At 42.1% G+C, this 42,820-nt stretch carries 48 protein-coding genes, 1 tRNA gene and 3 pseudogenes; 32 read left to right on the top strand and 20 right to left on the bottom strand.

The genetic code is table 11. The annotated features are described in order from the left end of the window. Nucleotides 1-71: 71 nt before the first annotated feature. From AACQ81_RS09780 to dnaQ, 7 genes are all read right to left on the bottom strand, one after another. Complete coding sequence (locus AACQ81_RS09780) at nt 72-368, bottom strand: hypothetical protein (protein WP_237387127.1); 297 nt, start codon at nt 366-368, stop codon at nt 72-74. 507 nt (nt 369-875) lie between these two features. Then, the gene (gene fbaA / locus AACQ81_RS09775) at nt 876-1,952 is read right to left on the bottom strand and encodes a class II fructose-bisphosphate aldolase (protein ID WP_237387126.1); all 1,077 of its coding nucleotides are present in this window, start codon (nt 1,950-1,952) and stop codon (nt 876-878) included. 59 nt (nt 1,953-2,011) lie between these two features. After that, on the bottom strand, nt 2,012-3,178 hold the full coding sequence (gene pgk, locus AACQ81_RS09770) for a phosphoglycerate kinase (RefSeq protein ID WP_237387125.1): 1,167 nt from the start codon (nt 3,176-3,178) through the stop codon (nt 2,012-2,014). Between the two features lie 89 nt (nt 3,179-3,267). Then, nucleotides 3,268-4,287: an erythrose-4-phosphate dehydrogenase gene (gene epd / locus AACQ81_RS09765; protein WP_237387124.1), complete on the bottom strand. Its 1,020-nt coding sequence runs from the start codon at nt 4,285-4,287 to the stop codon at nt 3,268-3,270. Between the two features lie 287 nt (nt 4,288-4,574). After that, nucleotides 4,575-6,569: a transketolase gene (gene tkt, locus AACQ81_RS09760; protein ID WP_237387123.1), complete on the bottom strand. Its 1,995-nt coding sequence runs from the start codon at nt 6,567-6,569 to the stop codon at nt 4,575-4,577. A 1,257-nt stretch (nt 6,570-7,826) separates the two neighbouring features. Continuing rightward, nucleotides 7,827-7,903, bottom strand: a tRNA-Asp gene (locus AACQ81_RS09755). Between the two features lie 137 nt (nt 7,904-8,040). Next, entirely contained in the window at nt 8,041-8,790 is a 750-nt protein-coding gene (gene dnaQ, locus AACQ81_RS09750) for a DNA polymerase III subunit epsilon (RefSeq protein WP_237387122.1), read from the bottom strand. Nucleotides 8,791-8,853: 63 nt separating this feature from the next. Between dnaQ and rnhA the strand changes: the two genes are divergently transcribed. Beyond that, nucleotides 8,854-9,324, top strand: coding sequence for a ribonuclease HI (gene rnhA / locus AACQ81_RS09745; protein ID WP_237387121.1), 471 nt, complete (start codon nt 8,854-8,856; stop codon nt 9,322-9,324). Nucleotides 9,325-9,370: 46 nt separating this feature from the next. On the opposite strand, the gene AACQ81_RS09740 is transcribed toward rnhA, so the two are convergent. Beyond that, nucleotides 9,371-10,084: a methyltransferase domain-containing protein gene (locus AACQ81_RS09740; protein ID WP_237387120.1), complete on the bottom strand. Its 714-nt coding sequence runs from the start codon at nt 10,082-10,084 to the stop codon at nt 9,371-9,373. Nucleotides 10,085-10,135: 51 nt separating this feature from the next. Between AACQ81_RS09740 and gloB the strand changes: the two genes are divergently transcribed. The 16 genes and pseudogenes from gloB (at nt 10,136) to AACQ81_RS19725 (ending at nt 21,333) form a co-directional block, all read left to right on the top strand. Next, nucleotides 10,136-10,891, top strand: coding sequence for a hydroxyacylglutathione hydrolase (gene gloB / locus AACQ81_RS09735; protein WP_237387130.1), 756 nt, complete (start codon nt 10,136-10,138; stop codon nt 10,889-10,891). A gap of 72 nt (nt 10,892-10,963) precedes the next feature. Beyond that, nucleotides 10,964-12,295, top strand: a complete 1,332-nt coding sequence (gene mltD / locus AACQ81_RS09730) for a murein transglycosylase D (protein ID WP_237387119.1) — start codon at nt 10,964-10,966, stop codon at nt 12,293-12,295. An 83-nt stretch (nt 12,296-12,378) separates the two neighbouring features. Continuing rightward, complete coding sequence (locus AACQ81_RS09725; RefSeq protein ID WP_237387118.1) at nt 12,379-12,918, top strand: MepB family protein; 540 nt, start codon at nt 12,379-12,381, stop codon at nt 12,916-12,918. A gap of 208 nt (nt 12,919-13,126) precedes the next feature. Further along, nucleotides 13,127-13,777, top strand: coding sequence for a GIN domain-containing protein (locus AACQ81_RS09720; protein WP_237387117.1), 651 nt, complete (start codon nt 13,127-13,129; stop codon nt 13,775-13,777). Between the two features lie 113 nt (nt 13,778-13,890). Next, on the top strand, nt 13,891-14,094 hold the full coding sequence (locus AACQ81_RS09715; RefSeq protein WP_237387116.1) for a hypothetical protein: 204 nt from the start codon (nt 13,891-13,893) through the stop codon (nt 14,092-14,094). A gap of 449 nt (nt 14,095-14,543) precedes the next feature. After that, on the top strand, nt 14,544-14,768 hold the full coding sequence (locus AACQ81_RS09710; RefSeq protein WP_237387115.1) for a hypothetical protein: 225 nt from the start codon (nt 14,544-14,546) through the stop codon (nt 14,766-14,768). Between the two features lie 101 nt (nt 14,769-14,869). Further along, entirely contained in the window at nt 14,870-15,022 is a 153-nt protein-coding gene (locus tag AACQ81_RS09705; RefSeq protein WP_336885677.1) for a DinI-like family protein, read from the top strand. A 235-nt stretch (nt 15,023-15,257) separates the two neighbouring features. Next, nucleotides 15,258-15,461, top strand: a complete 204-nt coding sequence (locus AACQ81_RS09700) for a tail protein X (protein WP_237387114.1) — start codon at nt 15,258-15,260, stop codon at nt 15,459-15,461. Between the two features lie 9 nt (nt 15,462-15,470). Continuing rightward, a complete protein-coding gene (locus AACQ81_RS09695; RefSeq protein WP_237387113.1) occupies nt 15,471-15,734 on the top strand; it encodes a phage holin family protein in 264 nt (87 codons plus the stop codon). 34 nt (nt 15,735-15,768) lie between these two features. Beyond that, nucleotides 15,769-16,272: a lysis system i-spanin subunit Rz gene (locus AACQ81_RS09690; RefSeq protein ID WP_237387112.1), complete on the top strand. Its 504-nt coding sequence runs from the start codon at nt 15,769-15,771 to the stop codon at nt 16,270-16,272. Nucleotides 16,273-16,417: 145 nt separating this feature from the next. Beyond that, nucleotides 16,418-17,053 carry a phage baseplate assembly protein V gene (locus AACQ81_RS09685; RefSeq protein WP_237387111.1) on the top strand — a complete coding sequence of 212 codons (636 nt, stop codon included), beginning with the start codon at nt 16,418-16,420 and terminating at the stop codon, nt 17,051-17,053. Further along, entirely contained in the window at nt 17,050-17,391 is a 342-nt protein-coding gene (locus AACQ81_RS09680; RefSeq protein ID WP_237387110.1) for a GPW/gp25 family protein, read from the top strand. The genes AACQ81_RS09685 and AACQ81_RS09680 overlap by 4 nt, the downstream gene beginning before the upstream one ends. 3 nt (nt 17,392-17,394) lie before the next feature. Further along, on the top strand, nt 17,395-18,303 hold the full coding sequence (locus tag AACQ81_RS09675; RefSeq protein ID WP_237387109.1) for a baseplate assembly protein: 909 nt from the start codon (nt 17,395-17,397) through the stop codon (nt 18,301-18,303). Then, nucleotides 18,296-18,904: a phage tail protein I gene (locus tag AACQ81_RS09670; RefSeq protein WP_237387108.1), complete on the top strand. Its 609-nt coding sequence runs from the start codon at nt 18,296-18,298 to the stop codon at nt 18,902-18,904. The genes AACQ81_RS09675 and AACQ81_RS09670 overlap by 8 nt, the downstream gene beginning before the upstream one ends. After that, nucleotides 18,901-19,995, top strand: a pseudogene (locus tag AACQ81_RS09665) (phage tail protein); the annotation flags it as partial. The gene AACQ81_RS09670 and the pseudogene AACQ81_RS09665, both read left to right, overlap by 4 nt. A 504-nt stretch (nt 19,996-20,499) precedes the next feature. After that, complete coding sequence (locus AACQ81_RS19725) at nt 20,500-21,333, top strand: phage baseplate protein (RefSeq protein ID WP_443089547.1); 834 nt, start codon at nt 20,500-20,502, stop codon at nt 21,331-21,333. 304 nt (nt 21,334-21,637) lie between these two features. Here AACQ81_RS19725 and AACQ81_RS09660 read toward each other — a convergent pair whose 3' ends face one another. After that, nucleotides 21,638-22,174: a tail fiber assembly protein gene (locus AACQ81_RS09660; protein WP_237387106.1), complete on the bottom strand. Its 537-nt coding sequence runs from the start codon at nt 22,172-22,174 to the stop codon at nt 21,638-21,640. After that, nucleotides 22,174-23,085, bottom strand: a complete 912-nt coding sequence (locus AACQ81_RS09655; RefSeq protein WP_237387105.1) for a phage tail fiber protein — start codon at nt 23,083-23,085, stop codon at nt 22,174-22,176. Before AACQ81_RS09655 ends, AACQ81_RS09660 begins: the two co-directional genes overlap by 1 nt. A 361-nt stretch (nt 23,086-23,446) precedes the next feature. Between AACQ81_RS09655 and AACQ81_RS09650 the strand changes: the two genes are divergently transcribed. The 10 genes from AACQ81_RS09650 to AACQ81_RS09605 all read left to right on the top strand — a co-directional run bounded on the left by AACQ81_RS09650 (nt 23,447) and on the right by AACQ81_RS09605 (nt 30,867). Then, nucleotides 23,447-23,728 carry a type II toxin-antitoxin system RelB/DinJ family antitoxin gene (locus AACQ81_RS09650; RefSeq protein ID WP_237387104.1) on the top strand — a complete coding sequence of 94 codons (282 nt, stop codon included), beginning with the start codon at nt 23,447-23,449 and terminating at the stop codon, nt 23,726-23,728. Continuing rightward, nucleotides 23,712-23,993 (top strand): type II toxin-antitoxin system YafQ family toxin, encoded by a 282-nt coding sequence (locus AACQ81_RS09645; protein ID WP_443089544.1) that lies wholly within the window; start codon nt 23,712-23,714, stop codon nt 23,991-23,993. The genes AACQ81_RS09650 and AACQ81_RS09645 overlap by 17 nt, the downstream gene beginning before the upstream one ends. A gap of 189 nt (nt 23,994-24,182) precedes the next feature. Beyond that, complete coding sequence (locus AACQ81_RS09640) at nt 24,183-25,355, top strand: phage tail sheath protein (RefSeq protein WP_237387102.1); 1,173 nt, start codon at nt 24,183-24,185, stop codon at nt 25,353-25,355. Nucleotides 25,356-25,366: 11 nt separating this feature from the next. After that, nucleotides 25,367-25,885, top strand: a complete 519-nt coding sequence (locus AACQ81_RS09635; RefSeq protein ID WP_237387101.1) for a phage major tail tube protein — start codon at nt 25,367-25,369, stop codon at nt 25,883-25,885. Nucleotides 25,886-25,979: 94 nt separating this feature from the next. Continuing rightward, nucleotides 25,980-26,297, top strand: a complete 318-nt coding sequence (locus AACQ81_RS09630; RefSeq protein ID WP_010845424.1) for a phage tail assembly protein — start codon at nt 25,980-25,982, stop codon at nt 26,295-26,297. 14 nt (nt 26,298-26,311) lie between these two features. Continuing rightward, nucleotides 26,312-26,431, top strand: a complete 120-nt coding sequence (locus AACQ81_RS09625; protein ID WP_011144425.1) for a GpE family phage tail protein — start codon at nt 26,312-26,314, stop codon at nt 26,429-26,431. After that, on the top strand, nt 26,424-28,634 hold the full coding sequence (locus AACQ81_RS09620; RefSeq protein WP_237387100.1) for a phage tail protein: 2,211 nt from the start codon (nt 26,424-26,426) through the stop codon (nt 28,632-28,634). Before AACQ81_RS09625 ends, AACQ81_RS09620 begins: the two co-directional genes overlap by 8 nt. Next, nucleotides 28,631-29,137 (top strand): phage tail protein, encoded by a 507-nt coding sequence (locus AACQ81_RS09615; RefSeq protein ID WP_237387099.1) that lies wholly within the window; start codon nt 28,631-28,633, stop codon nt 29,135-29,137. Before AACQ81_RS09620 ends, AACQ81_RS09615 begins: the two co-directional genes overlap by 4 nt. Before the next feature lie 17 nt (nt 29,138-29,154). Continuing rightward, the gene (locus AACQ81_RS09610) at nt 29,155-30,561 is read left to right on the top strand and encodes a phage late control D family protein (protein WP_443089546.1); all 1,407 of its coding nucleotides are present in this window, start codon (nt 29,155-29,157) and stop codon (nt 30,559-30,561) included. A gap of 69 nt (nt 30,562-30,630) precedes the next feature. Further along, nucleotides 30,631-30,867 (top strand): ogr/Delta-like zinc finger family protein, encoded by a 237-nt coding sequence (locus AACQ81_RS09605; protein ID WP_237387097.1) that lies wholly within the window; start codon nt 30,631-30,633, stop codon nt 30,865-30,867. Nucleotides 30,868-31,025: 158 nt separating this feature from the next. On the opposite strand, the gene AACQ81_RS09600 is transcribed toward AACQ81_RS09605, so the two are convergent. Then, nucleotides 31,026-31,244: a YdcH family protein gene (locus AACQ81_RS09600; protein ID WP_237387096.1), complete on the bottom strand. Its 219-nt coding sequence runs from the start codon at nt 31,242-31,244 to the stop codon at nt 31,026-31,028. A 268-nt stretch (nt 31,245-31,512) separates the two neighbouring features. Here AACQ81_RS09600 and eco point away from each other — a divergent pair, with 268 nt between their 5' ends. Further along, the gene (eco, locus tag AACQ81_RS09595; protein WP_237387095.1) at nt 31,513-31,989 is read left to right on the top strand and encodes a serine protease inhibitor ecotin; all 477 of its coding nucleotides are present in this window, start codon (nt 31,513-31,515) and stop codon (nt 31,987-31,989) included. Nucleotides 31,990-32,191: 202 nt separating this feature from the next. On the opposite strand, the gene efeB is transcribed toward eco, so the two are convergent. The 7 genes and pseudogenes from efeB to AACQ81_RS19715 all read right to left on the bottom strand — a co-directional run. Beyond that, complete coding sequence (gene efeB / locus AACQ81_RS09590; protein ID WP_237387094.1) at nt 32,192-33,484, bottom strand: iron uptake transporter deferrochelatase/peroxidase subunit; 1,293 nt, start codon at nt 33,482-33,484, stop codon at nt 32,192-32,194. Next, on the bottom strand, nt 33,481-34,377 hold the full coding sequence (locus AACQ81_RS09585) for an EfeM/EfeO family lipoprotein (protein ID WP_237387093.1): 897 nt from the start codon (nt 34,375-34,377) through the stop codon (nt 33,481-33,483). The genes efeB and AACQ81_RS09585 overlap by 4 nt, the downstream gene beginning before the upstream one ends. Next, nucleotides 34,367-35,206, bottom strand: coding sequence for an FTR1 family iron permease (locus tag AACQ81_RS09580; RefSeq protein WP_237387092.1), 840 nt, complete (start codon nt 35,204-35,206; stop codon nt 34,367-34,369). Before AACQ81_RS09580 ends, AACQ81_RS09585 begins: the two co-directional genes overlap by 11 nt. A gap of 23 nt (nt 35,207-35,229) precedes the next feature. Further along, nucleotides 35,230-35,568 (bottom strand): cupredoxin domain-containing protein, encoded by a 339-nt coding sequence (locus AACQ81_RS09575; RefSeq protein WP_237387091.1) that lies wholly within the window; start codon nt 35,566-35,568, stop codon nt 35,230-35,232. 86 nt (nt 35,569-35,654) lie between these two features. Continuing rightward, nucleotides 35,655-36,209: an iron transporter gene (locus AACQ81_RS09570; protein WP_237387090.1), complete on the bottom strand. Its 555-nt coding sequence runs from the start codon at nt 36,207-36,209 to the stop codon at nt 35,655-35,657. Nucleotides 36,210-36,273: 64 nt separating this feature from the next. Beyond that, nucleotides 36,274-36,378: a hypothetical protein gene (locus AACQ81_RS19720; RefSeq protein ID WP_443089545.1), complete on the bottom strand. Its 105-nt coding sequence runs from the start codon at nt 36,376-36,378 to the stop codon at nt 36,274-36,276. Between the two features lie 16 nt (nt 36,379-36,394). Beyond that, nucleotides 36,395-36,671: pseudogene (locus tag AACQ81_RS19715) on the bottom strand (ATP-dependent Clp protease proteolytic subunit); the annotation flags it as partial. Nucleotides 36,672-37,370: 699 nt separating this feature from the next. Here AACQ81_RS19715 and pvcA point away from each other — a divergent pair. The 3 genes from pvcA to AACQ81_RS09550 are packed head-to-tail and all read left to right on the top strand — an operon-like array spanning nt 37,371 to nt 40,596. Continuing rightward, nucleotides 37,371-38,378: an L-tyrosine isonitrile synthase gene (gene pvcA, locus AACQ81_RS09560; protein ID WP_237387088.1), complete on the top strand. Its 1,008-nt coding sequence runs from the start codon at nt 37,371-37,373 to the stop codon at nt 38,376-38,378. 34 nt (nt 38,379-38,412) lie between these two features. After that, nucleotides 38,413-39,285: a tyrosine isonitrile desaturase/decarboxylase gene (pvcB, locus tag AACQ81_RS09555; protein ID WP_237387087.1), complete on the top strand. Its 873-nt coding sequence runs from the start codon at nt 38,413-38,415 to the stop codon at nt 39,283-39,285. 30 nt (nt 39,286-39,315) lie between these two features. Further along, a complete protein-coding gene (locus AACQ81_RS09550; protein WP_237387086.1) occupies nt 39,316-40,596 on the top strand; it encodes a glycosyltransferase in 1,281 nt (426 codons plus the stop codon). A gap of 92 nt (nt 40,597-40,688) precedes the next feature. On the opposite strand, the gene AACQ81_RS09545 is transcribed toward AACQ81_RS09550, so the two are convergent. Beyond that, nucleotides 40,689-41,270 (bottom strand): YceI family protein, encoded by a 582-nt coding sequence (locus AACQ81_RS09545; protein WP_237387128.1) that lies wholly within the window; start codon nt 41,268-41,270, stop codon nt 40,689-40,691. Nucleotides 41,271-41,301: 31 nt separating this feature from the next. Then, on the bottom strand, nt 41,302-41,862 hold the full coding sequence (locus AACQ81_RS09540) for a cytochrome b (protein WP_237387085.1): 561 nt from the start codon (nt 41,860-41,862) through the stop codon (nt 41,302-41,304). A 659-nt stretch (nt 41,863-42,521) separates the two neighbouring features. On the opposite strand from AACQ81_RS09540, the pseudogene AACQ81_RS09535 reads away from it, so the two are divergent. Further along, a pseudogene (locus AACQ81_RS09535) lies at nt 42,522-42,692 on the top strand (glutathione S-transferase); the annotation flags it as partial. Nucleotides 42,693-42,820 lie beyond the last annotated feature (128 nt).

The following is a 42,820-nucleotide window of genomic DNA, read 5'->3' as shown; positions in this document are numbered from 1 at the left end:
AATTTCCAGCTATCATCTGTTAACATTAGTCTTGGCATTTGGGGTAATTGTTTTGATTTTTGGCGAAACCATTATAACAGCCCCATTTGCTGCTTGCTTTTTATACCAAAAAGATCAACACGCTCTAGATAATTGAATTTTTCCTTTTCTCTAAACCAAGATATTTCACTAAATAATTCTTTATTTTTTGAGAGAAAACCTTTCATTTTGTCTTCAGCAATACTAGTAACAATGTAGGGTTTCAACTCTTGGCAATATAAATCGCTTTCATTTTGCATCTTCAAAAATTCAGCATCGCCAAACTCAACAATAAGCCCATGACCATTTTCACTCACATAGCTACAAACTTTTAATTCATTTAGATTCATAATTTCCTACTATATAAATAAGTTATATTTTATGTATGGAATTATAAAAATCCATATTATAAATATTATTTATTGGATATTAAAAAATCGATTGAACTGATAATTTTTTGTAGAATTCACAAAAATTGATCGATGTTGCTAAGTCAAAAAGAAAATATTTTAAACTTTGTTGGCTCTATTTTAATTTATTATAATACATGAAAAGTAATATATAAACAAAAGCATGAATATCTATTCACATTATTAAGATACTATAAGTCAGATTAAAATCCAGAAACAGTTAATTTATATAAATTTGTTAATGAAATCACAAAATAGCAGTTATTTCACTCAGGAGTTAAAGTAAATAAATTAGTTACATGATAAGCGTGATAAAAATAGATAATTGCTAGTAACAAGAGGAGTTAGCCTGCAAATTTATTGACCTAATTAAGCCCTAGATCAGATAGCACTCCATAACGGAGTGCAATCTAAGAATCTGCTATCTACGCAATTAAATTATCGCAATTACAGCACATCAACCGCATTCAGTTCTTTAAAAGCCTGCTCCAGACGAACAATCATGGAGGATTGGCCAGCACGCAGCCAAACACGTGGATCATAATATTTCTTATTAGGCTTATCCGCGCCTTCTGGGTTACCCAGTTGGCCTTGCAGGTAGCCTTCATTCTTTTTGTAGTAGTTCAGAATACCTTCCCAAGCCGCCCACTGGGTATCGGTATCGATATTCATTTTAATTACGCCGTAACTAACTGCTTCCTGAATTTCTTCTGCGGTAGACCCGGAACCACCGTGGAAAACAAAGTCCAGGCTGTTGTGCGGAAGGTTGAATTTCTCAGAAACGTAGTCCTGTGAATTACGCAGAATTTTTGGCGTCAGTTTAACGTTACCCGGTTTGTATACACCGTGAACGTTACCGAAAGACGCCGCGATGGTGAAACGTGGGCTGATCGCGTTCAGTTTTTCATATGCATAAGCCACATCTTCTGGCTGAGTATACAGGGAAGAACTGTCCAGATGGCTGTTATCAACGCCGTCTTCTTCACCACCAGTACAACCCAGTTCGATTTCCAGAGTCATGTCGAGTTTCGCCATGCGTGTAAGATATTGGCTGCAAATCTCAATGTTTTCTTCCAGAGATTCCTCTGACAGGTCAATCATGTGGGAAGAGAACAGTGGCTTGCCGGTTTGCGCGTAGTATTTTTCACCTGCATTCAGAAGGCCGTCTATCCATGGCAACAGTTTGCGTGCGCAGTGGTCAGTATGCAGGATCACAGGAACGCCGTAATGTTCTGCCATCTGATGAACGTGGTGGGCACCAGAAATAGCACCGATAATCGCTGCCTGCTGGCCTTCTGCTTTCAAGCCCTTACCAGCAACGAAAGATGCACCGCCGTTAGAAAACTGGATAATAACCGGAGCACGTACTTTTGCCGCCGTTTCCAACACTGCGTTGATGGAATCAGTGCCGACGCAGTTAACCGCTGGTAACGCGAAGTTGTTTTCTTTAGCGACAGCAAAGACTTTTTGAACATCATCACCAGTGATGACACCCGGTTTTACGAAATCAAAAATTTTAGACATGTTACGTGGTCCTGTATTGACATTGAACAGGCAGTCAACGCTGCCTGTTATCACAAAACTTAGTTACTGTTAGCACGTTCTTCCAGCATCACAACGGCTGGCAGTTTTTTACCTTCGACGAACTCAAGGAAAGCACCACCACCGGTAGAGATATAAGAGATCTTGTCGGCAATTTCGAACAAGTCGATTGCCGCTAAGGTATCACCGCCACCTGCGATAGAGAAAGCATCACTTTCAGCAATCGCGCGGGCAACAATTTCGGTTCCTTTACGGAAGTTAGGGAATTCAAAAACACCCACTGGCCCATTCCACAGAATGGTTTTTGCGTGTTTCAGGATTTCAGCCAGACGCTCAGCAGAAGCATCACCCAAATCAAGGATCTGCTCTTCGTCTTTAATTTCGCTGGTGGATTTCAGCGTTGCTTCCGCAGTTTCAGAAAATTCAGTCGCAACACGAACATCAGTCGGAACCGGGATATCACAACTTTCCAGTAATTTTTTCGCTTCTGGAATCAAATCGTCTTCGTACAAAGAGCGACCAACATTATGCCCTTCTGCCGCAACGAAAGTATTGGCAATCCCACCCCCGACGATAAGCTGATCGGCAATTTTGGACAGTGAATCAAGAACTGTCAGTTTAGTTGAGACTTTAGAGCCGCCGACAATCGCCACCATTGGACGAGCCGGGTTGCGCAACGCTTTACCCAGAGCTTCCAGTTCACCTGACAGCAGCGGGCCCGCACACGCAATTGTTGCAAATTTGGCAACGCCATGAGTTGATGCCTGAGCACGGTGTGCTGTACCAAAAGCATCCATTACATACACATCACACAGTGCTGCATATTGCTTCGATAATGTTTCATCGTCTTTTTTCTCACCTTTGTTGAAGCGGACATTCTCCAGTACAACTAACTCGCCTTCCGCCACTTCAACACCATCCAGATAGTTTTTTTCCAGACGAACAGGAGAAGACAGTTTTCCTTTCAGGTAATCAACGACAGGTTTCAATGAGAACTCTTCGTTGTATTCTCCCTCAGTCGGGCGCCCCAGGTGAGAAGTAACCATGACTTTGGCTCCCTGATTCAACGCGGCCTCGATCGTCGGCAAAGACGCACGGATACGTGCATCAGAGGTAACTTTGCCATCTTTTACAGGCACATTCAGATCAGCACGGATTAATACACGTTTACCCGCCAGATCTAAATCAGTCATCTTAATTACAGACATGGTGAATCCTCTCATTGATTCTCTATAAAATTACTCAATCTTCTGCTGTGTGCTGTTTGTCAATGCGTTCAATACAACACAACAGATGATTATTTAAAACCAGTTGCAGCCATTGCCAACGTTGTATCAAGCATCCGGTTGGCAAAGCCCCACTCATTATCACACCACACGAGAGTTTTGATCAGATGGTGTCCGCTGACCCTCGTTTGTGTGCCATCCACAATGGCACTGTGGGGATCGTGGTTAAAATCCGTAGAAACTAACGGCAAATCAGTATAATCCACTATACCACGAAACTCTCTGGTCGCTGATTTTTGCAGGAGTTGGTTCACATCTTCAACATCCACTGCGGCGTGAACTGTTACGCTTAAATCAATCGCGGTCACATTGATGGTGGGCACCCGCACAGAAATTGCTTCAAACCGATCACTGAATTTGGGGAAGATACGAGTGATCCCCGCCGCCAGTTTTGTATCGACAGGAATAATAGATTGACTAGCTGCCCGGGTTCGGCGCAAATCAGGGTGATAAGCATCAATCACCGGCTGATCATTCATAGATGCGTGAATGGTTGTCACCGTACCAGACTCAATATTGAATTCATCATCCAATACTTTGATGATTGGAATGATACAGTTTGTCGTACAGGAGGCATTGGAAACAATTCGATCTTCTGCAACTAATGAATGATGGTTGACACCATATACCACCGTTGCATCCAGATTATTTCCTCCCGGATGCGCAAACAGAACTTTTTTGGCGCCACTTGCAATATGGGATTCCCCATCCACCCGTTCACCATACTTGCCCGTACAATCAAGTACGATATCAATACCCAGCTCTTTCCACGGTAAAGCTGAGATATCCGGCTGATGAAACAGCCGGATACTGTCATCTCCTACTTGCAATAAATCATTATTCAGGCGTATATCCCATGCAAAACGCCCATGACTGGAATCGTATTTCAATAAGTGAGCAACACCTTCCGCATCTGCCAGCTCATTGATAGCGATCACCGAAATTTCAGCACGACGCCCGGATTCGTAGAGAGCACGCAAGATACTCCGCCCTATTCTGCCAAACCCGTTAATCGCAACCCTGATTGTCATGTTACTCCCTGAATTTCTCTGTTGTCATGCAACCGCTTAGGATAACTGAGCAACTGCGCCTTGTACGGATGATTCATCACAAAATTAGTTAGACTGTGATGGACAAGACATTTTACACATTGATTTATATACTTAACTGAAACGGTTCAGCTAATAAAAAAACAGATTACGAGAAAAAAAGCGTGATGGCAAGCATCATCAATCACATCATGAAGTAAAAATTGAATAAAAAAAGAGCGCATTCACACAAAATTTGATGCGAATGCGCTTACTGTCTCGTTTGCTAATTATTTAAGCAGGGATGTCGCTTTGGCTACTACGTTTTCAACGGTAAAACCAAACTCTTTAAACAGAGCATCAGCAGGGGCAGATTCACCGAAGGTATTCATGCCGACGATAGCACCGTTAATACCAACATATTTGTACCAGTAGTCAGCAATACCCGCTTCTACAGCGACACGGGCAGACACTGCGGCCGGCAGCACCGCTTCACGGTATGCTGCATCTTGCTTGTCGAAAGCATCTGTGGATGGCATGGATACCACGCGGACCTGACGACCTTCTGCACTTAATTGCTCAGCCGCTTTCACTGCCAGTTCAACTTCAGAGCCAGTCGAGATCAGGATCAATTCAGGCTGACCCGCGCAATCTTTCAGGATATAAGCACCTTTCTCAATATTCGCCAATTGTTCAGCAGTACGCGCCTGCTGTGCCAGATTTTGACGGGAGAAGATCAGAGCAGTCGGGCCATCTTTGCGCTCAATTGCATATTTCCACGCAATTGCAGATTCAACCTGATCACATGGACGCCATGTGCTCATATTCGGGGTTACACGCAGGCTAGCGATTTGCTCAACTGGCTGGTGAGTCGGGCCATCTTCACCCAAGCCGATAGAATCGTGGGTATATACGAAGATGCTGCGAATTTTCATCAACGCCGCCATGCGTACAGCATTACGGGCATATTCGACAAACATCAGGAATGTTGCGCCATAAGGCACAAAACCGCCATGCAGGGCAATACCATTCATGATGGCAGACATACCGAATTCACGTACACCATAGTGGATGTAATTACCATCCTGAACTTCATTCAAAGGTTTGGAACCAGACCACATGGTCAGGTTACTTGGTGCTAAATCAGCGGAACCACCCATAAATTCTGGCAGAATTTTACCAAAGGCTTCCAGCGCATTTTGTGATGCCTTACGACTGGCAATGGAAGCAGGATTCTGTTGCAGGTTCTCAATGAATGCGTTAGCTTCTGCTTCCCAATTTTCTGGCAGTTCACCACTGACACGACGGGTAAACTCTGCTGCCAGCTCTGGATGTGCTTTTGCATAAGCTGCAAATTTTTCGTCCCAGGCGGCTTCTTTGGCTTTACCTGCATCTTGTGCATTCCAACCAGCGTAAATATCCTGAGGAATTTCGAATGCAGGATGCTCCCAGCCCAGCGCCTTACGGGTGGCTTCGATTTCTGCATCGCCCAATGGGGCACCGTGGCACTCTTCTTTACCTGCTTTGTTTGGTGAACCAAAACCAATAATGGTTTTACACATCAACAGAGATGGTTTACCGGTCTCTTTGCGTGCTGATTCAATGGCTGCTGCAATAGCGGCTGAATCATGTCCGTCGATACCACGGATAACATGCCAGCCATAGGCTTCAAAGCGTGCTGCGGTATCATCAGTGAACCAACCTTCTACTTCACCATCAATAGAAATACCGTTGTCATCATAGAAAGCGACCAGTTTGCCCAGTTTCAGAGTACCTGCCAAAGAGCACACTTCGTGGGAGATACCTTCCATCATGCAGCCGTCACCCATAAATACATAAGTATAGTGATCGACAATGTCATGACCAGAACGGTTAAACTGTGCTGCCAGCGTCCGTTCTGCAATCGCAAAGCCTACTGCGTTGGCGATACCTTGCCCCAGTGGGCCGGTAGTCGTTTCAACGCCTGAAGTATAGCCATATTCTGGATGGCCCGGAGTTTTGGAATGCAGTTGACGGAAATTCTTTAAATCGTCGATGGAAACATCATAACCCGTCAGGTGCAGTAAGCTATAAATCAGCATAGAACCGTGGCCGTTGGATAACACAAAGCGATCACGATCAGCCCAATTAGGATTAGTAGGGTTATGATTAAGATAGTCGCGCCACAGCACTTCAGCTATGTCAGCCATTCCCATCGGTGCACCAGGATGCCCTGATTTTGCTTTCTGCACAGCATCCATGCTCAAAAAACGGACAGCATTAGCAAGGGTTTTACGAGTGGTCATTCTTTACTCCAAGTCGGATAAAAGCGTTAGTGAACTAAGAACTAATTTTCGCAGTGCAGCATACAAACCGCAATCATTAATGCCAGATAATGAAAACTATCTTAATTTCCAATTTGCATCAATTCTTTGATTTACCCCGTTGTTTTGCCGAGTTTTCAGGCTGACACAGACAACCGGAGGCGACATTGCGCAAATAAGGAAATAATTTCCCCTGATATTTGCGCAATAGAAAACCACGTATTAAACACGATACTCAATAGTTTAATCAAGGCTAAAAACGCAAGTGTTTCTGCCATATTAGAATCATGATCTGAACACGCGAACGACCTCTAACTTAAAAAAGTTACCGATTTCAAGAACGGTAAATTTCATCATTTTCATCATCAAAACAAACAAAATTCACTTGTAATGTATTTTGATTACTAGAAAAACTAGAATGAATAATATCCAGAACGATTTCAGCCGCCAGTTTTTTGGAAAATAGTAAAGATATTTATTCAGGAAGAAATAATATCTTTAACGGACTATGTATTCCCTGCTATTCAATTATATTTCTATTAAAAATATTTTCTCGATATTTATTCATATATATTATCAGAACGGTCATTTACCTTAATTGGAATTAAATATGACAAAATTAAATATTATATACCCATTGGATTTCAAGATGCAGCGCGACGGCAAGGGAATGACAAATTCGTCGGGAACGAATTTGCCCAGCCAAAGGCTGGCCTCCGGTGAAAGGCAGGAGCCTTTCATTAATCCCCTGGAGGATAGATAACTATGTGACAGGGGTGAGTGAGCGCAGCCAACAAAGCTGCAACTTGAAAGACGACAGGTATAGCCACTCCAATATCGCACAAACCATCATGCTACTAATATATGCCGATGTGGAAAAACTGATGGTACACACTGCTTACCGCCAGCGCGGAATAGATAATATATTAATGAAAATAACTCGATAGGTTGGCAGCGCTGTATCGAAAATGTGATTTTATTGAGGCTGGGAATATTCCAAATTTCGCCATTAATTTCAATGGGAAATTTTCAGGAACAACGTATTTTTATAAATTGATTTGAGATTGTATTCACGTATTCAAGATATTGCTCTTTACGTACCATTATGATTTTTTTGATAAATATGAAAAACGTGGCAGGATAGTCAAAACTTTTGAGGATTATAATAAACTATTTTATTGACCTGAAATGACCTGAAATTAAAAATCCCCGAGTTAAAAACTCAGGGATTCTAAATTCTGGCGGTGCGGACGGGACTCGAACCCGCGACCCCCGGCGTGACAGGCCGGTATTCTAACCAACTGAACTACCGCACCGCGTGGCGTTCTGGTTAAGAACGGAGTGAATGATACGGGCTATGATAAAATCCGTCAATTGCTTTTTATGGCAAAATGGTTCATTTGCACAGTTTTTAGCCTTAACAATATATTTCCTTCCATTTTGCACTATTTTGTCAATGTATCTGTTCGGATTTTGACCGCCAGAGACAACTTCCCCCTTTCTTTTCCACCAAGTCTAAGCGGGATTCATGCTGAATTAATTCTTCATCAGATGCATGAATAACTTTTAATCCAGACTGAGGGCGAGTAACTTTCTGAATTTCTGCAATCAAAGCATTGCTTGAAATTTCTCCTTCCATAGAAAAAGCCAGTGATGTTTGGCCACCAGTCATCGCTAAATAGACGTCAGCCAGAATCTCGGCATCGAGCAATGCCCCGTGGAGAGTACGTTTCGAATTATCAAGTTGATAACGGTCACATAATGCATCAAGGTTATTGCGCTTGCCGGGGAAAAGTTTCCTTGCCAGCTTCAGGCTGTCTGTAATAGTACAAAAATCCGCCGTTGGCGGAATATCACGATTCAGCTTACTAAACTCATAATCCATAAAGCCGATATCGAACGTCGCGTTATGGATAATTAATTCAGCACCGCGAATAAACTCAATGAATTCATCGGCTATATCAGCAAATAACGGTTTGTCCTGCAAAAATTCATCGCTTATGCCGTGAACTTCAAATGCCTCTGGATCAACCAGACGTTCAGGTTTTACGTAAATATGAAAATGGCGCCCCGTCAAACGACGGTTGATAACTTCCACTGCACCAATTTCAATGATGTTGTGTCCCTCATAGTGAACACCTAACTTGTTCATACCGGTTGTTTCGGTATCAAGGACGATTTGGCGGGTAATTGCAGTGCTCATAGTGTTTTTTTGTGTCAGACTTAGAGTTTTGATTAAAGATGATATAGGAAGAGTCTACCAAAGATGAACAAACAGGTAGAAATTTTCACCGATGGTTCTTGCCTCGGCAATCCCGGCCCTGGCGGATATGGCATTTTACTCCGTTACCAACAGCATGAAAGAAAAATGAGCGGAGGTTATTTTCGCACGACCAACAATCGCATGGAGTTAATGGCTGCGATTATCGGGTTGGAGACGCTGAAACACCCTTGCACCGTGACCCTGACAACTGACAGCCAATATGTCCGCCAAGGAATTACTCAATGGATCCACAATTGGAAAAAACGCGGCTGGAAAAAAGCAGACAAATCTCCCGTGATTAATGTTGATCTCTGGCAACGGCTTGATAACGCCATTTCACGACATGATATTGACTGGCGCTGGGTCAAGGGCCATACCGGGCACAGGGAAAACGAAATATGTGATGAACTGGCCCGCGCAGCCGCCAATAACCCTGCTCAATCAGATGATGGTTATATTGAAAGTGAAAATTAGCCTGTAATTATCGCCTTTATCTTTCAACGTTGTGGCAGTGAAAACATTAACGACGGTGGAAATTTTTCACTGCCCCCAACGCATTACTGAACTTTGGTTTTAACAATGTTGCTCGCATAGAGTTCAGTGTCAAAGGTATTGTCCGCTTGCGGGCAATAATCACATTCAGGCAACCAAATATTGATGCACCAGCGTTATAACAACTATCCCCGCTTTGCCACGGTAAAACATGGAAGTTCGTATGATGAATCACCTCATAGTTTAGCAGGCGGAGCCAATCCAATTGCCGAAGCATAGAAAACATTTGTGCCCGACAATCCAGTCGGCGATATATCGGTGAAATCGCTTTCCTTAATCCCAATACACTTATTGGATTAAAACCACTGATAATCAACCAGCCATCATCAATGATTATTCTATCTACCTCTCTTAACAACCAATGAGGATCAATGCTATAAGTCAACATATGCGCCAACAGGCAAGCATCGGCAGATTTAGTGGCAAAAGGAAGATAGTGGGGATCAGCCATTACATCCATATTCTGCCCTTGCAAACCGATGTTGACTTGATGTCTGACCAGACAAGAACGGCTATCAATTTCTGTACTTAAGCTACCGATTTTCAATAAATGAAAACCAAAAATCTTTGGCCACCAAGATTCCAATTGACGTTCCAGAGCGGCGCGGTAATATTCTCCCCACGGTAATTCAGCCCAAGAAACGGGAGGGGTTATTTGCTTAACTGAACGTGCTGTTTGCATGTCATCTTCCTGTCAACCTACTATAAATCTACTACGAAAATGAGGCATATGATGGAGCTTATCAGGATCTCAGCCCTTTTAGATAATTACATTTGGTTACTTTGTGATGAAGACAAGCGTTGTGTCATTATTGATCCCGCAGAATCTCAGCCTGTCATTGACATTTTAGCAGCAAATCAACTTATTCCTGTGGCAATCTTCCTGACACACCACCATCATGATCATGTTGGCGGTGTACCCGGATTACTCATAAAACACCCGGAATTACCAGTGTATGGCCCTGAAGAGACCCGAAAAAAAGGCGCAACCCAAATTGTCCACGAACATGAAACCATTGAAATCGCGCACTTCTCTTTCCGTATCATAGAACTGCCGGGCCATACACTCGGCCACATCGCGTTCTATCAAGCTCCCCACTTATTTTGCGGAGACACGTTATTTTCTGGTGGCTGTGGGCGATTATTTGAAGGCACCGCTGAACAAATGTTCTCTTCTCTTGGAAAAATTTCATCACTACCTGATGACACATTAATTTGCTGTGCACATGAATATACAGCGGCAAATATGGCATTTGCAAAAGCAGTATTGCCTGATAATCAAACCATTCACAATTATTACCAAAAAATTATTGAGCGGCGTGAAAATAGACAAGCAACAGTACCCACAACTTTACAGACAGAGAAAAAAATTAATGTTTTCTTAAATTGTCACGATATTGATTTACAAAAAAATATCGGTATCAAACCTAATTCAATATCACTTTCTTCTGTTTTTCAGCAATTAAGGGCTTATAAAGATCGATTTTGATTTTGTTGGGTTGTCTTCTGCGTAATAGGTCAGTATGATCGCTCACCTTTTAGACAAACATCAAAAGAGAACATGAAGACAAAAGCGATCTTATTCGCTTCTGTTTTGCTTGCTGGGTGTCAATCGAGTCTGCAACCAAAGGCTCCATCTCAGCAGCATACACAGAAGATGTCTTCGACGAATCAGAAAATAGACAGTATTGCAGGGCAAGAAGATTCTGCAAACTGGAAGGAGAGTCCGACAACCCAACAAGATTTATGGGGACATATCCGTGATGAGTTGAAGATGGAAATTCCTAGTAATAGCAGAGTGCTAAAGCAACAAAATTACTACATGAAACACAAGAGCTATCTCCAAAATGTGACGTTGCGGGCAGGCCCGTACATCTATTGGATAGTTGAGCAGCTTGATAAACGAAAAATGCCAATGGAATTGGTGTTGCTGCCCATAGTGGAGAGTGCTTTTAACCCCCATGCTACCTCTTACGCTAAAGCCGCAGGTTTATGGCAGATTATCCCAAGTACAGGCCGCCATTATGGTTTGACACAAGACAAATGGTACGATGCCCGGCGTGATGTTGCGGCATCAACGACTGCCGCACTGGATATGTTTGAGCAGCTGAACAAGCGGTTCAATGGAGATTGGTTATTAACCATCGCCGCTTACAATAGCGGTGAAGGCCGGGTAATGCGTGCAATCAGAGACAATGCAGCGAAAGGAAAGCCGACAGATTTCTGGTCGTTATCACTGCCACGGGAAACGATGCATTATGTTCCCAAGATATTGGCATTAAGCAACATTATTCGCCATAACAAAGAGTTCGGTTTCAAGCTACCAGAATCCAACAATCAACAAGCGTTGACCAAAGTTGAGGTGGGACAACCAATCATGTTATCCCAAGCGGCTAAATTATCTGGACTATCGTTAACATCTGTCAGAGCATATAATCCGGGTTATAAACAAGGTATGACTTCCCCTCATGGGCCGCATTACATCATGCTGCCAAAACAGAACGTCAGCCAGTTTAAAACCTCATTGACTGATGAAAACGTTCTGAAGGATATCCGCCTGTCTGTGACGCATAACGCCCGTAAACTACAACAACAAGGCCAATATACAGTTCGTGCCGGAGATACATTGTCAGCGATAGCCAAGCGCTTCAATACCACCCATAGGGATTTACAGCGATTTAATAGCCTGAAAACAGCGGATCGGCTTAAAATCGGGCAAGTGCTGAAAATCGATAATAGTGGCCCTGTCACTTATCGGGTACGTAGAGGCGACTCTTTTTCCAGCATCGCCAAACGCCATAATGTCAATCTCAATGATCTGATAAACTGGAATAAAAACATTAAAATCAAAGAAATGAAACCCGGTATAGCACTGACGCTTTATCTTAATTAAGTTGTTTTATCGTTTCCGATCTATGCTCCCTGTCTAAAAAGACAGGGAGCATAGATAAACGTATTTAAAAATAGAGGTGTGAATTGACATCATTGAAATCAGATAACTTACCTTCTACTTTTTCCGAAATTAAGGATTATCTTTTACTTCATTTTAGGTTCCAATTAAGTAGCATTCCTTATTTCGAAGCAGAAAGCCGTGACTACAACGCCATGCGTTTTAAGCTGAATGGCAAATCGATCGTTTTTCGTCAGGCTAAAACTACACCTAACAAACAGGGACAATTCGTCACTCTTTGGAAAAGGTCCACACTAGATTCAAAAATCATGCCTTTTGAACCCAGTGATAATATTGATTTCTGCTTAATCGCCACTTTTTCAGGGAATCAAAAAGGTATTTTTCTGCTCGATACACATACCCTAATAGCGAAAGGTGTTTTTTCGACATCATCAAAAAAAGGTAAAAGGGCTATTCGAGTTTACCCGACTTGGGAATCCCCTACTTCAAGACAGTCTATTCAAACACAAAAATGGCAATCTTTACACTTTATAGATTTCAATAATCAGGAAGATGCCATTGCGAGATTTAAATATCTATTTGAAAACAATAATAACCTCAGTTAATGATAATCGCTAAATAGTTCAATTTTTTCTTTAAATAGTTTAGGGATTAATTACACTCAAATATAAGAATTACTGAATGTAGATTCTCAAGATATTTTATTTTAAGATATAAACTCTATAGTTATGAACATTATAATAACATCACCTAATGTTTCTTGAATTTTAAAAATATTACAATATTAACCTTATCCCATCTCATAGGTATTTTATGAAAAAAATTGCGATTTTTATGGCATTAATTTCAGGTACAACATTCCATTCTGCAATAGCAGCAGAAAAAATCGTTGAACTTCAGAAAGTCACTGGTGTTAACGCACAAAAAGGTATTAATCTGACGATCAAATGTGCTGCTAATCCGTCCTTAAAAGTCAAAGGACTACAATCTGCTATCGATAAACTCGATATTAATCACGATGAAAACATACTTAGCTTAATTAACAATGCTAACAACAAAGACAATGTTTTCTCTCAAGGCCTTGATATTACTTTATATACTAATCAACCACTGAATAATCTCACAACTAAACAAGGGGTGAAAGTGAAAGTGGCAGCTTGTGCCGTCAATAGTGAAAGATTGGAAGTAACCGGTGAAATGGGTAGTAAAATTGATGTTGAAGGCCACACCAAACACTTAGATTTAGGGCTGGATATGGGAGCTGTATTTAATAATTCATCTCAAAAATTTAGTGCTGATTCCGCTCAAGTAAGCTTAAGTAGGGGTGCCAAAGCCTTTCTTTGCCATATTCCTGAGATTACAGGTAATCTGACAGCCGGAACCAGTATCTCTGTGGATAAAAATACAGTAGTCAAAACCAGAAATAATTTAGCCAGCGAGATTTCTACAGATTCTTGTTCTTAAAAAACGCAATTATTTCGATAGGTGAAGAAAACAGTTTCCATATTCTTCATCACTTATAGGAACTGTTACCAATCACACGTTTTTATTTCAAATAACGTTCAATTGATTTGTTTATGATTTTATCAGCCTCTGCTAAATGCAGTGTGGCGAAATCAGTCACAGCTTGGGCGAGTCGTTGCGTATACGCCAATTTCAGCAAATTAGGTGGTGTTTCGGTTTGGCGTGAATTACGCCATCTAAAAGAAATAAATTTACCTGATGACAAAATCAAGGCGGTTTGGCAGGCGGCTTATACTCAAGCACAGGGTGAGCCATAGGTTACACGCTGTGACCTGATCATTCTCTTATCGTATAAATATATACCATTTGGCAGCCCTTATGGCGAGGATATTCACTCCATACAAGGCGTCACATCGCCACTTTTATCCCGAGCTGAATTTATTTGTACACGAATTAATCAATAGTCCATTACACCAAAATCTGATACCTCTGTACCTGAATGTGGTATTCATAAAAACAACGCAATATTTTCCTCTTGGAGTTCTGTCAATAACTGTACGGATGATCAGATAAATCACTCTAGAGATGAAAGGAGTGGTATAACAAAAAGTAGCATGGTGTCATTAGTAAATATTTCCATAAAAGTAATAAGTGATAGTTACTAACTATTAAATTTTATCATTATAAAAGGAAAAAACCACTTTAACTTTTTTCCAATCAGGTGTACTGTATATACATACAGTTTTATATGGAGGCGAATATATCAGTGGAATCTCTTATGGAATCATTGGTAGCGCAACGTATTAATTTTATTGCCAGAATGGCAACAAGTTGCGAATGCAATCATGCGGAAGACAAAGAACTGGCTTTGGTTTGGATAGCGGAATTATCTGCACCTTATGAAAAAAGACTCGATAGTTATCAAAATTCGTCAAAAAACAACTTATTAGATAACGATATGTCGGGAAGTTCGGGTTCAATCGAAGAATAGATTTGGCGGAAGAACAGGATGCGAGTGGAGATACTTTTCTATAGGCAAGCTAATGTTTCTGAAGTAACCATGTCTGCACTTGAAAGTGAACTAAAAAAAGAATACTACCGCAGTATCCTGATACGCATTTTAGAATTGCAATCAGTAGCAATACCTCCGTAAGAGTGACAGAAACCAAAAATAGTAGTGAACATAACCAAATGATGGAACTTATTCAAAATGTCTGGGAGGATGATAGTTGGCTGTCGGATTAGACCCGACAGAATAGGGATATCCTCCAACAGATGGCAAGGTATTATAATAAGATAAGACAGCATAAAGGCAGGAAATTGTTTCCTGCCTTTATGCTATTTAGAGCAAATAAACGAAACTGTTGTTCATTTTTGTGCCGCCAGCCTAACAAATTCCTCTTATTGAGGCATATTCCTGAATATCCGATCATAACTCTTCGATTTACAGACTGTTTTCTGCAAAGAAAAAGGAGAGTGTATGCAAGTTATCGCACAACAAAATGAAACGGTTGATTCCATATGCTGGCGTCATTATGGACGTACGCTGGGAATGACAGAACGCATGTTACAGGCAAACCCAGGATTGGCTGATTTTGGCGCGGTATTGCCTCATGGAACAAAAGTTAAAATGCCGGAGTTCATGCCTGCAGCCAGCAAGCCCATTATCCAGCTTTGGGATTAAGAGGCATGTATGGATAAATACAGCCACGCTACTTATACCTGCGCCAGTATCACTGCCATTTTTTCCGGCCTGTCTTTATATGAATGGAGCTTTATTCTTGGGGCGTTCGCCAGTATCACCCTAGGTATTCTGACCTATCTACTCAATCGTAGGGAACAGATGAAACGAACCCTAATTTTGAAAAATATTCTGGAAAATTTGGAATTAGAACCCGCATCTAAATCGACCAAGATTGTCAGCGAGCTGATCAAACAAGCGCCGAAAGATTTGTAGTATGCAGGTGAACTGGCTTGTAGGAATTGGCACGATGAAAAAAACGCCTTTAATTGTCAGTCTGGTGATTGGTGGAATTCTTGGTTGGTGGGGACATCGTTCCTTATTTCTCAGTGAATTGGCAGGGTTGAAACAACAGCATACTGCACAGCTTGTTGCTATCAACCAACAAGCGCGTTCAGAAACGCTGGCTGCTATCCAACAAATGAAAGAAGCACAAAATCGGGCTGCGAAACTGGATGAATACTATTCAGGAAAATTAGCTCATGTTACCGAAGAAAATGCTGCTTTGCGCACTGACATTGCTGCTGGTTATCGGAGGGTGCAAATCGCCGCCGCCAACCTTGCTACCTGTCAGCTCACCCAAGACCGAAATACCAGCACCCGCAGCATGGGCGATGGAGTCCAAATCGAACTCACTGCAGAAGCTGGACGCACTATTTACGATATCCGAACCGGAATTATCCGCGATCAAACCAAATTAGACTACCTACAACAATACGTACGTGAAGTTGTTCGGCAATGTAAAGCAGAGTGATTGTGTCCCATCAAGAAAGCCTTCTTTCATTATGGAAGAAGGCTTTTATTTTGTTGATTTAAAAATATTTATTGCTGAGTTTGTATGTTGTTTCCTACAAATCCGGCTTAATGTCCGACCTGCTTTTTCATGGCATTCTTACGCCATGAACACACAACTCACTGAACTGATGCGCTTATTGCGCAACCTGATCCGAACAGGCGTCATTACCCAAGTGGACACCACAAAGGGAATGTGCCGGGTCGCGACAGGCAATCTTGAAACCAACTGGCTGCACTGGTTGACATCCAGAGCGGGAAACTCCCGCACATGGTGGGCGCCCAGTGTCGGTGAGCAGGTTTTATTACTATCCATAGGCGGAGAATTGACCACTGCCTTTGTATTGCCTGCGATTTTTTCAGATGAGTTTCCGGCACCATCAACCTCTCCTGAAGCGACACATATTACGTTTCCGGATGGTGCAGTGATGGAGTATGAACCGCAATCCGGCGCATTGACTGTGACTGGCATCAAAACCGCGACAGTGACTGCTTCGGATTCCGCCCATATTACCGCGCCGGAAATTACCTGTGTCGCCAGCACCCGAATCACGCTGGATACACCGGAAGTCATCTGCACGCAGCTAATGAGCACAGGCAATTTGATTGTGCGCAACGGCGGCAAAATGACGGGCAATATTGAACACACCGGAGGCACATTCAGTTCCAACGGCGTGGTCGTGGATTCCCATAAACACACCGGCATCAGGTCAGGCGGTGACACATCAGGAGGCCCCGTATGATGTATCTGGGTATGAACCGGCAAACAGGCCGGGAGTTGACAGATCTGGCACACGTCCGGCAATCCGTCAGCGATATTTTATTAACCCCCGTGGGCAGCCGTATCGCGCGTCGTACCTACGGCTCTTTGCTGCCTGAACTGATCGACTGGCCACAGAACCCGGCGCTCCGGCTTCAGGTCATGGCGGCCAGTTATACCGCAATCAGTCGTTGGGAACCCCGTGTGACGCTAACGTCCATCACGATGGAAACCGGACAGGACGGCAAAATGGTGGTGGATATCACGGGTACTTATCATCAATCCGCCAAGGAATTTTCACTTTCTATTCCGGTGAGGTAAAGCATGCCAACAATCGATTTAAGCCAGTTGCCACCACCGGATGTGGTTGAGCCACTGGATTACGAACAACTGCTGGAAGAGCGCAAAAAGGGATTGATATCGCTCTATCCAGAAGATCAGCAAGACGCTATCGCCCGTACCTTGCAATTGGAATCTGAACCTTTGGTCAAGTTGCTGGAAGAGAACGTTTATCGCGAGTTGCTTTTGCGTCAACGGGTTAACGAAGCTGCCAGAGCAGTGATGGTGGCCTATTCGACAGGCAGGGATTTAGATCAACTGGGCGCGAACAATAATGTATCCCGCATGGTTCTCAGCCCTGCGGACAACTCAACCGTACCACCCACTCCGGCAGTGATGGAATCTGACAACGACTACCGCATACGCATTCCGCAAGCTTTTGAGGGCTTGAGTGTTGCTGGCCCAGTCGGTTCTTATGAATACCATGCCCGCAGTGCGGATGGTCGTGTCGCGGATGCCTCGGCAATCAGTCCGTCGCCGGCTAACGTCACCGTGACCATTATGTCGCGTGAAAATAAGGGAATCGCTTCCAAAGAGCTGCTGGATAAAGTCGAAAAAGCACTGAACGACGAAAACATACGTCCGGTGGCGGATCGCCTGAAAATCCAGTCAGCGAACATTGTGGAATATGAAATTGATGCGGTGCTGTACATCTTCCCGACACCGGAATCAGAACCTATCCGCAAGGCCGCTGAGCAGAAATTGAAACACTATGTTGAAGCGCAGCATCGTCTGGGGCGTGACATTCGCTTGTCGGCTATTTATGCGGCACTGCATGTAGAAGGTGTCCAGCGCGTGGAACTTAAAACACCGCTGAAAGACGTCGTGCTGGATAAAACTCAGGCGTCTTACTGTACCAAAACCACACTGACGATGGGAGGCTCGGATGAGTGATCGCCTTCTGCCTATGGGCTCGACTCAGCTAGAACTGGCTGCGGCCAAAGCCTGCGCAGAATTGCAGAATATCAAAGTCCCTCTCCGCGAACTGTGGAATCCGGATACTTGTCCTGCATCGTTGTTGCCCTATCTGGCATGGGCTTGGTCGGTAGATCGCTGGGACGAAAATTGGCCTGAGAGCACCAAAAGGGAAGTGATCAAAAACTCGCTGTTCCTGCATAAACATAAAGGAACGATTGGTGCGATTCGACGGGTAGTTGAACCGTTGGGTTATCTTATCCGCGTCAAAGAGTGGTGGCAGACCAACGATGCTCCCGGCACCTTCCGGCTGGATATTGGAGTACTGGAGAGTGGCATTACTCAGGAAACATTTAATGAACTGGAAAACCTGATTTTTGATGCCAAGCCAGTGAGCCGACATCTGATTGGGTTGGATATCAACTTAGATACACGCGGTGAATATCACTACTCGGCAGCGACATACAGTGGCGACGAGCTGACAGTTTACCCCTATTTCCCGGAACAAATCACGGTAGCCGGCTCAGAAACCGTGGGCGCGGGCATACATATTATTGATGACATGAGGATTAGACCATGAGTACCAAATTTTTTGCGCTGCTGACACAGCTAGGCGCAGATAAATTGGCAAATGCCGCAGCACTGGGTACTAAAATTGAAATTACCCATATGGCCGTTGGTGATGGTGGTGGCAGCCTGCCGACACCGGACACCAAACAAAACAAACTGATTAACGAAAAACGTCGTGCAGCGATCAACACGCTGAGCATCGATCCTAAAAACACCAACCAGATCATCGCAGAGCAGGTTATCCCTGAAAACGAAGGCGGTTGGTGGATCCGTGAAATCGGCCTGTATGATAAAGACGGCATTCTGATCGCGGTAGGTAATTGTGCAGAAACCTACAAACCCCAATTGCAGGAAGGCTCCGGCCGTACCCAGACGATCCGCATGATCCTGATTGTCAGCAGCGCTGATTCGGTGACGTTGAAAGTTGACCCATCTGTGGTTCTGGCGACGCGTGAGTATGTGAATGACTCTATCCAGAAACACGCGAACAGCCGTAACCATCCTGATGCGACGCTGAAAGAAAAAGGATTTGTGATCCTGAGCAGCGCAGTAGACAGCAATAGCGAAACTTATGCAGCAACACCGAAAGCGGTGAAAGCAGCTTATGATTTTGCTAATGCAGCGAATAATAATGCGAATGGCCGTCTGGAAAAAAACAAGAATGGTGCAGATGTAACTGATAAAGATGCATTTAACCGTAATATTGGTTCAGGCAGAGCATTCAGCGGAGAAATTACTATCGGTGGCGGAGGTACTTGGACAACTGCGGAGTTTATTGAGTGGCTTAAAAGTAAAGGTGCTTTTAATCACCCTTATTGGATGTGTAAGGGCACATGGTCATATGCCAACAATAGAAAGATTACTGATACTGGTTGCGGTTTAATCCATTTAGCGGGCGCTGTTGTGGAAGTCATGGGTATTGAAGGTGTAGTGACGATCCGTGTTACGACAGCTCCTACATCGGTAGAAGGTTGCATTCCGAATGCACAATTTACTTATGGAAACCATGGTAACGGTTATCTGCCAAGCTGGAGAAGGGATTATAACACTGCTAATAAACCTACTGCCGATGAGGTTGGTGCGTATTCTAAAAGTGAAACAGACACGCGAGTGAATGAAGCTAAAGATTTGGCAAATGCTCGTCTGGAAAAAAAACAAAATGGTGCTGATATTCCAAACAAAGATGAGTTTGTGAAAAACCTCGGTTTAACAGAAACCAAAAAACAAGCCCAGAATGCGGTGCCGAATACGAGAAAGATAAATGGAAAATCGTTGGTAGAGGATGTGACCCTGAGTGCCGAGGATATAAAAGGGGAAGCGCGTTTTAACACCACAATTGACCTGACTGGATTGAGCAGTGACCGCTATTACCCTGTGTGGTGGCAGTTTCCAGCAAATAATGGAGCTAACTCATGGTTGACTATTCATCGCTGGTATCCGGAAGATCGGGAAAAAGAACCCTTTGGTAAAGGGATAACCCATCTGGCTGGATTATCATTGCAGATTGAAGGGGGGGATGTTCCTTGGGGTGGAGATTCTCAATACCTGAATATTAAGCGTATCAGTCAAACTTACCGTAAGACGGTCAAAAATATTCGTTATGGTATGATGAGTATTGCTAGGCCTATTGATGGGAAATATCCGCTTTATCAGGGTGCTAAGTCTGGTAATATTGTCGAATGTAAAAGGTATAGTGGTTGTTATTTACGGGGCGGTTTGACTTACCATGTGACGAGCAATTTTTCCGATATTCGTTATTCCCGTAAAGATGGTGAAGTTGAAATTTCTCGTGCTCTGGCATCCGATAATAATTTTGAAATTAAGTGGACAGCTAAATCCTATTCCATTGATGATCCTATATTAGAAAAGGATTATGATGATATGGTAACACCTTACGCATATGATCTTTCAGATATACTGTATCCAGTAGGAATAGTCGTATGGTTTGCTCAGAATAAAAATCCCAATACTCTTTTTCCTAAAACACAATGGAAATATATTGGTGAAAATAAAACAATCCGTTTAGCTAATCAAAACGGTACCAATGTGCTATCTGCTGGTGGGAATGATTCAGTAACACTCACAGGATCACAAATTCCATCACATAATCACTCGTTTAGTGCAACTACCAGCAGTTTTGATTATGGGACGAAGACCACTAACTCTAATGGAAATCACTTCCATGATAGTGGATGGGGGGAAGCTTCTGGTGCCCGATATGGAATTTATGATAATACGAATAATAATGTAGGTTCTGCTAGAACTGATCACGATAACTATAAGTATAAAACTAGCACTGAAGGCGCTCATTCTCATGCAGTACACATTGGAGCGCATACTCACTCGGTTTCAGGTACAACGGGAAATTCTGGTAGTAGTTCAGTTATAAATATTACAAACTCATATATTATGTTAATGGGATGGTATAGAATTTCCTAATTCAATTAATTTATTACAATATTATTTTCTTAAAGGAAAAAATTAAAATCATGCCTAAAAAAATCATAAACAATTCTCCAAAATGGCGCTACACCTTACGCACCAATAATTCATTATATAACAATTTGTTAAAGTGATTTATGTGTAACATGGTTGTGAATGGTTATTTATAATTAACATTAAATTACAGAAATAATAAGTTTGTATTTTCAAATTAAACATAGGGGTATAGGTTAAAGTAATTACAGGGTATTAACCCTGTAATTACTTATTATTATTATAAATAACTTAAAAGACCATATCATTAATTTTCTTTAGGTCTTTCCGGCCATTTTATATTTGGGATAACAGTACAATCAATTCGGTTAAGCATTACACGATATCGTTTCCATTCTGCCAGAGTTTTAACTTCCTTGTCTGTTTCTATATTAAGCTCTACAGCGTCTTGCAGAGGTAATATCACAGAGTTAGTTTCATTCAGTAACTTTCTCTTTTTCTCTTGAGCCTGAATAATTAACTCATCTTTTGTGTATTCACGTGGGACAATACTACCATTGATATACTGCCAGTTTCCTGAAATATCTACATCTTTGGGTAATGACTCCACTTCAACAATACTTCCATTATCTGGGCATATAGCCGAGGCATCTTTGTTTATTGCACAAATAACATTTTTGGAGTTATATTTTACTTTGTAAGTGTTTTCTTGAAATTTGGATATAATTTTATACCAATCATCGTCATTTTCACTACTATAGAATATAGCTCTGAATTTTCGTCCAATCTCTTTTTCTTCTTCAGTATTAGGCGAATATTTTTTGAAGTTTTTTAAATGTAGCACTATAAAGCTCCTATATTATGCCAAACTCCATTAATGAGTTTTTGAATAGGGCGGCGATATGTAGTATCGGGAAATTCATCTCTATTATAATTAGAAATACCGGTGATAACATATGGAGGCGTGTCGGTGTATCCAACCCCACGCCAAAGTTGTGCATGTTCCACGGTACCTAAGCGAATATCTTGCACAAAAGTACTATTAACGTAATCCCATGTGGCTCTCCCATTTACTTGTTCAATAATGGCATCCCATAACCATTTATTGCCCCAACGACTTCCCCAGATATTTCCATCTGTAGCTATTCTTGTTCCAGTACCACCAATAAGCAAATCACCATTAATTCTTGTTTCATGACCTAATAAAACTTTCCCTGTTTCCATATTTATAGAAAATGGTCTAAAGCCATTCCATGAACCTTTTGAGTCATTTTTATTTGTTTGTAAAATATAGAAATCACTCCCATCTAAACGTAAAAATACACCATATCCACCAGCTTCAATTCGGTAATTGTCCATTACAGATGATGATATTTGACCACTTAAAGAGCCTCCTGTAATAGGCAGTGCCCCGACATCTACTGCTGAAGGTTTATTTTTAGTGGTATAAAACTCCGTCCATGATTCTTCAAATCCAAATCTATCTCTAGCTGAACGATATGCTATACCATTATTCTTATATTGGGTTCTTAACTGGAGAGCCGGGGTACTGCCAGAATCCACATTAAAATGAACAACAAGTAGGCTATCGCCACTTCTTGAAGTAATATAAGAACCTGATACTGCATTCCACGGTACACCATTTTCTCCTTGAACAGTGGCTGTAGCTCCTCTAGAAAATGCCCCAACACTTCCCGCATCCAGAGTAATATCACCACTAAGTGTTTTCCCATTCACTTTTCGTGTATTCGGCACCGCATTCTGGGCTTGTTTTTTGGTTTCTGTTAAACCGAGGTTTTATAGAACCCCATATGAATACACATTAAAGCTGATAACGATAAACAAAAGGCAATAAACAAAAGAGTAATAAGCAAAGAAACAACTATCTTATAGTTCAATTAATATTCAATATCTCAATTTATAGAAACATCAGATAACAAGAACAAAATACAAACAAAAATTGGCTATTTTTAGTGCTTTTTTTTCACCCTACACCGTATCTGAGCGAAAAATTCTCATATGTATTAAATCCAGCAATAGCACATTTTTTAGTCTTGTTATGTGACTACGATAGGACTACAATTCATATCTACTATGTAAAGAAAGGGGGACTTTAATGGCTAATGAAACTTATGTCAGAGCGAAAATTGATCCTAAAACTAAAGAACTTGCAACCATAGCACTTCAGTCTATGGGGTTGACCGTAAGCGATGCTATTCGCATGTTGATGGTGCAGGTAGCGGAAAAAAATACACTGCCTTTTAAAGTAAAAGGAACTAATTATCGGAATGCTTCCCGCACAAAAGCGGCTATTAAACAGCTTGAAAGCGGTAAGGGTAAAACGTTTGACAGTGTTTCTGCTTTCATGGATGACCTGAACAATGATGAGGAAGATTAGTCGTTCTTCTGAGTTCAAGAAGGATTATAAGCGTGCGAAGAAAGGTAGATATCGCGCAACTATCGATGAAAGTTTAGTTGAAATATTGGATATTTTGGTAAACGATAAACCAATTCCGACAAGATACGTCGATCACCCACTAAAATGTGATTGGCGGGGTTTCCGAGATTGCCATCTTCACCCAGATCTACTGCTGATTTACAAAAAAGTTGGCAATACCATTTTGGAACTTGCCCGATTAGGCTCTCATAGCGAGCTATTCTGATAACTCTTGTCTAAACCGTCCGCTGGGGCGGATTTTTTTATCTGTTGGAATTCCTAAAACACCAACCAATTGATTATTAACAAAAATTTCATTACACATTTGTACCTTCCCCTACACATCCCCAATCGAATGATTTCCCCCGTCCAATCCGCCAATATATCGGCACACCTTAACAGGAGAACCGCTAATATGGCACAAGATTATCATCACGGCGTCCGTGTACAGGAAATTAACGAAGGTACTCGTACCATCACTACCGTTAGCACTGCTATCGTAGGTATGGTTTGTACTGCTCCTGACGCAGACGAAAAAACATTTCCATTAAACACTCCAGTTCTGATTACTGACGTTATGAGCGCCAGTGGTAAGGCTGGGAAGAAAGGGACTTTGTCCGCATCACTGAAAGCAATCGCAGCTCAGGCTCAACCTGTCACTGTTGTTGTCCGTGTTGCTGAGGGCGAGTCTGAAGAAGCAACCATTTCTAATATCATCGGTGGTGTTACTGATGCAGGTAAGAAAACCGGTATGCAGGCACTCTTGGCGGCGCAAAGCCAGCTCGGTGTTAAACCACGCATTCTGGGTGTTCCGGGTCTGGATTCAAAAGCGGTTGCTGTTGAACTGGCAAGTATCGCTCAGAAGCTGAAAGCAATTGCCTATATCAGCGCTTATGGCTCCAAAAATATCTCAGAAGTGATCAAGTATCGCGACAACTTCAATCAGCGTGAACTGATGCTGATTTGGCCTGATTTTTTGAGCTGGGATACTGTTACCAATAGCGAAGCTACCGCTTATGCGACTGCTCGTGCTCTGGGTCTGCGCGCCAAGATTGACCAAGAAACCGGCTGGCATAAAACTCTGTCCAATGTTGGTGTCAACGGTGTGACTGGCCTGTCTGCTGATGTTTTCTGGGATCTGCAAGATACCGCAACTGACGCTAATCTGCTGAACAAAAACGGCATCACCACGCTGATCCGCAAAAACGGCTTCCGTTTCTGGGGTTCCCGCACTTGTGCTGATGATCCACTGTTTCAGTTTGAAAGCTACACCCGTACCGCCCAGGTTCTGGCTGACACCATGGCTGAATCACACATGTGGGCTATCGATAAACCTCTGACTCCATCACTGGTGCGCGACATTATCGAAGGCATTAATGCCAAGTTCCGTGAACTGAAAGCCGGTGGTTATATCATTGATGGCCGTTGCTGGTACGACGATAAAGCCAACGACAAAGACACCCTGAAAGCAGGAAAACTGACCATTGATTACGACTATACACCTGTACCGCCACTGGAAAACATGATGTTACGCCAGCGCATTACAGATAGTTACCTGATGGATTTCGCTAAAAGTATCAACAAATAAGGGGCTAACTGATGGCATTACCTCGCAAACTTAAATACCTGAACTTATTCAATGACGGCAACAACTATCAGGGCATCGTGGAAGAACTGACCCTTCCTAAGTTAAGCCGCAAGCTGGAAGCCTATCGCGGAGCCGGCATGAACGGCAGCGCAATGGTGGATCTGGGGCTGGATGAAGGCGCACTGGATGCGGAATTCACTCTGGGCGGCGTAGAAGCTCAACTGTACAAACAATGGGGCATCGCAAAAGCCGATAGCATCATGCTGCGCTTCGCAGGTTCTTTTGAACGTGATGACACTGGTGACGTCGTTGCAGTTGAAGTTGTGATGCGTGGTCGCTTCCAGGAATTCGATCACGGCACTTATAAACAAGGTGATAACACTCAGACCAAAATCACCGCTAAAAACACTTATTTCAAACTGACATGGGACGGAGAAGAACTGATTGAAATCGACACCATCAATATGGTTGAGAAAGTAGGTGGTGAAGATCGTCTGGAACAGCACCGTCGCGCTATCGGTCTTTTTTAATCGCTTCTTTTAGCAATTAGCTTTTTTAAAACTTATTTCCTGTCTCTTCATATTTGTTGAGACAGGTTATCTATCGGATAAACAAGGTTGAACCATGACAGAAACACTGAACACTCAAAATGATGATCTGCGCATTATCGAACTGGAAGCTCCACTGGCTCGGGGCAACGGCGAAATCACGGAAGTGATGATCCGTAAACCTAACAGTGGTGCACTGCGCGGTGCACGTTTACAGGCACTGCTGGAAATGGATGTGGATTCTATGCTGCTTGTCCTGCCGCGTGTTACCACCCCCGCATTGACCAAAAGTGACCTGATGATGATGTCACCGGGTGATCTGATTAATCTCAGTGTGGAGGTGGTCAATTTTTTGTTGCCGAAGTCGGTCAAGTCCGATTCCCAGAACGATTAACCGTTGATGAATTGGTGGCAGATATCGCCACCGTTTTTCACTGGTCTCCGGCAGTCACAGATGAAATGTCACTGCCGGAACTATTGGACTGGCGACATCGGGCCATTTTAAGAAGTGGTGCAGAAAATGAGTAATATACAGTCACAGCTTGATAGGGTACTTAGTGCCGTTGGAAAACTGACCAGTTCATCTAAATCTTTTCAACGCTATCAGAAGAAACTGTCGGATACCGTAGACAAAATCCATAACCAATTTAAAAAACTTAATAAAACCGCAGAGCTTTTAAAGCCTATCGTCGGATATGCGCAGGAAACTGCGCGTATGCGTTCTGATTTCAAAACCTATTATCAATCTATCAAACAATATCTGTTTGCCCGAAATAACGCTCCCCAAATAATACAATCAGAGGCGGTTTCCCAAGCCGGTAGCATTGTTTATGCCACTCAGAATGTGATACAGGAAAATATCTCGAACAAGAAATTCGAATTGAATATCAGTTTTGGCGGTGGTGGTGACGGTGGTGAGGATGATGCACTGGATCTTAAAGGAATATGGGATGCGCTCAAGACGATATTTAAGGGAATTAAATTACTTTTAAGAGGCCTTGGTACAGTCTTTATGTGGCTTTTACGGACCGTGGGAAAAGTTCTTTTGGCCATTGGTCGCTTATTCTTAAGGGTGCCTATTCTGGCACTTATTGCTGCCATTGCTATTGCTGCCATTTATATTTGGAAAAACTGGGATTCATTGAAAGAAAAGTTTCTTACCCTTTGGGAAAATATAAAAACTATATTCAGTAATGCATGGCAGGGAATAAAAGAACGTGTTGGGAAGGCATGGGAAAGTATTAAACAGTTTTTTATGGGTGGTGGGTTATTCGGGGTTATTTACCGTAACTGGGATACGATTAAACAGTATGCCTCTTCTGTTTGGGAATGGATCTCCAACAAAATAGGTGGTGTCTGGGAAAGTATCAAGTCAGGGCTGTCCCAGAAATGGCAGGCAATGAGCCAATATGTTTCCACGGTCTGGGAAGGGATTAAGGTCAGGCTCAGTGGTGTTTTCGAACCCGTGAAACAGCGCTTTTTGGGGATCTGGGACAGTATCAAGTCTGATTTGTCGCAAAGATGGCAGGCGGTCAGCCAGTATGTTTCCACGGTCTGGGAAGGGATTAAGGCCAGGCTCAGCGGTGTTTTCGAACCCGTGAAGCAGCGCTTTTTGGGGATCTGGGACAGTATCAAGTCAGGACTGTCCCAGAAATGGCAGGCGATGAGCCAATATGTTTCTACCGTTTGGGAAGGGATTAAAACTTCACTAAGCAACATCTGGGAACCGGTAAAACAGCATGCATTGGAAGCATGGGAGAATATTAAAACTTACCTCTCTGAAAAATGGGAAAGTATTAAGCAGAACGTTCTTCTGGTATGGGAAGGAATAAAAAATATAATCAGCGGTGTTTGGGAATCAGTAAAACTTAGTGCAATGGAATATTGGGAGAGTATTAAAACTTCCTTGTTGGAAAAATGGGAATTACTTAAACAAAGTGTTGTTGAAAAATGGGAAAGTATAAAGACAATAATCAGTGGTGCCTGGGATACTGTTTCTAAAAACACCTTGGAAGTTTGGGAGAATATTAAAAAATCAATTTCAGATAAGTGGGATGAAATTGTCAAAAATATCAGTGAAATTCCAGAGAAATTAAAAAATTCCGGTTCTGATATGATTGAATCCTTACTGAATGGTATTAATGAAAAATGGGAAAATCTGAAAGGTAAGTTTTCTAAAATTACTGATCTGTTTAAATTCTGGAACTCAGATAATGAGGAAATAAAACAGAAAATAACAGTAGCTCAGGAAATAACAACCAATAATGGAACGGGGATTAAACAATCAGTTGATCTTAAGCCTATTGATCCCCTACTTCGCGATAAAGGTGGTCCGGTTTCTGCTGGGAAATTTGCTATTGTCGGTGAACGGGGTCCTGAAATTATCAGTGGGTCAACAAATGTGACCAGTAGAGTAAAAACGGCACAGCTTGCGGCTTTGGGGTTTGCTGTCAGCTCAATGTCATTGCCTGTTGCGGCTCAGGATGCACCGTTGCACGCACAAAGTTTGCCAGCTTACGCTTATGAAGAAGTTCAGGCAAAACAGATGCGGAACCAACCACAGAAGCAAACCAGCGCAGCACCACAGTATAACATCTATGTCTATGGCTCTCAGGGGCAGTCTGCACAGGATATCGCCCGTATGGTCAGACAGGAACTGGAACAACGAGAACGTATGCAGCAAGCCCGTATGCGTAGCTCACTTTCTGACAGAGGAGAAGATTTCTTATGATGGCCGCACTTGGTTTATTTGTTTTTATGTTGAAAACCACGCCGTATCAAAGTTTTCAATATAAACAAAGCTGGAGACATGCTTTCAATAGCCGTGTGGGAGCACGGCCTGCATGGCAATTTATTGGTCCAGATAACGATACAGTAACGTTGTCGGGGGATCTTTATCCTGAACTGACTGGTGGTTCGCTTTCACTGGCGGCATTGAAATTGATGGCGGACAGTGGCAAAGCATGGTCTTTGATTGATGGCAGTGGTGCGATCTACGGCATGTTTGTCATTGAAAGCATTGATGAGACGAAAACGGAATTTATGTCAGGCGGCGCGGCAAGAAAAATCAGTTTTACCCTGACTTTGCGGCGTGTTGATAACAATTTGTTTGAAATGTTGGGCGATTTACAGGATCAACTTTCTGACATGAAGAACAAATTGCCTAAATCTCTGGATGATCTTTCCAAACTGAAGGATGAGGGCATGAAAAAAATTAAAGGATTCCTCCCATGATGGATTTTAAACAATTTATGCCAAAAACGGATTGGGTTCCCCAATTTGATTTAGTCACTGGTACAGAAGGAGCACCAGCTTTTCGTCTGGAGACTAATAACAAGGATATCACAGGAAAAATCCAATCACGTTTGATGTCTTTGACACTGACAGATAACCGTGGTTTTGAAGCAGACCAGCTCGATCTCGAGCTGGATGATTCAGATGGCAAACTTGATCTGCCTTCCAGAGGGAATATTCTGACATTGGAATTGGGTTGGTACGGGCAGGCTCTGACACCGAAAGGTAAATTTGTAGTTGATGAAATCGAACATAGCGGTGCGCCTGATAGGCTCACCATTCGTGCTCGTAGTGCGGATTTACGTGGTAAGCTGAATACTAAGCACGATAAGTCTTATCATAAGCAGACGATAGAGAACGTTGTCAGTACGATGGCGGTAAAAAATAAATTGAAATTTCTAGTCGGGAAGGAATTGAAAGATATTATTGTGCATATCGATCAGACCAATGAATCTGACTTGAGTTTTCTGACTCGTCTGGCACAGCAAGAAGGAGCAATTGCCTCCATTAAAAATGGAGTATTACTGTTTATTCTCCAAGGGCAAAATAAATCATCAAGTGGTGAAAAGCTTCCGGTGGTTGAGATTACCCGTCAAGTTGGTGATAGTCATCGGTTCTCACTCTCTGATCGTGATGCTTATACTGGGGTTGTGGCAAAATGGTGGGATATTCGTACTGCCTCTGAACAGACAATTGAGTATCAGCGAGAGGAATCGAAGAGTCTGAAAGTTGAAGTATCCGTTAGTTATAGCGGCGGGAACGGATCTTCGGATGAAGACTCACGGAAGGAGGGTAAAAAGAAAGACGGTAACAAAAAAGATAAACAAAAAGGAAGAGGAAAACTTGATGCCTTGAAGGATGCAGCAAAAGCAAGGAGTACTGTTTTAAACCTTCCAGGTTCAATGGGTTTACTGAATGCGAAAAGTGGTGGTGGGGGTTTGAGTTTCGATGGCAGTCTTTCTTATGAGTCAGAAGAATCATCATCACTTAAATCCCATCAAACAACCACAACCCAGCAGACAGCACAAAAATATATGTCAGGCACAAAGGGGAATGTTTTAACGCTTTCCCGCATATACCACAACAAGGAAGACGCAACGCGTGCTGCTGAGGCTGCCTGGCTAAAAATGCAGAGAAGGGCTGCACAGTTTGCAATCACTTTAGCTAAGGGACGGGCAGACCTTTATCCTGAAATGCTGGTTAAAATTGATGGATTCAAGGAAAAAATCGATGGCATGGACTGGACGATAGTGAAAGTGACTCACAATCTCAATGATAGCGGGTTTACCACCACATTGGAGCTTGAAATTAAGATTGATGGGGTCGTGGCTGAAAAACCGGAAGATCCCGAAATAAAAACTTGATCTCAATATGAGATCTTTGGTATATTGTTCACCAGACGAGATGATGTTATTTCAAGAAAGGTGAACAATATGATTAAGTGTCCTCTGTGTGGTCAGTCAGCGCATACTCGTAGCAGCTTCGAGCATTCAAGCGAAACAAAGGAGCGCTATAACCAATGTCAGAACATCAATTGTGGAGCAACGTTCGTCAGCCATGAAACCTTTGTACGTTTCATTTCTAAGCCAGGTGAAGTCCAAAATGTCACGCCCCATCCAAAGGCAAGCACTAAGAGACAACCTCGTCAGAAAGCCGCTGTCGCGCAGTAATTAATGTAAAAACATAAATAACGAAAAAACATTGCTCCAATTTTTGCCACCGTTATGGTGGCTTTTTTGTGGATGTTTGGTTGGATTTAGTTCTCTAAATGAGAACCTCATATGACGCCCACTTGTTGACAAAGTAGGCGTTAAAACCATTGGCAGGGTTACTTCAGAGATTCCGTCTGCAAAATCCTTTGCATTTCATCTTTGATGTGTAGTTTTTCTTTTTTCAGACGTACAACTTTATCGTTGTAGCCAGTGCCATTTGGCCCTTCCAGTTGGACTATCTCTTGGTCAAGTCGGTTATGTTTTTCAAACAAAGATTGGAAACGGGGATGTGATTCTTTTAGATTGGATACTAAATCGCGATATTCTGGAAACATGAGACCTCCTAGACGAAATTTACTACTACACCGTAAGTGTAGCAGCCCATTGTAATCTCAGATTTGAGAGATATCACATAAAAAAAATGTGGTACCACCTGTTCACTTGATCAATGATTAAAAAAAATCAATATTTATTCTAAATGAACAATTTTGTTTTTTACATAATTTATTTAAAAATCAGTGTATTGATAAAAAAACATAATTTCCCTTAGTATTTTTGTTGTTATGATTCAATCTCCTTTTTAAATACAACCAGAGGTGATATATGAAAAAATATCTATTTCCTTTAGCTGCTTTGATGGTATCGACTTCTGTTTTAGCTGACAAAAAACTTGAAGATATCGCTCCTTATCCTGCTCCTGCTGAAGGCATGGTACGTAGTGTGATTGACCTTCCCAAGCATGAAAATGAAAGAAACTACAAGGTTGAATTGATTATTGGCAAGAACATACTGGTGGATTGTAACAAGCACTGGTTTGGCGGCAATCTGGAGACAAAAGTACTGGATGGATGGGGATATAATTATTATGAACTGGATAAAGTCTCCGGCCCATTCTCAACAATGATGGCATGTCCAAATCAAGAAAAAACAAGGAGTTTTGTTCAGGTTTACTTAGGTAAAGATGCGTTGATAAACTATAACAGCAAATTACCTATTGTAGTGTATACACCAGAATCAGTTAAAGTAAAATATCGTATTTGGCAAACTTCAGATGAAGTCAATACAGCTGTAATTAAATAAGTCATTGAGCAGATATACCCGATAGATTTCGGGTCGTGGCCAACAAAGCTACAGCTTGAAATATTAGGGTTATAAATCAACAACCTGAGTTTTTGTTATATTAAACTCAGGTTGTTTTATTTGTGGCATAAATATTCTTTTTCGATATTTATTATCAAATAGTTGAATCGTATCGGTGTTAACCATCATTTCTTGAAATCAATTAGGTTAATGCGCGGGCAGCCCGGATCAAGCTTTGTCCAATATAACCATTTTTTGATGTTATTCCGGGTAATACCAGATAGTAACCTCCGCCGAATGGTTTGATATAGCGCTCTAATGGTTCACCGTTTAACCGATTTTGTGTGTCGATAAAACCTTTTTTCAGATCATTTTGGAATGAAACAAAAACTAATCCCATATCCAGCTGCCCAGTTGATGTTAATCCCAGTGAGTAACTATAACTACGGCGACGTAGTTTGGAAACATGGCGTTGCGGATTGCGCGGTTCTGCCCGGCGCATATGTGAATCGAACAAAACTCTGTCACCGTGCGGATCGTGATTAAACGCAGGATCGTCATGTTCATGCTGTTTGCCTATCGGTGCTCCGCTATCTTTATAACGACCAAAGTCATTTTCCTGATCTTCGAGCGGTGTCCGATCCCAGAAGTTAAGTGCGAAACGGATCAGGCGGACGGCTTGATAACTGCCATTTTCTATCCATGATGGCTCTTTCTGGTTGATCCAGACCAGATCATTCATCAGAGCATCATCCTTGGCATCTGCATTGCCTGTGCCGTCTTTAAAACCGAATAAGTTGATGGGAGTTGTTCGGCATTCGATATCCCGTGCCGGTAAAAAACCGTCAATTTTCCATTGTGGTGCCACCACACCGGAAAGATGGCGTAACATATCCCGAAGCGCATAAATCACTGTTTCCCGACTATTGGCACAGAACTGCAATAGAATATCCCCGCCGCACCATGCTGCTTCTAGCTGATCATTCGGGAAAGCCGTCATTGCAACGAATTTTTTGGGCTTCAACGACGTTAATCCGAAACGGCTATCAAACAATGAATACCCTAATGATACGGTAATGGTCAGTTCATCCGCGTACAAATAGGTGCCGAGGATCCCGGATTCTGCGGGCGGCATACGATCATTGGTCATTTTTCCAGCCTGACGGTTTTGTGTTAGCCGGGCAATACAGTCAGTTAATCGTTTAAATACCGTTTCCACTTCATCCAATGTTGATACTGTCAGATTGAGCGAAAGAAATATCGCTTCTTTTTGTTCCGGTGTGATGACACCGGCCTGATGTTTTCCCTGATAAGGAATCGCATGTGCACGGGTGCGGTTATCACAAGCCGCTGTCTCCGATGTAGCCACCGCAGGCAGGCTCAGTGCACCACCGGATAAGAGTACACCTCCCGCTCCCAGCAATTTCAGCGTTGCTCGTTTGCTGACACAAATCGGCTCATCATGGCCTGATTCTTTTGTTTTTCCCTGTTTCATAGTTTATTCCGGTACTTGTAGTACACATCAATGTTCAGTTCTGCACGCAGTTGAGATAACGATTCCGCCAGTTGAGATGCCATGGCATAAAGCTGTTGTTTGTCCTGATGCTGAAATCGCTCGTAACTCAGATAGTTTCCCTGCGGATCGCGGAAATGAGCCATCAGTGCATCAATAGCAGCAAACTGCGTGTTCAGTGATGACACGGTTTCTGTCGATAAAAAAGGTGTCAGACCATCAACAACCCGGCGTGAACCCTGTAGATTTGCCACTATGTCAGAAAGATCACTGCGGCTATACCGATTTTCATCCCCACCCAGTTTGGTGGCTAAAATCAGTTCAATGCTGTCATCCGCGGATTGAACCAGTTTTGCAATCGGCAAGGTTTCAATGGCGACACGCTGCTTCAGATCCTGAATATTACGCCGTAATACCTGCACCGACTCCAGTGCATCTGCCCGATTTTTGGTTGAGAACAACGCGTATTCAACACGATGAAATCCGATAAATTTCGGATCTTGCTCTTGTTTGAGAAAATAGCTTGCGTGCGGATTGATGACCCGATCCGCATGACCGAAAGCCACCACGGCTGTACGGATGGTTTCGTAGTCATAGTGCGCCTGTATATAGGCCCGCTGAGCGGCTTGCCAGTCATCGGCTTCCAGTGCATGCTGCAATGCCATTAACTGGGTTTCAATGGCCGCAACCTGTCCGGTCATCGTTTTCATATACGCGGCGATAACAGGTTGATATTGAACAGGTGTCGGGATGTCACCTTTTGCAATAATGACTTCATTGCCCACATTTGGTATTCCCGCCCGATATTTGTCAGCCAGCGCGGGTGCAATCAGCAGTAAGCTCAATCCTGTGGCGGCCATTATTTTACGTAGCATGGCGACGTCCCTGACGGCTGAACAGAGCGATAACTACCAGCCAATAAGTAACAAATGTAATGATACTCAGCCCGATAGGTTGTGCACGATAACCAAACAGTGTTGCCATAAAGTTTCCGACCAAACCGGAATCATCTAACCAGTTACTGGTATCCCACACTGGGTAAATCAGAAAGTCATTCAGTTCAATATCCTGTTCTAACAGAATATTGGAAATTTCTTCTACGCCTTTCAGTAACAGAGAGCAAGCCAAAAAAAGAAGCACAATGCCGGTCACACGGAAAAACCATTTCCATGCGATTTTCCGGTAACTTAATAAGAAAAGATAAAGCGTCAGTGCCGCAATCACGATCCCCAGAACCACCTCTCCGGTGAATGACCATAGAGTTTCATGGGTTAATCCCATAATGATGCTGGAGAGGAAAACAACGATTTCACTGCCTTCACGGGCGATTGCGATCGCCACGATAAATAATGCTCCCCACCAAGAATGGTGTTCAGCACTGTGCTTAATTTCCTGTTCAATACCCGATTTTAGTGATGAGCTGTGCTGGCTCATCCAGTACACCATTTGTACAATAAGCGCACAGGCAAAAAGCGACATCCCTATCATAAAATAAGTCTGGCTGCGATCATCAAGCACATTGAATACGCCATAAATCAGCAGTGCTAAAAAGATGGATAATGCCACACCCAGAGCCACTCCACCCCATAAATAGCACCGTCCCGTAGCTGAGTCAGGATGCTGTTTAATCCACGCATAGATAATGCCGACCAAGAGCAGTGCTTCAAAACTTTCACGCCATACAACAAAAAGAACCTGTCCCATATTTTATTCCTGCGATCTGGCCATTAATTGGCGATAATTTCACCGGCGGGATGAGAGAGATGAAAATCATCAAAAAAGGTATATTTTCCCGGTTTCAGCGGTGCAATCACCACCACCGAACTTGCACCGGGTGCCAGCACTTTTTCTTTACGCAGTTGTGTACTTTCAAATTCAACCGGTTCCGTACCGGTATTACGGATCTTGATGCGGATAGGCGTTTTGGCGGGGACTTCCAGTACTTGTGGTGTGATCTTGCCGTTATTCATTTCCACTTCAACAGTAAATTTTTCGGTGGCCGCGATTAGCGGCGCACAGAATACTGACGCAACTGCTATACACAGTGCGACAACGATAGATTTCATGACAGACCTCAAAGGGAACGCGTGACATCCGATGTCTAAAATAACAACGATCGCATTAATGCCAATCGCTGTTATTTCCTGTTTAATTAATAACTACCTTTACGACCGGTTCCGGCGTAATCAAAATCCCAGGAGGTATTAAATGGTTCAAACCACGGTGCAACACCGGTTTCTTTATCAATGTGACGGCCAAACGCGACATCATCATTCATGCTGGGGGGAGAAATACGGTATTCCACATGGTATTTACCATAGCCATCCAGTTTCAGATTTTCGCCATAGTGAGGGCCATCGCTGGCCACCATCGCCATGAATGTACCGGATTGTGTTTTTTTAGATTCATCCAGCTTGGTGACTTTATAATCCACTTTCAGGTAAGGAATCCAATCCCCTTCTGCAAAGCCATTCGGATTTTCTTCTATTGCGTGAATATCCGCTTCCAGATGGATATCCGCTTTATCTGCCGCCAGATGATGCATCTGATGCTTTCCTTCAACCTCCATAGTGATCGGTTGCAGATATACGCCCTGAATTTCCATGCCATTTTTAATTACCGGTTGTCCCAGAGGATATTCCAGCGCTATAGCCGATGTTGATACTACACCCAGTAACGCTGCCGCGACATTCATCCTGATACGCATTTTTATACCCCATTTTCATCATGCAATTAATAACGCCAATAATAATCATTATCACTTAAATTGTTCAAGAAAAAATTATGGACCGCTCCCGTAGGGTTCTCATGATTGTCCTCGTGGACTCTTCCAGCACTCGTGCAGTGTCACGGATGCCGGAGTTATTTATCTCCATATTCATAAGCACGTTCCTGAATACCACCTAATGGCTGATAGATCATAAAACGGGTATTTGGCAGTGAATAACGGTTTTCTTTGCTGACCGCAAGGAAGATGGCTATACCTGTGCTTGCAACCCAACCGAAGCCAATCATTATTACTTTGGGGTTAATAAATTTAATCATGATTATGCAAAGTATCGCCTGCTTCAACATGTCCCCTGACCATTGATAAATGTCTTTATTGGTTCGTCACTGATTTTTGTAAAATTAAGAGCTGCATCATGACTTTTTCAGTGAGTTGCTGATTATGAGTATAAGGTATCGTGGTAAAATGTTTTTCTGGTCAATTTGTAAATTCGCCATACATTCTTTTGCCTTTTATAATGAAAAATACCGACTATTTAATATGGCGTTATAAAAATACTTATCCTAATATTTTTTGTAATTGTTTTATTTTTTTTACAAGATCAAAAAAGTTGAATCATTTAATTAAATTTTTTAATTGTTTGAATGTATTGAAATAATATATATTGCTTCTCATCATTTTCGCCAGTATATGAGTGGCTTAATAAAAAAGGTATCTGGATCAGAAATTGTCTTTATGTAATATGCATAGGTAAAATAAGATATTATTTATTTAAAATTAACTGGTTACAGTTTTTTTTGGATTATCTGGAGAAATGAGATAAACAAACGTATTTTATTTATATTTGTTATAACTTATTTCTTTTTGTTCTGTCTTAATTAAAAATTTTTATTAGGTCATATACCTAAGGGATTTCGAGATGCGGAGGCCAGCAATGGCGCGAATCCGGGAGTATAGATAACCATATGTTTATAAAAACGGTAACTGGGTTGAGTGAATACAGTCAACAAAGCTGCCATTTGAAAGACGATGGGTATATCTAACATAATAATAATCAACAACTTATACGTAATAACCTTTACGTTCTGACTATATAAATGAATTGTCAGTAATCTAAAGGCAATGAATTAGGAATAAATTATGGAACTTTTTGACATAGAAAAGGTATCGAGCAAAATTTTATATGAATTATTGCAATATCGACGCCGTTTTCCAGAATCTGAACATACAATTCAATATGAAGAAGAAAGAATTTTTGAGGTTCAGCTCCCGCGTATTCGTGCCTTTGTTGAGCAAGGAAAAACTGTAGAATGTATTTTACCTGCGTTTCCAACAAAATCGCCAAATCCTCGCAAAGTATTAGGTAATATGCCTGATATGGCAGAAAAATTATCACTAATTTTCTTAAACTCTCTTTGCCAGCGTATTCAGCTTTATTACCCACCCGGGGCAAAAATTATTATTTGCTCCGATGGACACGTATTCAGTGATCTTATCCGTGTTGATGATAGCACGATTACCTATTACCAATTGGAAATTGAAAAACTGTTGCATGAGTTAGGAGCAACTCATCTTTCGGTCTTCAATCTCAGTAACGTGGAATCACTCACGCAACATACGCATGATTATGATCATCTGCGTAAGTTGCTGGTGAGTCGTTATGCCTCCTCAATCGAGGAAATTAAAGAGACACTCAAAGAAAACGAAGAAGGTTTGCTGTTGTATCGGGCAATCACTCGTTTTCTTTATGAAGATAGTTTATTACCAGAATATACCGGTTCAAAAAATGCACTGCAAAAAGATGCACGTCAGCGCTCTGTTGGGGTTATTCAACGTAGTTGGGCATGGGGGAATTTATTGGCAGAACAGTTCCCGCTAGCGCTTCGCCTTTCAATACATCCACAACCTGTGGATAGTCTCAAATTAGGTATTCATATGATGCCGACTCGGGATGATTGGCTGACACCGTGGCATGGTGTCGCTGCCAATATCAACGGCCAGTTTGTGCTGATGAAAAGTGATGAAGTGAAAAAGATGAAAGGAAAACTGATCGAAATTCGGGGAGTTCCAAGCCATTACGTGATTGAAACAGAACCGGACAAGCATCAGGAAACAGAACCCGATATTGCGGTTGTGCACGCAGATTAACTAATTAATATAACGGATTATTTAAGAGAAAATCATGAATACATATGAACTTGACTGTCATATTGAGTTAGTGAAACCTTTTGGACTGTTTATTACCCCTAATTACCCTGATCAGGATATTACTACGTTACCGATTGATGCTTTGCGCGAGTTGGCGCGAACTCATCTTTTGGTAGTATTGCGCGGCTTTCAGTCCGGCTTCACGGACAACAATAAGCTGACAGAATATACCAGCCGTTGGGGGGAGTTAATGACATGGCCGTTTGGGGTGATATTGGATGTGATGGAACGGCCTGAACCATCAGATCATGTTTTGGACAGTGGTAGTGTGCCGCTGCATTGGGATGGGATGTATAGAGAAACACTCCCAGAATTTCAGATATTTCATTGTGTTTCTGCCCCGGAAGTGACGCAAGGAGGGCGTACTACATTTGTTAACACTGAGCAATTGATTATTGATGCCAGTGATGAGGAGCGTAATACATGGAAAAATACCACCATCACCTATCGCACAAGCCGAGTGACCCATTATGGCGGCGAAGTTGTTTCCCCGTTAGTATGTCTTCATCCCGGCGGTAAAAAATGGGTGATGCGTTACAATGAGCCGATGGATAAAGATGATGCTAAGTATGCTGATCATCATTCTTTGAAAATAGATGGAGTGTCACCGGAAGAGCAAAAAATCCTTGAGGAAACGCTGTATAACCGATTGTATGATCCGCGTTATTTCTACGCCCATCAATGGCAGTCCGGTGATATCGCGATTTGTGATAATTTCACTTTATTACATGGACGTGAGGCTTTTATTTCCCGTTCTCCCCGCCATATTCAGCGGGTACATATTCACGGTACACCAGTATGTAACAATCACAGTTTCCACACTATTTCTGTTCCCAATGCTGATTGAGTCAATGTTTCCTTGAAGGAGGTTTGATTAATGTCTCGTATTGTTTTAGCAGCTATTGCAACGCCTGGTCATGTTTTTCCAATGTTCACTATTGCGGAACATTTAATCGGACAGGGACATGATGTCACAATATTCAGTGGAACTCTGTTTCAACAGCAAACGGAAGCATTAGGAGCCACTTTTGTCCCTTTTGATGGGCAGGTGGATGTTGATTACCGCTATCTGGAAAAATATTTCCCTGAACGGGCAGAGCACCCTCCGGGGAATGTTCAGATGGCGCTATCGTTAAGGAGATTTTTTGCCACACCTATTCCTGTGTTGTCGAAGCAATTAATGCAAGTGATTGCAGAGGGACACGCTGATTTGTTGATTATCGACAACACTTTTTATGCCGCGTTGCCATTATTGCAACAACCGTCTGACGAACGTATTCCTGTCATTGCTATTGGTGTGACTCCGTTGCCGTGGTCATCAAAGGATGCCGTATTCTGGGGGGCCAGGATACCACCTGAATTATTACCTGCTGATTTAACACGCGATCAATTAGTGGATGGGGAAACGCACCAATTAATTGAGCAAGTCGGGGAAGCCTTTAATCAGTCGCTTGTTGCCGTTGATTGCCTCCCACTGACAGAGAATTATAATGATGTTTTGATGACCGGAGTTGATCGTTACTTGCAACTGGCAACTCAGTCATTTGAATTTACCCGTAATGATTTACCTGCGACGGTGGATTTTATCGGCGCACTGCCGGTGAAAGTAGAAGATGATAAAACGCAAATCAGTTGGCCGGATGAAAGCCTGCCATTGATTTTAGTAACTCAAGGAACACTGGCTAATATTGATTTTAACCAATTGATATTACCTACATTGCGTGCATTGTCCGCTTTACCTGTTCGGATATTGGCGATTACAGGCGGGCGTTCTGTCGATGTCTTGGGTGAAGCTATTCCAGAAAATGCCAAAGTCGTAGAATATATTAATTTTGAACACTGGTTGCCAAAATCATCAATTTTTATTAACAATGGTGGTTATGGTTCACTGAATTCAGCCATTCGTCACGGTGTTCCTTTGGTAGTAGCGGGAACAGGAGATGGTAAACTGGAAGCTGTTGCCCGTGTTATCTGGTCACGTTGTGGCATCAGCCTGCATACTGATACTCCAAGTGAACAGCAATTATATCAAGCGGTGACCAGGATATTATCTTCCCCGATATGGCACCAGCAGGCACAAATCATTAAGGCAGATTATGATTCCCATGATGCCTTGGCATCAATAACGCGTCATGTTAATGAACTGATCGCACGATAAATAAACCATAAAATAGAACGCGGTAGGTTTTTCATACCGCGTTCTTTTATGGGCAATTCTTTTATAGGTAGTTCTTTTATAGGTAAATGTGATCAGGCTTTTTCTTTTACACCTTCAACAGAAATGATCAACTCGACTTCCTGAGATTTTGGCCCCAGATCGCTGTTGATATTAAAATCTTTCAATTTGATTTTCCCATTGGCTTCAAAGCCTGCACGGTATCCCCCCCATGGGTCATTACCTTCCCCCACCAGTTTGGCACTTAATGTCACCGGTTTGGTGACGCCATTTAGTGTCAGATCACCGACGACAGTGTAATTCTCACCCGTTTTTTTCACTTCGGTTGATGTGAATTTGGCTTCTGGATATTTTGCAACATTTAAAAAATCGGCACCGCGGAGATGCTTATCACGTTCAGCATGATTGGTATCAACACTATTTGTTTTAATAATGACATTGACCTTATCTGTAGCGGGATTTTGCGCATCGAACGTAAACCTGCCGTCGAATTTCCTGAAGTTACCGTAAAGCCAGCTGATACCTAAATGTTGGATACGGAATTCAATAAAAGCATGTTGACCAGCCGTATCAATTTCATAGTCAGCAGCTATTGCAGAGCTGGTGCCCATTAATAAAACACCTGTTGTCAGCCCGATTAATGTTTTTTTAAGCATCGTTTTTTTAAACATATAGATTCTCCAGAAATTACTTTTTATCAGAATTAAAACCAAACATACGTTTCAGGGTAGGGTCGCGGTCAATAAAGTGATGCTTGAATGCCGCAAGCACGTGCAATAACGAGAGCACTACAACAATCCAAGCGAGGTAAAGGTGAATAACACCAGCAGTATCAGCCTGTATTCCTTGTGCTGTTAGAGTTGCGGGAACTTCAAACCATCCAAAAATACTGATGGAATCACCCTCTGCGGTAGAAATCAGGTATCCGCTGGCTAAAATGCCAAACAGAACAACATAGAGAGTGTGATGCATCAATTTTGAACCGATGCGCGTGAGGGGGCTGTAATTTGCCAGAGGTTTCGGTGGTGGCGAGATAAATAGCCATATGACACGGATAACCATGACAATAAGCAAACATATTCCGATACTTTTATGAAGTTCCGGTGCGCGATGATACCAAGTATCGTAGTAGCTTAATGTCACCATCCATAATCCAAGGGCAAACATCCCGTAAACGGCAAGGGCGACCAGCCAATGGATTAACACAGAAATATGACCAAAGCGTGTGGAAGTATTTTTTAATAGCATACTGTTTCCTTATTTTTGATCATCTATACCCCTCGTCCTCCAATTTGCTGCTTTTTTATCTGCGCAACTTGAAATTGACTGGGCATAATACCCAAAAATGCATTATAAAATTCAATGAAAAACTTAAGGTATTATAGTAGATAAAAATATTATTTTATTTTAGTGAATCTTAAACAAATTATTTGTCTAAGAACATCAAAATTTATCAACAATAAAATAAAAACATGTCTTTTGAGAGATAATTAGAGTAAATCTTATGTTTTTTAGGTTATTTACTTATTGCCAATTAATTGCGTTTAGGCTGTTTGTTTTTAAAAATTGAATCTGATTTTTTATTTTAGAAGGTTTTTGTAAATAATTTTTTATTATAGATGTATTATTAAATAAGTTTGTACATCTAATAAATTCAAAAAGCAAAATTTATATCTTGAAAACTAATCCTCATGAGTATTGCTAGCCGTGTATTCATAGCAATAGTGACTGAGTGCGGCCAGAAAACTGAAACTTAAAAGATGAAAGCGATAAACCTAATTAATAAATAAATTAATAATTATTTTATAGTGAAATTATAAATTTTATTTTTGCCTGTTTCTTCTTATTCTAAAACGTTGTAATATTTTTAAATAGTTAATTATTTCATCACAATAGCGAGGAAAATGATGTATATACTGTGGATAGCCAATAAAACTTATTCTTCTTGGTCACTGCGTCCGTGGATTCTGCTCAAGGCTCTGGATATTCCTTTTAACGAACAACTGAGTTATTTTGAAGATGGTAAAAGCAGCCATAAGAAATTCAAGACATTTTCTCCTACCGGACTGGTTCCCTGCCCAGGGCGCGAGCATACTTTTTTAACATCTATTGAATGAAAATTAATAGCATGATCTAATTAGCCTTATTTCTCTTCTAATCGCTTACCTATGACCCTGATTGAACATTTATCCGTTGTTAAAGAAAC

The organism is Xenorhabdus sp. Sc-CR9 (assembly GCF_963897815.1).
GTDB lineage: Bacteria > Pseudomonadota > Gammaproteobacteria > Enterobacterales > Enterobacteriaceae > Xenorhabdus.
Note: the sequence above shows the minus strand (reverse complement) of the source record. Positions and strands in the feature narration are given on the sequence as shown.

Excerpts from the sequence above, each read along its gene's own strand:
- AACQ81_RS09780 (WP_237387127.1), bottom strand. The coding sequence starts at position 368 with ATGAATCTAAATGAATTAAAAGTTTGTAGCTATGTGAGTGAAAATGGT.
- fbaA (WP_237387126.1), bottom strand. The coding sequence starts at position 1,952 with ATGTCTAAAATTTTTGATTTCGTAAAACCGGGTGTCATCACTGGTGAT.
- pgk (WP_237387125.1), bottom strand. The coding sequence starts at position 3,178 with ATGTCTGTAATTAAGATGACTGATTTAGATCTGGCGGGTAAACGTGTA.
- epd (WP_237387124.1), bottom strand. The coding sequence starts at position 4,287 with ATGACAATCAGGGTTGCGATTAACGGGTTTGGCAGAATAGGGCGGAGT.
- tkt (WP_237387123.1), bottom strand. The coding sequence starts at position 6,569 with ATGACCACTCGTAAAACCCTTGCTAATGCTGTCCGTTTTTTGAGCATG.
- dnaQ (WP_237387122.1), bottom strand. The coding sequence starts at position 8,790 with ATGAGCACTGCAATTACCCGCCAAATCGTCCTTGATACCGAAACAACC.
- rnhA (WP_237387121.1), top strand. The coding sequence starts at position 8,854 with ATGAACAAACAGGTAGAAATTTTCACCGATGGTTCTTGCCTCGGCAAT.
- AACQ81_RS09740 (WP_237387120.1), bottom strand. The coding sequence starts at position 10,084 with ATGCAAACAGCACGTTCAGTTAAGCAAATAACCCCTCCCGTTTCTTGG.
- gloB (WP_237387130.1), top strand. The coding sequence starts at position 10,136 with ATGGAGCTTATCAGGATCTCAGCCCTTTTAGATAATTACATTTGGTTA.
- mltD (WP_237387119.1), top strand. The coding sequence starts at position 10,964 with ATGAAGACAAAAGCGATCTTATTCGCTTCTGTTTTGCTTGCTGGGTGT.
- AACQ81_RS09720 (WP_237387117.1), top strand. The coding sequence starts at position 13,127 with ATGAAAAAAATTGCGATTTTTATGGCATTAATTTCAGGTACAACATTC.
- AACQ81_RS09715 (WP_237387116.1), top strand. The coding sequence starts at position 13,891 with ATGATTTTATCAGCCTCTGCTAAATGCAGTGTGGCGAAATCAGTCACA.
- AACQ81_RS09700 (WP_237387114.1), top strand. The coding sequence starts at position 15,258 with ATGCAAGTTATCGCACAACAAAATGAAACGGTTGATTCCATATGCTGG.
- AACQ81_RS09695 (WP_237387113.1), top strand. The coding sequence starts at position 15,471 with ATGGATAAATACAGCCACGCTACTTATACCTGCGCCAGTATCACTGCC.
- AACQ81_RS09690 (WP_237387112.1), top strand. The coding sequence starts at position 15,769 with ATGAAAAAAACGCCTTTAATTGTCAGTCTGGTGATTGGTGGAATTCTT.
- AACQ81_RS09685 (WP_237387111.1), top strand. The coding sequence starts at position 16,418 with ATGAACACACAACTCACTGAACTGATGCGCTTATTGCGCAACCTGATC.
- AACQ81_RS09680 (WP_237387110.1), top strand. The coding sequence starts at position 17,050 with ATGATGTATCTGGGTATGAACCGGCAAACAGGCCGGGAGTTGACAGAT.
- AACQ81_RS09675 (WP_237387109.1), top strand. The coding sequence starts at position 17,395 with ATGCCAACAATCGATTTAAGCCAGTTGCCACCACCGGATGTGGTTGAG.
- AACQ81_RS09670 (WP_237387108.1), top strand. The coding sequence starts at position 18,296 with ATGAGTGATCGCCTTCTGCCTATGGGCTCGACTCAGCTAGAACTGGCT.
- AACQ81_RS19725 (WP_443089547.1), top strand. The coding sequence starts at position 20,500 with ATGATGAGTATTGCTAGGCCTATTGATGGGAAATATCCGCTTTATCAG.
- AACQ81_RS09650 (WP_237387104.1), top strand. The coding sequence starts at position 23,447 with ATGGCTAATGAAACTTATGTCAGAGCGAAAATTGATCCTAAAACTAAA.
- AACQ81_RS09645 (WP_443089544.1), top strand. The coding sequence starts at position 23,712 with ATGATGAGGAAGATTAGTCGTTCTTCTGAGTTCAAGAAGGATTATAAG.
- AACQ81_RS09640 (WP_237387102.1), top strand. The coding sequence starts at position 24,183 with ATGGCACAAGATTATCATCACGGCGTCCGTGTACAGGAAATTAACGAA.
- AACQ81_RS09635 (WP_237387101.1), top strand. The coding sequence starts at position 25,367 with ATGGCATTACCTCGCAAACTTAAATACCTGAACTTATTCAATGACGGC.
- AACQ81_RS09630 (WP_010845424.1), top strand. The coding sequence starts at position 25,980 with ATGACAGAAACACTGAACACTCAAAATGATGATCTGCGCATTATCGAA.
- AACQ81_RS09620 (WP_237387100.1), top strand. The coding sequence starts at position 26,424 with ATGAGTAATATACAGTCACAGCTTGATAGGGTACTTAGTGCCGTTGGA.
- AACQ81_RS09615 (WP_237387099.1), top strand. The coding sequence starts at position 28,631 with ATGATGGCCGCACTTGGTTTATTTGTTTTTATGTTGAAAACCACGCCG.
- AACQ81_RS09610 (WP_443089546.1), top strand. The coding sequence starts at position 29,155 with ATGCCAAAAACGGATTGGGTTCCCCAATTTGATTTAGTCACTGGTACA.
- AACQ81_RS09605 (WP_237387097.1), top strand. The coding sequence starts at position 30,631 with ATGATTAAGTGTCCTCTGTGTGGTCAGTCAGCGCATACTCGTAGCAGC.
- AACQ81_RS09600 (WP_237387096.1), bottom strand. The coding sequence starts at position 31,244 with ATGTTTCCAGAATATCGCGATTTAGTATCCAATCTAAAAGAATCACAT.
- eco (WP_237387095.1), top strand. The coding sequence starts at position 31,513 with ATGAAAAAATATCTATTTCCTTTAGCTGCTTTGATGGTATCGACTTCT.
- efeB (WP_237387094.1), bottom strand. The coding sequence starts at position 33,484 with ATGAAACAGGGAAAAACAAAAGAATCAGGCCATGATGAGCCGATTTGT.
- AACQ81_RS09585 (WP_237387093.1), bottom strand. The coding sequence starts at position 34,377 with ATGCTACGTAAAATAATGGCCGCCACAGGATTGAGCTTACTGCTGATT.
- AACQ81_RS09580 (WP_237387092.1), bottom strand. The coding sequence starts at position 35,206 with ATGGGACAGGTTCTTTTTGTTGTATGGCGTGAAAGTTTTGAAGCACTG.
- AACQ81_RS09575 (WP_237387091.1), bottom strand. The coding sequence starts at position 35,568 with ATGAAATCTATCGTTGTCGCACTGTGTATAGCAGTTGCGTCAGTATTC.
- AACQ81_RS09570 (WP_237387090.1), bottom strand. The coding sequence starts at position 36,209 with ATGCGTATCAGGATGAATGTCGCGGCAGCGTTACTGGGTGTAGTATCA.
- AACQ81_RS19720 (WP_443089545.1), bottom strand. The coding sequence starts at position 36,378 with ATGGAGATAAATAACTCCGGCATCCGTGACACTGCACGAGTGCTGGAA.
- pvcA (WP_237387088.1), top strand. The coding sequence starts at position 37,371 with ATGGAACTTTTTGACATAGAAAAGGTATCGAGCAAAATTTTATATGAA.
- pvcB (WP_237387087.1), top strand. The coding sequence starts at position 38,413 with ATGAATACATATGAACTTGACTGTCATATTGAGTTAGTGAAACCTTTT.
- AACQ81_RS09550 (WP_237387086.1), top strand. The coding sequence starts at position 39,316 with ATGTCTCGTATTGTTTTAGCAGCTATTGCAACGCCTGGTCATGTTTTT.
- AACQ81_RS09545 (WP_237387128.1), bottom strand. The coding sequence starts at position 41,270 with ATGCTTAAAAAAACATTAATCGGGCTGACAACAGGTGTTTTATTAATG.
- AACQ81_RS09540 (WP_237387085.1), bottom strand. The coding sequence starts at position 41,862 with ATGCTATTAAAAAATACTTCCACACGCTTTGGTCATATTTCTGTGTTA.